Here is a 57,671-nt window from a genome sequence, read left to right as displayed (position 1 = left end):
TTTGTCTTCATACTCTTCTAGCATCGCCTCCGTCCGTTTAATGTTATCATAGACGGCTTGACGGCTGACGTCGAACGTCTCGGAAATTTCTCCGAGCGAAAAATCGTCAAGAAAGTAAAGCTCCATATACTTCTGCTGTTTTAACGTTAACAAGGGCTGATAAAAATCAAATAAAGCGTTCATGCGTACAGTTTTTTCGAGCATGATGTTCACCCTCTTAATGTTAAGTCAAATCCCTTTACAAACAAGGATGATACTAAAATTATAACTGTCTGTCAAGAAAATATCTTTACGTCCAATTATTATTCACGTGTATTTTCTATTTCTTCTTCTTCCTTTTCTTCCCCTGTCTCTTCTTCGACTAGTTCTTTAAAAAGTCCATACACGAACTGTTCTGCATCAAATGGCTGCAGATCATCCATGCCTTCTCCTAAGCCTACGAGCTTAACCGGTATATTTAATTCGTTTCTTATGGCTAGTACGATACCGCCTTTTGCAGTACCATCCAGCTTTGTCAGCACAATCCCAGAAACTTCCGTTGCTTCACCAAATGTCTTGGCCTGGCTCATTGCATTCTGACCTGTGGTGGCGTCAAGTACCAAGAGGACTTCATGAGGGGCATCGGGTATTTCACGGGAAATCACCCGCTTAACTTTTTCAAGCTCTTTCATCAGATTCACTTTGTTTTGCAGTCTTCCTGCCGTATCACATAAAAGTACATCTGCTTTTTTAGCACGAGCCGATTGGATAGCATCATACATAACAGCAGCAGGGTCAGAACCAGCTTGCTGCTTTATGACATCCACTCCCACTCGATCTCCCCATGCTTCTAGCTGCTCGATCGCCCCGGCCCGAAACGTATCTCCCGCAGCCATAACTACTGTTTTCCCTTCTTCTTTAAACGAATGAGCCATTTTTCCAATCGTTGTCGTTTTACCTACTCCGTTAACGCCGACAAAAAGAATGACAGTCATTTGATCGTCCTGCATGTTAAGGTCTGCATCTTCTCCACTTTTATCCAGTTTTTCAGCCAGTTTTTCACTAATGACTGGGGCAATCTCTCTTGATTCTTTAATGTTGCGAAGTTTCACTTCATCTTTTAATTCGTCAATAAGCTCCATGACGGTCGAAACACCGACATCTGCCCCAATTAAAATTTCTTCTAGTTCTTCAAAAAAGTCTTCATCCACCGTGCGGTACTGGGCAAATAACTCGTTCATTCGGCCGACAAAAGAGTCTCTTGTCTTCGTCAGTCCATCTTTAAACTTTTCTGTCACTGTTTCTGTCTGTTCAGTGAATTTATCTTTTAATTTTTTAAAAAACCCCATAATTAATATGTAAACTCCTTTCTATAATTAAGTGGCGGATTCTATTAGTTCAGACGTTTCTTCAAGTCTGACAGAAACCATTTTAGAAACACCTGACTCTTCCATCGTAATCCCGTATAGCACGTCGGCCTCTTCCATTGTGGCTTTTCGATGACTGATCACAATAAATTGAGTGCTTTGGCTGAATGTTCGTAAATACTTAGCAAAGCGTGTGACATTTGCTTCATCAAGGGCTGCTTCCACTTCATCAAGCACACAAAACGGCACAGGTTTTACTTTCACAATGGAAAACAATAACGCTATTGCTGTTAATGCTTTTTCTCCCCCTGATAACAAAGAAAGGTGCTGGCGTTTTTTCCCAGGAGGCCTTGCAATAATATCTACTCCTGTTTCAAGCAGCTCTTTCGGGTCTGTTAAGTGAAGATCTGCCTCTCCACCGCCAAACAGCTCTGTATAGGTTTCTTGAAAATGGTGCCGTATCTCGGTAAAAGTCTCTGAAAAACGCCGCTTCATTTCTTCATCCATTTCATTAATCACATCACGCAGCGACTGCTGTGCTTGAAGCAAATCACTTCTTTGCTCTGATAAAAACGACACTCGTTCATGTATTCTTTCATATTCTTCAATGGCGCCGAGGTTCACCGTGCCTAATTCTTCTATTCCCAATTTAATTAATTTAATTTTCTTTCTAGCCTCTTGCGTCTCCACAGTGAGAGGATACATGTCTTTTGCTCGTTCGAAAGTCAGCTCATATGTGTCCTGAAGACTGTTCAACCGTGTATCTAGCTCCACGTCAAGCCGGTTTAGTTCCACTTGTTTGTCGTGAAACGTCTTCTGATGTTCATTATAGTCATAGGAAAGCTGTTGAATACTAGCCTTTAAACGTTCGGCTTTTTCATAGCCTTCGACCCGGTCTCTACGAAGGGCTGTCATTTCTTGGGTTAGCTGTTCTTTCTTTTCTTTTATGGCATCAATATCTACTTGCAGGGCATCATCGCCCCCATCTAAAGAAGACAACTGTTCTTGTAAGATTTCAATGTCTTTTTGCAGCGACTCAAGGTCTTTTTCTTCTTCTTTATGTTGAGACTCTAATCGTTTCATTTCAGACGAATCATGAGACATCGTTTCCTTTGCAGCTGCTAGTTCGACTTTCCAAGCCGTTTCTTCTTCCTTTAATTGCTCTAATTTTTGACCACGTTCTTTTTCCATTGACTCAAGCTCAGTCATCTTATCTTCCATTTGTTTCAGCTTAGCTTGAATCGATTCTTTATTTTCACTAAGTACCTTTTGACGGTGTTCAAGTTTTCTTTTTTCTTCTTCAAGAGAAGCTGATTCTTTGTCAAACAGGGACAAACGAGAATTAGCGCGGGAAAGCTCTGCTTCTGCTTTTGCAAGTTCTTCTTTTGCAAGCTCCAGCCTGTCTCTGGCTTTCTCACCTTCTTGACGGCTCGTTTCTAATTGTCTAGTAAGTTGTTCCCGCTTTTCTTTTAAGGTTTTAACGGTGCGCTCCAAGTTATCTGTTTTTTCGTGCATGATTTTATACTTTTTCTTTAATTCTTCAAGCTCTTGCTGCCGCGCTAACAGCTGCCCTTTTTTCTGATTAGCTGCTCCTCCGCTCATTGAACCACCCGGATTAACGACATCGCCGTCCAATGTTACAAAACGAATTTTATAGCCGGAAATTCTAGCCATGTTGTTTGCTGCCTCTAATGTTTTAGCAAACACAACCTGGCCGAGCAGGTTTTCAACAATATGCTTATAAGCGTCTTGTACTTTCACCGCTTCTGAGCCAACTGTAATAAACCCGTCGGCAGCCTCAAGTTTTTGTTTTATAGAAGCAGACAATGGCCTTTTACGGATAACATTTGAAGGCAAAAAGGTTGCTCTTCCTTTTTGTCTGCTTTTTAAATATTGAATGGCTTGTCTAGCATCGCTTTCTGTTTCGGTTACGATATGCTGTAAAGAACCGCCAAGCGCTGTTTCTATAGCAGTAACATACTTTTTTTCCACATCAATTAACTCTGCTACTGCACCGACAATTCCTGTTAGATTTACTCTCGCTTTTAATACTTCTTTTACGCCTTGAAAAAAACCAGAATAATCAGCTTCCATTTCTTCTAATACATTCATACGTGATTTCGTCTGATCTAAATAACGATAGGCTTCATATAACTTTTTCTCTTGCTTATCTGTTTCTTCTGTATGTTCGCTCCATTGTTTATGAAGTTGTTTGTATGCTGTTTTCATTTTTTCATAATGTTCCTGCAGCTTTTCGACTTCTTCCCGTCGTTCTGCGGCTGTTTTTTCCGATTGTTGTCTTTCTCTCACATACATCTCATTTTCTTGTTGTAAAGAACCAGATTTTTTATTTAATTGCGCCTGTTGATCTGTTAGATGTCTTTCTTCATTTCGAATCGCAGCTTGTTCATTTAACCGCTCAATATATTCGCTTTTTAACGATTCAATTTCCGATTCTTTGCTATGTGCATAACGTTTCCATTTCTTTTGATTTTCTTTAAGTTTTTCTTCGAGTTCTTTAACTTGTGAGGTACTTTTCTGCAATTTTTTCTGCTGGGTTTCAAGGTCTGTTTTGGTTTGCTCATTTTTCCGTGTTATTTCTTGTAGACGCTTCTCCCATTCTTCTTTTTTCTCGCCAGCGTTTTTTCCTCGTTCTTCTAAAAGACGGCGCTGACCTTCTTCTTTTTCCAAACGTTCGCTAGTGGCTACTAGCTTATCTTGCAGGGTGTTGATGGACTCATCGAGCAATTCAGCCTCTTCTTGGACTTTTGACAACTGATCTTCATCTTGCTTCAGTTTGTTGTTTACTTTTTGTTTTTGTTCTTCCACATGATCTAGTTCATCTTGAATCGTTGTCCATTTTTCATGCTTTTCTTCTATTTCCTTTACTGTCAGTGCAATTTCATGTTCTTCTAATTCTTCTTTTTTAGCAAGGTAGTCCTTTGCCGCTGATGCCTGCATTTTCAAAGGTTCCACTTGACCTTCGAGTTCATGTAAAATGTCTTCAATCCGGTTTAGATTATCCTGCGTTTCGGTTAATTTTTTCTCAGCCTGATGTTTGCGCTGTTTATACTTTACAACCCCGGCAGCTTCTTCAAAAATAGCCCGGCGCTCTTCTGGCTTACTTGAAAGTACTTCTTCGACCCGGCCTTGGCCGATAATCGAAAATGCTTCTTTTCCCATTCCCGAATCCATAAACAATTCTACTATGTCTTTTCGTCTGCATGGCTGTTGATTAATTAAGTATTCACTTTCCCCAGAGCGGTATAATTTGCGTGTTACGCTGACCTCACTATAACCAAGATCCATCTCGCCATCTTCATTGTCTAATACAAGTGTAACTTCTGCTCGGTTTAAGGACCTCCGTGTATCACTGCCAGCAAAAATAACATCTTCCATCTTAGATCCTCTCAAAGATCTTGCTGACTGTTCTCCTAGAACCCAGCGTATACCGTCTGAAATATTACTTTTTCCGCTTCCATTGGGGCCAACCACGGCATTTATGCCAGACAAAAATTCTATGTTCATCTCTTCTGCAAATGATTTAAATCCTTTAATTTCAAGTCGTTTGAGGAACAAATCTGTATCCTCCTCTGTTTTCTTTCTATGTTGAAATTTGCATGCTGCAATCCTTATGTTAGTGCGGCTACACTATTTTACCATACCTGCAATTATCGAAGAAGGTCGTATTGCCAGGACTTAATGCCTGTTTGCGCTTTTTTCATAAAACCCCTAAAATGAATACATGGAAAAGCAGTGAAAAAAGGTGGGGAAAATATTGAGTTTAGAAGAAAAAACACAAGAAAATTTGAGCTTTATGGTTGAAGAAATTACGCAAAAACTACAAGTAGTGAACACAGCTGCCATGAAAGGGGACAGCTTTGACTTGAAAAATTACGAAGACATTAAAGATATTTATGAAATGGTAGAAAGCAAAGATCACTTCAGTGTAAGTGAAATGGACGCTATTGTTTCAGAGCTTGGAAAACTTAAAAAGTCATAAAGCATTATATTCTATAGGACTAGAAATAACCACGCGGACTTATTTTGTTTCGCGTGGTTTTTCATTCCAATAACTGGTCCAGATACAAACTGAAACATCGTACTATTTTCCAAAAGAACTTGTTACTCTACCTTTCCCTTCTCGGTTTCCGATGGATCTAATTTTGACAGTGCCTGCTGAGCAGCATGCTGTTCCGCTTCTTTTTTAGAACGACCCCGTCCTTCTCCGAGTACTTTTTCATTCAAATATACTGCTGACACAAATTCACGGCTATGCGCCGGTCCGATTTCATCTTTAATTTCATAAACAATAGTTCCCAGGTTATCTCTTTGGATATGCTCTTGTAATTGACTTTTAAAATCCATCATATGCGAAAAAGCACCGTGATCAATTTTCGGATACACCGTTTGATTTAATAACGTATATACACGCTCGATTCCTTGGTCGAGATATAATGCTCCGACAAATGCTTCAAATACATCTGCCAATAAAGCCGGCCGCTTTCTCCCACCGGTCATTTCTTCTCCTTTGCCAAGAAAAACAAGCTCTCCAAAATGCAGTTCTTCTGCAAGATTGGCAAGAGATGCCTCGCAGACAATGGCTGCGCGGAGTTTTGTCATATCTCCTTCACTCATCGTAGCAAACCGTTTAAAAAGGTGCTGCGATACAGCTAACTCAAGGACAGCATCCCCCAGGAATTCCAGGCGTTCATTGTCATGAACGGAACGAATACGATGCTCATTCACATAGGATGAATGAGTAAAAGCTTGAATCAAAAGTTTTTCGTCTTCAAAAGATAAACCAAGCGTTTCAAGCATTTTTGTAAGCTTTTGACGGTGTTCTTCGGTAAGCACCAATTTTTTTCTAGTCCTGCGTCCGCGCGAAGACGGATGTTTTTTTGAAGATTTTTGTGATGGGTGTGCCATAGCAGGTCCTCCGTTTTTCGTACCAGTATCATGAAAAAAATAAGAGGTGAGGAAACCACTTTCTCTTTTTTATTTTTAGCAAATCCTAATCGCGAAAATTGCCGTTTTTTTATACTGTGTACCGATAAAATTTTATGCGCCTTAACAGTATTAGGAAAACTTTGCTTTCCGCCCATTTCAAATGACAGAAGCCTTAGTCTTTGTTTTTACTTTATTCCTTTAGAAAAGGTGAATTTTTTTAAAGTGAATGAATTTCATCATTCATTTCTATATCATTTAAACGAACATATATAAGTTTCCTCGTTATTGTTCGATTTTCACTTCAGACGGATGCATTCATCCTCGGGGCACAAGCGCGACATCCACTCCAGCTCCCTTTGTTCGTTATCGCCGTGGCTTCTTTGCTCCGGGCTTGGCTTCAGCCTCCTTGACAGCAAGCGGCCTGCTGGTCTTGAGCTCAAGCTTATCCCGCCGAAGTCGCCGCCTTCCGCTACAATCGATATAATGTTCGTTTTTGATAATCAAGCACTTATGAAATGGATTCAAGTACAAAGAAAAAGAGACCGCTTAAAAGAGCAGGTGACATCAGCCTTTTTAACGGCCTCTTTTCAATATCATCTATTATTGCTGTGCTTCTATGTAATTGACAACATCAGCAACAGTAGAAATTTTTTCTGCTTCTTCATCAGAAATTTCAAGGTCGAATTCGTCTTCTAATTCCATTACGAGTTCAACCACATCCAACGAATCGGCGCCTAAGTCGTCTTTAAAAGTAGCTTCTTTCGTTACTTCTGATTCTTCTACTCCTAGACGATCAGCGACAATACTTTTAATGCGATCGAGTGTATCAGCCATTATCTTTCACCTCCTTTAAAGGATTTTCATTAGTACTAAGTGACATTATAGAAGATGTGCCCTTTATTTACTAGTTACAGTTAACCAAGAGGCACTCTTTTATAAAACTTGGATGTCCGTAAAATTTCTGTGGCTTGTTATTACTCATACATAACCTTACACACGTTTTTTACAGGTTAGGGCATGGCCATACCGCCGTCCACATGAACGGTTTGGCCGGTAATGTATTTTGCGTCTTCGGAAGCGAGAAAACGCACCGTTTTTGCGATGTCTTCTGGTTCTCCAAGTACGCCAAGCGGAATTTGCTGTAGTAAAGCCTCCTTAGAGTCTTCTTGCAGCTCTTCTGTCATATCTGTCGCTATAAATCCAGGAGCTACCGCGTTCACCTGAATGCTGCGAGGAGCAAATTCTCTTGCCAATGTTTTAGTCAATCCGATTACACCAGCTTTTGCAGCTGTATAGTTTGCTTGTCCTGCATTTCCTAAAATGCCAACGACAGAAGCAATATTAATAATTTTACCGCCTCGCTGTTTCATCATCGGACGTGCAGCTGCTTTCGCGCACTGAAAGACGCCTTTTAAGTTCGTATCAAGTACAGCATCCCAATCTTCTTCTTTTAAGCGCATCACTAGGTTGTCACGAGTAATACCTGCATTATTTACTAGAATATCAATACTTCCAAATACATTGGTCACTTCTTTTATCATTGCTTTCACATCATCTTCTTTTGAGACATCCGCTTGGATCGCAAATGCCTCCACTCCGTAATCTTTGCAGGCTGCAGCAACTTCTTCTGCTTTTTGAGCACTGCCTGCATAATTAACTGCTACATTTGCTCCGTTTTTAGCAAGTTCAAGAGCAATTGCTCTGCCAATCCCGCGGGAAGCACCAGTGACAAGCGCTGATTTACCATTTAACAATTACGACTCCTCCTTTTTTAATTTCTCTATTGTTTTTTCCATCGATTCCATATCTTGAACAGCGTGAACGTTTACTCCTCTGCGCTGTACCCGTCGAACAAGACCGCTCAGAACATTACCAGGTCCTACTTCAACAAATGTCGTAACATTCAGTTCAAGGAGACGTCGGATGGTGTCTTCCCAATACACAGGGGAAGTAACTTGTTCAACCAGCTGCCGTTTGAGTACTCCAGCTTCTGTGGCTTCTTTTGCATTTACATTGGCAACCACTGGTACTTCAGCGTCTTGAAATGCCACCGGGGAAAGAACACTTTCTAGCTTATCCTGAGCGGGCTGCATCAATTTGGAATGAAAAGGACCGCTCACCGGCAATGGTATGACCCGTTTCGCCCCTTTTCCCTTGGCAAGTTCTCCTGCTTTTTCTACCGCTTCTTTTGTCCCGGAAATGACAATTTGCCCAGGGGCATTTAAATTCGCAAGCTGAACAATGTCACCACTTCCTGACACATTTTCTGTCACGACCTGCAGCTCTCTTCTATCTAATCCCATGACAGCTGACATTGCTCCAACACCGGATGGTACTGCTTCTTCCATAAATAAACCGCGCTGCCTTACAATTTTAACCGCATCAGAAAAAGGAAGCACTCCTGCTGCAACTAGAGCAGAATATTCGCCTAAACTGTGCCCTGCTGTATAATCAGGAGTTATCCCCCTCTCCTTTAGCATTTCAAACAAAGCCGTACTGGCAGTAAGCAAGGCTGGCTGAGCATTTTCTGTCCGTTTCAATTCTTCTTCTGGTCCATTTAACATTAATCCGGACAATGGATGACCTAACGTTTCATCTGCTGACTCTATTCTACTTTTTGCTCCGGAATGGTTCTCATAAATATCTTTTCCCATACCGGCATGCTGCGATCCTTGTCCGGGAAAAAGAAACGCTGTTTTTGCCATATCTTATTCCTCCTGTTTATTTGCTTCTTTGCTTATTACATCTGTTACGTTCTCATTTACCATCTGTCTAGCCTGGCGGATAGCATGATATACAGCGGTATGATCAGAAGAACCGTGCGCTTTAATAACCGGAGCTTTTAAACCGAATAATCCAGCTCCCCCGTAATGAGAATAGCTCATTTTTTCTTTGATATTAGAAAAACTAGATCGCAATAATCCTGCTGCCAGTTTATTCGAGAAACTAGAAGTCAATTCCTGCTTTAAAAGTGTAAATAAGGTGCCCGCTGTTCCTTCTATTGACTTCAAGACCAAATTACCAGAAAATCCATCACACACAGCCACATCACATACTCCGTTTAAAAGATCACGAGCTTCTACATTTCCTATAAAATGGAGCGGAGCTTCTGATAACAGGTCAAATGCTTCTTTAGTAAGTTCATTTCCTTTCCCATCTTCTGTTCCTACGTTAATAAGCCCGATTCTTGGACGGTTCACTTTTTTTACCATTTCCATGTACGTAGATCCCATGTATGCATTTTGGAGTAAATGGGAAGCTTTTGCATCAACGTTTGCGCCAACGTCAAGAAGCAGAAAACCTTCCCCATCTACTGTGGGAAGCATCGGAGCAAGGGCTGGCCTTTCAATGCCTGTTATACGGCCGACATGCAATAAACCAGCTGTCATGAGAGCTCCTGTATTACCTGATGAAATACAAGCATCAGCACGTCCTTCTCTCACTTCGCGTACTGTAAGCACCATCGAAGCGTTACGTTTTCTTCGAACCGCTCTTGTCGGTGTATCGTCATCTTCTATTTTTTCGTCGGTATGTAACACAGAAATATTTTTTGATTTGGTTAAATGCTTGCGGATTCGCGGTTCATCGCCTACTAATAAAATTTCAACATCTTTAAAGGAACGAACCGCAGCCATTGCTCCCGCAACATGAGCTTTAGGAGCATGATCTCCGCCCATTGCGTCGATGACAATTTTCATGAACGTCTTCTCCTTTTCTTAGACAAACTCGGCATGCTTTTTTTATATTAAAAGAAATTGCCTAAAAACACCGCACCTGTGACAGTTCCATTCATCACTCCTGTACGTTGAAACTGTTTGTTTTGTTAATGCTGTAAATGAATATGTTTTATCTATGAGATCGATACATCACAAATTCCCCGTGAAAGACAGTCTCCCGGTTTACTCGGCTGGTAACCTCGACAATCGTTTTACTTTTTCCTGTTTCAGCCACAACAGCCTTAGCAACGACTCTTTCCCCGGATTTCACCTGTCTGCTGAAATGCACGGAAGCTTTTGTAGTAAGGGCTAATTCATCATTAATAATGGCAACTGCCAAAGAATTGGCCTGGGCAAATAAATAATGACCGCGAGCAATCCCAGTACGCGAAAAAACATGTTCTTCACCGATATCTAAAATAGAAATAGCTTCTTCATCCAATCGTAAATCAACAATTTCCCCAATGACTTCTTCTAATGGCAGAGCTTTTACTTCATCTAGGTGTTCCCTCGCTACGTGTTTAATCCGCTCACGCAATTCTGGTATAGACAGCTCCAGCCGATCGAGGCGGATTGTCTGTACACTTACATCAAAGGCTTCAGCCAAAGCTTCATCTGTAATAAATGGATCAGCTTGGATTTTTTCTTTTAAAAAGTGTTGTCTTTCTTTTTTATTTCTTTTCACGCCTCCGCCACCATCCGCTTCTATGACTAGGTACTAAAAGTAGTATATAATTCTGCTTTTTTAATTTCAAGCATACACTTTCCTAATCTATTTTTTGTCCGCTTAACACACCGCTTTTATCTAAATAGTGCCTTAAGTAAGAATACTCAGCAGCTGTCCAAAATTCTTTGCTTTTTATTAACTGGGCTGCATCCTGCCGTGCTGTTTCAAGTGCTCTATAATCATGGACAGGATCGGCAATTTTAAAGTCAGGAAGTCCACTTTGTTTACTTCCAAAAAAATCCCCCGGTCCTCTTAATTCTAGATCTTTTTCAGACAAAACAAAGCCATCCTCTGTTTCCTGCATGATCTGCATCCGCTCTTTTCCTGTTTCTCCTTTAGGATCAGCAAGCAAAATACAGTAAGATTGTTGATCTCCTCGACCAACTCTCCCTCTTAACTGGTGCAGCTGCGAAAGTCCAAAACGATCGGCATCATAAATGACCATGACTGTCGCATTAGGAACGTTGACACCTACTTCTACTACAGTAGTTGAAACTAAAATCTGAATATCATTTGTAGAAAAAGCCTCCATTATTTGTTCTTTTTCCTCAGCAGCCAGTCTTCCGTGAATTAAACCTACTTCACAGGAGAAAAATTGCTGCAGCTGAGCATGGACATCAATGGCATTTTGAACATCGAGTTTATCAGACTCTTCAATAAGCGGACAAATGACATACGCCTGTCGTCCCTTGTTCACTTCTTTTTGTATAAACCGCAGCACTCTATCTAGCATAGGAGGTTTAACCCAATATGTTTCTATTGTTTTTCGTCCAGCCGGCAGTTCATCGATGATAGAAACATCCATATCTCCAAACACAGTAATTGCAAGCGTACGAGGGATAGGGGTTGCCGTCATAAACAGCACGTCTGGTTCATAGCCTTTATCGCGAAGGACTCGTCTTTGTTCAACACCAAATCGGTGCTGTTCATCGGTAATGACCAGTCCGAGATTTAAAAAAGCTACATCCTCTTGAATAAGCGCATGCGTCCCTATGACAACATGTGTTTCCCCATTTTCTACGGAAGCATTCACTTCCCTTCTTCTTTTACCTTTTGTCGAACCAGTTAACAGAGAAATCTTCACGTTTGTGTTCGAAAATAATTCTGTCAGCCCTTGGTAATGTTGTTCCGCTAAAATTTCTGTAGGAACCATTAATGCAGATTGAGATCCTGATAAGTAGACAGCATACATAGCTATAGCGGCTACGACCGTTTTTCCCGATCCTACATCCCCTTGTAAAAGCCGATTCATTTTTAATGGATCTTTTAAATCTTTGGTTATTTCTTCTATGACACGCATTTGAGCGTTTGTTAAAGAAAACGGCAGCTTGTTTATAAATGTTGTTATTTTTTCTTTATCAAAGGAATGAACTCTGCCATGTACTGAGAGACGTTCTTGGCGTTTAAAGGCCTGCATTTTTAATTGAAAAAATAAAAGTTCTTCATATACCAAGCGGCGTCTAGCATGCTTTAATTTTTCTTTATTTTCTGGACGGTGAATTGCTGTGTATGATTGTTTTCGCGAAGGAAGTTTATAAGAGACTAAAAACGATGACGGCAAATTTTCCTCGATGTATGTGCTGTATTCTGTAAGAGCAGAATGAATATAACGGCGCAGCTGCTTTACTGTTACATTACCTCCAGTCGAGTATACCGGTTCTAGCTGCTTTGTCGGATCCGGGCTTCCCTTTTTAAAATCCTGTACAGTAATGGACAGCTTATATTTATCCCATTTGCCTGTAAGCGTTACCGTTTCACCTCTTTTTAGTTTATTTTTTAAAAAGGCTCGATTAAAGAACACAGCCGTAAGGAGTATGTTTTCAACCATTAAACGAACTGTCATTCTTGATTTCTTTTTCCCGTAAAATCGAATAGCAGGCTCCGTTTGAATCGTTCCTGAAACAGTTACTCGATCATCATGCCGCAGCTCTTCTATTGGGAGAACTTCATGATTTTCATAGCGATAAGGAAAATGCTGCAAAAGATCTGCAATCGTAAATAAACCAATCTGGTTAAGTTCTTTTTCTTTTTCCTCACCAATTCCTTTTAATATGGAAACCGGCTGACTTAAGGTGCGGTTCATCTTCTATCGAAGGAAACACCAGCTGTATTCGTTTCCCATCCTGTCGCTGCTTTTTTGCCTAATTTCCAACCACAAACATTCGTGTCTATCATTTTAAAAAACCTCCTGCTGACAGATAATATTGAGAAGTATAAACACGTAAATAAGGACTGACCTGGTTTAAGCATATATCCAGGACAGTCCCCTTATCATTCAGCCGGAGTTACTGAAATTGCAACCGTTCCACGTCCAGTGTGCGCTCCAATGACAGCTCCGATTTTTGTAGTCGTCATTGATTGTGTATTCAATCCGTCTGCCACATTTCGAAGCAGCTGCTCTCCACTTTCCTCTGCTTCTGCATGAGAAACCCCGACATGGACCGGCTGATCTCCGTACTGATTTTTCACCGCTTCCCGAATGACTGCCAATGCCTTTTTTCTTCCTCTTGCTTTGTGGTAGGGGTATACCTGCCCGTCTTCTGTTAAACTTAACACCGGCTTCATTTTCAACAAGGAACCGATTAAAGCTGAAGCTTTTCCAATGCGGCCGTTTTTTTGTAAATATTCGAGTGTATCGACCAAAAAGTAAACGTTTGTATGCTTTAGTAATAATTCAAGTTTTGCCTTACATTCTGACAAGCCTGCACCATTTTGGGCCATTTTCGCAATTTCGACGACTATAATTCCAATGGCATAAGAAGCACGCTTAGAGTCTATAACTTCAACCTTTACAGCGTCTTCCACTTCGTCTGCAGCAAGTGTAGCTGATTGAATCGTACCACTCAATTGAGACGATAGATGAATAGAGAGAATCGTTGTGTCATTTGTATTGTCATTTTCAGCAATACGACGGTAAACTGTTTCAAATTCATACGGGGTAGGTTGAGATGTTGACGGCAAATCGTCCATTTCCTCTAGTTTTTGATAAAAAGACTCAGGTGTTAAATTCACCCCGTCCTGAAATGTCTCATTTCCGATCACGACTTTTAAAGGAATCACTGAAATGTTATATTTTTTTACTAAATCTAACGGAATGTCAGCCGTACTATCTGTTACAATTTTCACGCGTGCCACCATGAATTCCCCTTCCTTGGTGCACAAACAACTGTGCAATTCTGCTCCTTCCGTACAAAAACCACCTTTTTATTATTCTACAGAGATAATATAGGAATATAAGGGCTGACCGCCTTCATGAATTTCGACTTCTACATCTGTATATGCTTTTTCAATAAAAGCGGTAATTTTTTCTTCCAATTTTTCATCGCCGTCTTCTCCTCGAATTAATGTCACAATTTCTGATTCTTCCTCAATCATATTCTCAAGAAGGTTTTTGGTAACTTTTTCGACATCAGACCCTGAGGCTATTATCTCTTTTTCGGCAATAGCCATGTAATCTCCTTTTTTAATCTCCAAACCATCAATAACTGTGTCTCTGACAGCATATGTAACTTGTCCGGTTTTCACTTCTTTTCTGGCAGATTCCATGGCTTGTTTGTTTTCTGAAGCGTCTGCTTCTTCATTAAAAGCAATCAGGGCGCTTAGACCTTGAGGTACCGATTTAGTCGGAATCACTTCAACATGGGAACCAACAACTTCTGCTGCCTGCTCAGCAGCCAATACGATGTTCCCGTTATTTGGCAAGACAAAAATGTGTTCTGCGTTAACCTTTCTTATTGCTGTAACAATATCTTCCGTACTTGGATTCATCGTTTGACCGCCTGCAATTATCTCATTAGCACCCAGACCTCTGAATAAAGCTTCAATACCATCTCCCATCGAGACCGTGACAAATCCATAAGGAGCTGAAACCGGCTCACCTTTTTTCGCTTCTTCCGTACTGATTTGACCAGCGTCTTTTTTTACTTCTTGTTCTTTGTCTGTTGTATTACTTGTGAGGGCCTGATGCTGTTCTCTCATATTTTCAATTTTTACGTGTACAAGACTGCCGTAATGTTGGGCTTTTGATAAAATATCTCCTGGGTATTCTGCATGAATATGTATTTTTACTAAATCTTCATCGCTAACGACAAGTAAAGAATCGCCTAACCGAGCCAGCTCATTTCTGAAAGCGTTTTCGTCAAAACGGTTTTCAAGCAGCTTGTCCTCTTCAAACTTCACCATCACTTCTGTGCAATAACCAAACTCTATTTCTTCTGTTGCCAAATGGGATTGAGCATTTTGGTGATGCTCGACTTTAACAAGTTCATCTAAAGAAGGAGCAGCAGACTCTGCATTGTCTTTTGATGTTTTTCCTTCCAGCGCGTGGAGCATGCCTTCATAAATATATACTAAACCTTGTCCGCCGGAATCTACTACGCCAACTTCCTTTAATACAGGTAAAAGCTCAGGCGTTTCTTTTAAGGAATTGCTCGCTTTTTCTACGACAGATTTCATCCAGTCTATTGGCGTTACATTTAATGTTGTTTCCTTTGAAGCAGATGCATCTTTAGCAACGGTCAATATTGTTCCTTCTACAGGTTTCATGACTGCTTTGTAAGCAGTCGCCACCCCTTCTTCTAAAGCTCGTTCGAGATCCTTTGTTGTTAGTTCTGCGTTTTTTTCCACTGCTTTGGAAAATCCGCGGAAAAGCTGTGAGAGTATGACTCCCGAATTCCCTCTTGCCCCCATTAAAAGCCCTTTAGAAAAAGATTTTGCTACTTCCCCAGCATGATTGCTTGCATTCGTTTTCACTTCTTTTATTCCTGATTGAATCGTTAAATTCATGTTTGTACCTGTATCCCCATCCGGCACAGGAAAAACATTTAGTGCATCTACTTTTTTAACGTTTTTCTTAAGAACAGCTGCTCCTTCTTCAAACATGGAAGCGAGCTGTCTGCCTTCAATTACTTCATTCACTGGAATTTCCTCCTAACTTCCTCTGCCTATGACTGTGTGACCCGTACACCTTGTACATATACGTTCACAGAATCAACGGTTAAACCGAGCATTTGCTGGAGCTGGTATTTTACTTTACTTTGAACATTATAAGCGACTTCAGAAATTTTAGTACCATAGCTTACGATAATATACATATCTATATGAATTCCTTCATCAAGTTCACGAATGACTACACCGCGAGAAAAGTTATCCCGGCCGAGCATTTCAGATAAACCGTCTTTGATTTGTTTTTGGGATGCCATACCGACAATTCCATAACAATCAACGGCTGCGCCTCCGGCAATAGTAGCTACAACTTCTCTTGAAACATCTATCGAACCTAGTTGTGAATTCATTTCAATCGTCATGATTAAGCCTCCCTTTACCGTTTCCTTCAATTGGCTAAGATTATTTTACTATACTCTTCCTTTTTTTGAAAGGTCGTAAGAAAAGCGTAAGCGCCAAGTAATAAGGAAGTTTAGCTAAAGTGCAGGACACAGCACCTGCAGCAACCATTTACATCCAAACTTCTGGCATTGAAGCTAGAAAAGCTCGACGCAAAATGTTTATATGTTTATAAGTGAATGAATTTCATCATTTATTTCTATATCATTATAAACGAGCATGATATAAAACTTCCTCGTTATCGTTCACATTTTCGCTGCAGGCGGACGCTTTCCGCTACAATCGATATGTTGAAAAAATATAGATGTTAAAATAAATCCTTTTGGAAAAAACCTATGATTGCAATGGTGTTGGTGCTATGCTAAAATATGAAAGTATGCTTTGATACTGAAAGATGGAATGTATAAGGAGGTGCATGTCATGGCACGTAAATGCTACGTGACAGGCAAGGGACCGAAATCCGGTCACAACCGTTCTCACGCAAACAATGCTACAAAACGCCGCTGGGGATCTAATGTTCAAAAAGTTCGCATCATGGTTGATGGAAAACCAAAACGTGTTTATGTTTCTGCCCGCGCTCTCAAATCAGGCAAAGTTCAGCGCGTGTAATACAATACGTGTAAATGAAAATAAGATGCAAAAATAACCCCGGACTATCCCTATTATCTGTGGAATGGTGCCGGGGTTATTCATTGTTCAATGGATAAACTATTCGTTTTTAGTTTACATAACATTATTATAAACAACTACTCTTTTTTTATAGTACCGATAACGGCGCGTACAAATCCTCCCAGGAACTTAGGCAGTTTAATAGTATAGAATTTCATTATAACTCCTCCTCTTTCCTTTACTATAATGCGGCACGCGCCGCTTCCCTAAAGCCCTTTTCCGCATGGTTAAAGCCCATATTTCTCAGGCATCGTTTTTCCCAAATGAGATTCTTTTATATGTATATTCAGGAACTTTAAAATAGTACATAGAAAATCTTGAAAAATAATAAAAGCACGATTGCTTCGTCTTTATATGCTTCGAGTATAAATGCTTAAATAAGGGTTGGAGGGCCTCTATAAATTTTAAATCTGAATCAAAATCTTCCCTGTAAAAATTTCATAGCATAAAGGAGAAGAGTGAATTAGGAGCCTTTTCTTACAACAAAGAACCGCTCCTGCCTCGGAACGGTTCCCTTTGCCTCCGTATCACATATCTATTCAGCAGACCCACGAATTTCTTCTATTGCTTTTTGCCGATCTGCATGTTTGTACACAGCCGAGCCTGCTACCAAAACATTGGCCCCAGCAGTTCTGCAAGAAGCAGCCGTTTCTTTGTTGACGCCGCCATCGACTTCAAGTTCTGCATCATGTCCAAGCTCTGACAACATGTTTTTTACTTCTTCGATTTTTGCCACAACTTCCGGGATAAAAGCCTGTCCTCCAAAACCAGGATTTACGGTCATTAATAAAATGAGATCAACTTCTTTTAAAATATGTTTTATAGTTTCCGCAGGCGTTGCCGGATTAAGCACTACCCCAGCTTTCGCTCCGTGTTCTTTTATAAGGTGAATAGTCCGGTGTAAATGCCGGCAGGCTTCCACATGGACGGAAATGATGTCAGCACCTGCTTTGGCAAAATCAGCAACGTAACGATCTGGTTCTTCAATCATTAAATGAACGTCAAGCGGAAGTTCTGTATGAGGACGAACCGCTTGTACAATAAGCGGTCCAATTGTAATATTCGGCACAAAATGGCCGTCCATCACGTCTATATGAATATAATCAGCTCCACCTTTATCTACATCAATAATTTCTTCTTTTAGTTGAGAAAAATCAGCTGACAAAATGGATGGTGCTACTTTAACCATGTATTAATACCTCCGATGATCGAAAATCTCTTTATAAAATTGAATATAATGTTCATAACGATAGGAAGGAATGTCCCCATTTTCTAAAGCTTGTTTCACTGCACATCCAGGCTCTTTTCGATGGGTGCAGCCACGAAACTTACAATCAGGCAGTCTTTCTTTCATTTCAGGGAAACAGACATCGAGATCGTCCTCGCTGATAGACTTAAAATCGAGCGAGCTAAAACCTGGAGTGTCAGCAATCCAGCCGTTGTGCATAGAAAGAAGTTCAACATGTCTCGTTGTGTGTTTACCTCTTCCTAGATGAGAAGAAATTTCAGCTGTTTTTAACTGTAAAGAACGATCCAAGTTGTTTAAAAGGGTCGATTTACCAACACCAGATTGACCTGCAACAATGGAGATGCTGCCTTCTAAGAGGGGAGGAAGCTGTTCTATCCCGTCCCCGCTTTTTCCCGACATAAAATAAAACGCATATCCTATATCTTTATAGTCTTGTTGAAATGCCATCAGTTCCTGTTCGCGCTTTTCTTTTACTAAATCCATTTTATTAACTACAATAATAGACTCAATATCTGAGGATTCCATATGAATAAGAAAACGATCGAGCAAAAGAGACGAGAATGCTGGTTCCTCTGCTGAAAACACGAGCAAAGCCTGGTCTACATTAGCTACTGGGGGACGGATCAATTCATTTTGCCGTTCAACAATTTCGTAAATATAACCTTCTTCTTTTTGTTCTGCTTCAAATCTTACATTGTCACCAACGAGAGGTTTAATTTTTTGTTTTCTGAATAACCCTCTCCCCCGGCATTGGAAGACACCTTGTTCATTTTCTACATAATAAAATCCGCTCAGTGATTTTACGATGATTCCTTCCTCCATAAATCCTCCTATTCATCCCCATAATTAAAAGTATTCGATTGGACTTCTTCATCATCGACATAAAGCTTGTAATACCCATCCGTTTCAGGAGTAACTTCGAGCGGTACCCGGTACGTTTTTGTTTCTGAAATCGTTTCTTCTGTAAAAGTGGTCTCTCCTTCAGTGGTTGCATCTTCATAAACGATACGAATATCGAAAGACTGGCCTTCTTCTTCCTCGCTTTCTTCCACTTCTACCGGAATGACAGCCTCGATTTGTTCGGTTTCATTTTCTTCCGCAGGTTCTTCTTCGGGCCCTTCCGAAATCACAAACGCAATTTCATCTCCCTCTGTAACCGTGGTGTAAGGTCCTGGAGAATGTTCAATGACGCGGCCGCTATTGATCTCATCTGAATGTCGAGTTTCAAAACTTCCGTTTAAGTTGTTATTTTCTAAATATTTTTCCACCGCATCCTTCGATTCACCTTCTAAATTGTCTAAGGAAAACTCTCGTTCTGTACTATATGTCAAATAAACTGTTGTTTCCTCCGCTACGACGCTTTCCCCTGCTTTTGGCGTTTGTTCAATGATACGATCAGGGGGATACTCTGATGTTTCAGAGGCAGTGTATTCCACCTCATTGTAATCACTTAGCATATCTTCTGCCTGGTCCCGGTCTACTCCCTCTAGATCAGGCATTTCCACTTCCTCTTGTCCATCACTGACATATAAGGTAACCGTACTGTCGATTTTTACAGTGGAACCGCCTCTTGGATCTTGGCCGACTACAAAGTTTTCCTCCACTTCATCGTCATAAACATTTTCCACTTCAGCCTCTAAACGTGCTTGTTCTATTTCTTGTACCGCCTCATCTTCTTCCATGTTTTGAACTTCAGGAACTTCAGCTTCATCTACTTTAAGCCAATCAGGAAGAATAGTAAATGCAGCAGCTGCAGCTCCAATGAGAAACAATAAAATGAAAAACAGTATCCATCCCCAGCGCTTTCTTTTTTTCTTAGGGGGAGGAGCTTGATTATCAATATTATTATTATGAACCGTCGTCGCTTCGGAAGGAGCTACTTTTGTTTCTTCTGCAAATCCATCCTCATCTTTTATAATTGGGACGGCTTTTGTAGCATCCTCATCTTCAGGAAGAATATAAGGGGCTTCATTACGGCGTTCCATCGAAAGAACGGTTTTTAAATCGTCCTGCATCGTGAAAACACTATCAAACCGTTCAAGTGGATCTTTCACTGTTGCTTTTAAAATAACATTTTCTAGGCTTTGCGGCAGTCCCGGTCTTTTTTCAGATGGAAGCGGCAATGGTTCTTGTAAATGCTTTAATGCAATACTAACCGCGGAGTCACCCGTGTAAGGGAGTGATCCGGTCACCATTTCATAAAGTACAACCCCGAGTGAATAAATATCCGACTGCGCTGTAATACGGCCGCCTTTTGCTTGTTCTGGCGATAAATAATGAACGGATCCCATAACCGAATTCGTATGCGTGATTGTTGCTGCTGAAGCTGCTCTCGCTATACCAAAATCCGTTACTTTTGCTTCTCCGTTATGATTTATTAAAATATTATGCGGCTTTATATCCCTGTGTACAATTCCATTGGCATGGGCATGCCCGATTGCGCCTAAAATTTCATTCATAAGGCCGACCGATTGTTCTAACGGGAGAGGCCCTTGCTGCTGGATTTTTTCTTTCAGTGTTTCTCCTTCAATATATTCCATTACAATATAATAAAGGTTTTCTTCTTCTCCTACATCGTAAATATTAACGATATTTGGGTGTGCCAGACTGGTTGCAGCCTGCGCCTCTCGGTGAAACCGCCGGATAAATTCTTCATCCGTGTTGTATTGCGGCTGAAGAACTTTTACCGCAACGGAGCGTTCTAATATTATATCTTGCGCTTTGTAGACGTGAGCCATACCGCCCCCGCCTATTTTGTCCTGAATTTGATACCGTTCACTTATTCTTTTGCCAATCAGGTCAGACATTACATCATCCCCTCTTCAAGCGGGACATTTATCACAACAGCAAGAGTGATGTTATCTTCTCCCCCTCGTTCATTGGCAGTATGTATAAGAATCTTGGCACTGTCATCTAGAGATTGCTTACTGCACAGCTCCTGTTTTATTTCTTCATCTGTTAGCTTATTTGTTAATCCATCAGAACAAAGGATAACAGCATTTCCTTGATTCCATTCCAAGGCCATTTTTTCACTTTTGATAATAGGTTCTGTCCCCAGTGCCCTTGTTAAAATGTTTTTGCGCGGATGATTTTCTGCTTCTTCTTCTGTCAATTGACCGCTTTTTTTCAATTCGTTTACTAGCGAATGATCTTGTGTTTTAAGCTGCAATGCCTGTTCCGTTAAAAGATACGCTCTGCTGTCGCCAACATGGGCAATTACTATAAAGGACGGCGTACAGACCGCCGCAACTAAGGTTGTTCCCATTCCTTGCAAATGACTATTTTCCTTTGCTTTGTCAAATACTTTCTGATTCACTTCGTCTATTTTAACACTCAGCCATTCTCCGGCCTCCTCTGGGGTAAGAGACTTTTCTAATGACTCCCATGCTTGGCTCAGCAAATCTGTTGTCATTTTACTTGCAATATCCCCGGCTTGGTGGCCTCCCATTCCGTCGGCCACCACTGCCAGGTACTCCCCTGCTTTGTTTATAAAAATTCCGCCTGCATCTTCATTATGATCCCGAACCTTACCGGCATCGGTTAAAAATACGGTATCCACAGATAGGGTTCACCTCGTTTCTTGTTTGCGTTCCTTCGCGCGAAGCTGCCCGCATGCTGCATCGATGTCGTGTCCTTGTTCACGCCGGATTGTAACGTTTACGCCGTGCTCTTTCAACGTTCGTTCAAAAGCAAAAATATCATTTTTGCTCGTTCTCACATAATCACGCTCAGGAACGTAGTTAACAGGAATCAAATTCACGTGGCATTTCAATCCTTTAATCAATTCTGCAAGTTCTTCAGCATGTTCGACTTGATCGTTCACGCCGCCAAATAGACCATATTCGAAGGTTATACGTCTGTTCGTTTTTTTCTGGTAATAACGGATGGAGTCCATTAATTTATCAAGCGGCCAGGCGCGGTTGACTGGCATAAGCCGGCTGCGTATTTCTGTATTCGGTGCATGAAGTGAAATTGCAAAGTTAATTTGCATGTTTTCATCAGCAAAATCATAAATTCTCGGAACGACACCACTAGTTGACACGGTAATATGACGGGCGCCAATGTTTAACCCTTTATCATGATTAATCACTTTTAGAAAAGAAATCAGTTCATCATAATTGTCAAATGGTTCCCCGATCCCCATGATTACTACCGAATCTACACGCTCCCCTTTTTCATCTAGTGCCCGCTGTGCTTCCAAAACTTGAGCTGTAATTTCACCAGCTTCTAAATTTCTCTTTAACCCGCCAAGTGTGGAGGCACAAAACGTACAGCCAAGCCGGCAGCCTACTTGCGTTGTTACACATACGCTATTTCCATAGTTGTGTTTCATGACCACCGTTTCAATTGTGTATCCATCTTGCAGTTCAAATAATAATTTCACCGTTCCATCAGATGATTCCTGTCTAGTGGCTTCTTTTAATGCCGTTATCGAAAACGCATCTATTAATTTTTGGCGCAGTGTTTTCGATAAATTTGTCATTTCTTCGAAGCTTTCTACTCTTTTTTGGTACAGCCACTCGAAAATCTGATCTGCACGAAATGCTCGTTCTTGCTGTTCTTTCAGCCAATCTTGAAGCTGTTCAAATCGCAACGTGAATATGGATGTTTTCCCAGGCGCTTCGGCTTTTACTTTTTTCTTTAACTGCTGCATGACTATTCTTCCTTTCAAATGTTTATAAATCCTGCTTTTTTAACAAAGCCATAAAAAAACCGTCTGTACCAAATTGCTGAGGTAAAATGGTGCCTTCTCCATTTTCGGCTTTCAGCGTATTTACTAAAAATTCATTTCGTTCTCTTTTAAACGACGAGTTGTTTTGGCTTAAAAACGCCTCCACTACGTCTTCATTTTCTGCTTTTCTTACCGTACAAGTGCTGTAAACAAGCATCCCGCCAGGTTTCACCAATTTTGAGGCTTCTGCTAAAATGTCCGCTTGAATTTTCGGGAAACGTTCTAAGTCTTTTTTTTGCTTCTGCCACTTTAATTCAGGTTTTCGTCTTATAACACCAAGACCACTGCAAGGAGCATCAACAAGTACTCTGTCGAACTGTTGGTCGACATGAGCTGTCAGCTCTCTAGCGTCCATGGCTTTTGCTTCAATAATAGATATGCCAAGACGTTTTGCTTGTTCCTCAATTAATTTTATTTTTTTCTTATGAAGATCAAATGCATTAATGGTACCCTTATCTTTCATACGTTCGGCCAAGTGCGTCGTTTTTCCTCCAGGAGCTGCACAAGCGTCCAATACCTTCATTCCAGGTTCAGGCTGAAGCAACCTTGCCACGAGCATAGAGCTTTCATCCTGTATCGTAACATATCCATTTTTATACGTTTCTGTTGTGATGACACTTCCTGAAGTAATAATAAGGGCATCAGGAGAGAGAGCGCCTTCTTCGATTTGGCAGCCTTCTTCGAGCAATTTGTTTTTTATTTCTTCTTTTGTCGATTTTGACAGATTTACCCGCACAGTTAAAGGAGGAGGTTCTAAATTTGTTAGAGCCATTGCTTTTGCTTCTTTTTCCCCATAAGCTGCTATCCAGTCTTCTAGAAGCCATTCTGGATGGCTCGTTTCGATCGCCAGCCGTTCTAAGCCTGACAATGTATCTGTGCGCGGCAAACCTTTTCGCTGAATCGAACGAAGAACACCATTCACCAGGCCGCTTATTCCTTTATGTCCTCGCTTTTTCGCGATATTGACAGCTTCATGAATAATCGCTCTATCTGGCACCCGGTCTAAATACACAAGCTGATACACGGAAAGACGAAGCAGCTGCAGAACCCAGGGTTCTATCGACTCTACTCCGTCTTTTAAAAAGGGAGTTAAATAAAAATCAAGCGTATTCTTTCGTTTTATCGTGCCATAGACAAGCTCTGTAAGCAAAGACTCATCTTTTTTTGAAACTTGTCCATGACTTAATACATGATTTAAAAGCAAATGGCTGTAAGCCCCTTCTTTTTCAATTCGCTGAAGAAGATCTAATGCTTTTTCTCTTACGTTTTTATTAGAATTATTGGTCATTATTAAATTGCTCTCCTGTTTTAAAACCGTGATTTCCTCTTAAAAAGTCAGCAGCTTTCATTCGTTTTTTTCCGGATGGCTGGATTTCTTTTATATCAATGGATTGTTGATCTCCTGTTTTTACGATAATACCATCTTCTTTTACCGTCTCAATGGTCCCAGGCTGCTGTTCATCCGAAGAAGATCGCACTTTTTTTGCTTCCCATATCTTAAACGGTTTGCCGTTGTAGGTTGTATAAGCCACCGGCCAAGGATTCATACCGCGTATATGGTCATAAACTGCTTGTCCTGGCATGTTCCAATCAATTTTTTCCTGACCGCGCTGAATATTGGGAGCAAACGTTGCTTCCTGCTCGTTTTGTGCTATAGGTGCAAGTTTTCCTTGTAAGAGATCTGGCAGTGTTTCTAATAATAAATCCCTGCCGGCAATGCTTAATTTATCGTGGAGTTTTCCTGTTGTGTCGGTATCAGTTATTTCAACTTCTTTTTGTGTTAAAATATCCCCTGCGTCTAACTGCTTTACCATATACATGATCGTGATGCCTGTCTTACTTTCACCGTCAATAACGGCTTGATGAATCGGTGCTCCTCCTCTGTACTTAGGAAGCAGAGAAGCATGGACATTAACCGCACCGTGAACAGGAGCTTCGAGAATGGATTCTGGCAGGATTTGTCCAAACGCAGCTGTTATTATTAAGTCTGGTTCAAGATTTAGAATTTCCTCCACATTTTCTTTCTTTTTTAGTGTTTCCGGCTGCAGCACTCTTAAACCGTGTTTAAGGGCTTCTTCTTTAACTGGAGGAGGAGTGAGCGTTTTTTTTCTTCCCTTCGGACGGTCCGGCTGGGTAACAACTGCTTCAATCGTATACCCTTCTTCCACTAACCCTCTTAAAATGGGAACAGAAAAATCGGGAGTTCCCATAAAAATAATTTTCATCCTATCCGTCCTTTCTTTTCTTTCTTCATAAAAGGAGCCCCGCGATTAGAATCAGCAGCGGGGCTTTATGCTACATGAACATTTGCGGGTTCATATCGATGGAAATAAATAATTTATCAGTTGCCATTTCTTTTTGATACCGGTTTGCTATTTTATTTAAGATACTCGTTAAATCTGGCTCATTTCTGTATTTTATCATGCATTGATACCGATATCTATCTTTAATGCGGGCAATAGGTGAAACAGTCGGCCCGAGTACTTTTGTTTGAGGAGAAAATGAGCTTCTCAGAAAAGAAGCAATTTTTTCTGCAGTCTGCATCACTTTCACAACATCTTCATGAGCAATCGTCACAAGAGCTAAGTAATAATAAGGAGGATAACCGCTTCGTTTTCTATGTCCCATTTCTTCTAAGCTGAAGGCTTCATAATCATGGGTTTTTGCATGCTCGATACTATAATGGTCTGGCGTATACGTTTGAATGACGACTTCTCCAGTCAGCTTATCCCTGCCAGCCCTGCCGCTTACTTGTGTTAAAAGCTGAAACGTTCTCTCCGATGCTCTGAAATCAGGTAAGTGAAGCATCGTATCAGCTGCTAACACTCCGGCTAACGTAATTTTTGGAAAATCAAGACCTTTTGCTATCATTTGTGTTCCAAGTAAAATATCGGCTTCCCCATTTCCAAATGCTTGCAGCAGCCTTTCATGAGACCCTTTTTTTGAGGTTGTATCCACATCCATTCTTATGACTCTTGCTTCAGGCAGCAGCTTTGTCAGCTCTTCTTCTACCTTTTGTGTTCCTGTACCAAAAAAGCGGATATGTTCACTTTCACAAGCAGGGCAAGTTGTCAACATAGGCTCTTCATACCCGCAATAATGACATTTCAGCTTTCGCTGGGTATGATGATAAGTAAGCGTAATCTCACAGTGAGGGCACTCTGCGGTGTAGCCGCAATTGCGGCACATGACAAAGGTAGAATATCCGCGCCTGTTTAGAAACAATACCGCTTGTTCGTTTCTGTCCAGCCTACTTTTTAGCTTTTGCAGCAGAAGTTCTGAAAAAGCAGAACGGTTACCCTTTCTTAGTTCCTTTCGCATATCGACGATGTTTACTTCTGGCATAGCTATATTATTTACACGTTCTTTTAATTCAAGCAATTCATAAACGCCCCGTTTTGCTCTTGCATAAGATTCTAACGAAGGAGTGGCGCTTCCTAAAATGACCGGGCACTTATGATAACTCCCTCTCCAAATCGCAATGTGACGGGCGTGATACCTGGGGTGGTCTTCTTGTTTGTAGCTGCCTTCGTGCTCTTCATCTATAATAATTAAACCTAATTTTTCAAAAGGTGCAAATACAGCCGAACGTGCTCCCACTGCTACTTGTACTTCTTTTCGATGGATTTTTCTCCACTCATCGTATTTTTCTCCTGCAGACAAAGCGCTGTGAAGAACCGCTACTTTAGAACCGAATCTTCCTTTAAAACGCTTCACCATTTGCGGGGTAAGTGAAATTTCAGGTACAAGAACGATGGCTTCTTCCCCTTTTTCCAGAACTTTTTCAATCGCTCGCAAATAAATTTCCGTTTTACCGCTGCCTGTAACCCCGCGCAGCAAAAAAGTCGTATCTTGGTTATGGTCAACAGCAGTTCGGACGGGAGCGAGCACATGTTTTTGCTGATCGGTCAACTCAGGGCTGGGATCAGGCTCAAACGAACGGTCGCTATATGGATCTCGGTATTCTTCGAGCTCTTCTAAAAATAACATTTCTTTTGCTATTAGCTGCTGCATCGTATATTTAGAGATTTGTAAAGTATCTGTTACTTCTTTTATAGGTATTGGTTCATCCGGATAGTTCATTTGTACCCATTCCATAACAGCTATTTGCTTTTTAGCCCTGTTTCCTAAAATATCAGCGAAACGGACGTCTCGGTATTGTGGATTCATACGTATGGATTGGATGGTTTTCTTTTTGGTTTTGTCTTTCACCAGATAATCTACTTCAATTTCGTCTTTTTCCACCGCTTGTTTGATTGACGAAAAAATTCCTTTTTCGTTAGGAAGAGTGTTCCAATCTACTGATGATTTACCTGCAAATACAGCTTGAAGCGAAACAGGAAGGTATTGTTCCTTTATCCTAAGTTTTAAAACCTTTTTTGGTTTGGCTCGTATGGCTGAAGGAATCATGGATTGCAAGGCGGTGATAAGAAAGCAGACGGTCTCTTCAGCAAGCCATTGCCCGAGCTGTAACATTTCATTTGTTAAAACGGGATAAGGATCAAGCATTTCAGAAATCGGCTTCACTCTGTCCAGTTCCGTATTTTCCGTGATTTCCCATATAAAACCTTGAATCTTTCTCGGCCCGAATGGAACGATCACCCGCATCCCTGGTAATATTAAATCGATCAGTTCTTCAGGTATACGGTAGTCAAAAGCCTTATTCGTTTGACCTGCAGCGACATCTACAATTACTTTTGCATACATCATTAAGCGTCCTTTATTAACATATTTTCTATTCGTGCAAGAATTTCTTTTGCTGTTTCCGTTTTTGTCATTAACGGTACATCTTCTGGATGTTGCTCTCGTTGCACAATAATGACTCTATTGGTTTCGGAACGAAATCCAGCGTCTTCTGAAGTAATGTTATTAGCAATAACCATATCAAGATTTTTGCGTTCTAATTTGTCTTTCGCATATTCAACTATATTGTTTGATTCAGCAGCAAATCCAATTAACAATTGATGAGTTTTTTTCTTCCCTAATTCGGCTAAAATGTCTTTTGTACGTTCCATAGGAATGTCCATATCACCATTTTGCTTTTTTGCTTTTTGAGCGAGAATGGTTTTTGGTTTGTAATCAGCGACAGCGGCTGATTTCACAACAATGTCCATAGAGGAATAAATTTTGGTAACTTCATTATACATTTCTTCGGCTGTTGTGACGTTTATCCTTTTTACTCCTGAGAGATCATCCAGGTGAACCGGCCCTGCAATAAGGGTAACATCTGCTCCCTTTGCTGCAGCTTCAGCAGCAACCGCAAATCCCATTTTTCCAGTCGATGGATTCGTAAAAACGCGGACCGGATCGACATATTCATAGGTTGGCCCTGCTGTAACCAGCAGCTTTTTCCCCGCTAATGGAGTATGATCTTTTTCTTCTGCTTCCAGGAAATCTACTATTTCATCCGGTTCTGCTAAACGTCCTTTGCCTGTCCATCCACAAGCTAGATATCCATCACCTGGTTCAATGAAAGTACAATTGCGTTCTTTCAGCGTATTCATGTTCTCCATTACAGCCGGATGCTGATACATATTTACATTCATCGCAGGAGCAAAATAAACCGGACACGTCGCAGCTAGAAACGTTGTTGAAAGCATATCGTCGGCAATCCCATGTGCTGCTTTCCCAATGACATTTGCGGTGGCCGGTGCAATAATGAAAAGGTCTGCCCAGTCGGCTATATCAATATGAGCGACTTTTTCGGGATCTTTTTCAGCAAACGTATCATCATATACTCTTTCCCTAGTTAGAGCTTGAAACGTTAACGGTGTGACAAATTCTTTTGCGTGCTCTGTCATAATGACTTTTACCGAAGCACCGGCCTGGGTTAATTTACTTGCTAGAGCTGCTGCTTTAAAGGCAGCAATACCACCGCTTACACCTAATAAAATATGTTTATGTTGCAGCATAAATATTCCTCTCCATTTATGTGTTATTTTCAAAACGTTCTCGGAAGTAAAACAACAACCTATAAGTATTATAGGTTGTTGTTATCTTAAGATCCCTCTGTATGTTTATAACCTAACTTTCCATGCTCGATCTCTTCAAGAGCGATGCCAACCAATTTTGATGATTCATAATCATCAATCAGCGGGTCAGCTTCTTCCATTTCTTTTAAGTCACGGGCACGCCGTGCAGAAATAGTGACCAGTGTATACTTTGAATCAATGTGCTTCATTAACGTATCAATAGAAGGATATAACATGAACTATTCAACCTCCGCTAATTGTTTATATTTTTCTATTAAACGGTCTTTTTTGCAATGTTCTGCTGTTACAATCGCTTGAATTCGATTCACTGCTTTATCTACTTCATCGTTTTCTACAACATAATCATAGTTTTCCATCATCTCTAATTCTTCACGAGCGACTGTCATTCTTTTATTAATCAAGTCTTCGTTTTCCGTACCTCTTCCAACAATACGGCTGCGCAATTCAGCAAGGCTTGGCGGCATTAAAAAGATAAATATACCTTCTGGGTATCTTTCTTTTACTTTTTTGGCACCTTGCACTTCAATTTCAAGAATAATGTCTCTTCCTTTTTCTAGTGTCTCTTCTACGTAATCAAGCGGTGTGCCGTAATAATTATCTACGTACTTTGCCCATTCAAGCAGTTTGTTTTCTTCAATCATCTGCTCAAATTCCTGCTTTGTTTTAAAGAAATAGTTTACTCCATCTGCTTCTCCTTCACGAGGTTGTCTTGTTGTAGCAGAAACAGAATATTCTATCTCCGTATCCACGCCGCGCAGGGCATTACACACTGTCCCTTTTCCCACGCCAGCTGGTCCGGATAAAACAATCAGCAGCCCTTTTTCATCTTTCATTCTTTCCAACGCCTTTCTTGCCAAAATCCAATCAAATGTTGTTAGTCGTCTGACATATCATCTTTTGTATTTAAACGCTGTGCAACCGTTTCCGGCTGTACAGCAGATAAAATCACATGATCACTGTCTGCAATAATAACTGCTCTTGTTCTTCTGCCATACGTAGCATCAACGAGCATATTTCTATCCCTGGCTTCCTGAATAATACGTTTAATAGGAGCTGACTCAGGACTAACAATAGAAATAATACGATTAGCTGATACAATGTTACCAAAACCGATGTTTATAAGTTTAATGTTCACTAGTATCCCTCACTTCATCCGGAGCGACAGCTACGCTCTATTTTTACCACTTAACTATAAATATATACGAAAATGCGTTCGCTGGCTACTCTATATTCTGTACTTGTTCTTTAACTTTTTCTAGTTCACTTTTTAAATCTACCACGAGATGGCTTAGTGATGCATTATTTGCCTTTGACCCGATTGTATTGATTTCCCTGTTCATTTCCTGCCCTAGAAAGTCTAATTTCCTTCCTTTCGCTCCATCCGCTTCCAGAGAGAGAATAAACTGATCATAATGAGAAAAAAGCCGGGTTAACTCTTCGTCAATGTTGATTTTTTCTGCAAAAAATGCAACTTCTTGCAAAAGCCGGGTTTCATCTGGTTCATACTCACCGTCGATATATTCTCTTATCCTTTCATACAGACGTTCTCGGTAAAGAGAAACGACTTCTGGTGCTTGTTCTTGTAGCTGTGAGGTTAGATGGTGCATGTTTTCAATCCGTTTTCTCACATCGTTTTGAAGCCTTTTTCCTTCTTCAACTCTCATCTTGTGAAGTTCATTCGCTGCTTTTGAAACAGCTTTCTCAATGGCTTCTTGCCACTCTGCTGACATTTGTGGACTCTCTTCGATTGCAGCAATATCAGGATGAAGCAAAAAATCTTGCAGCCTTAACTGAGATTCGAAAACATCTAGCCGATCCAGCTCTTCAGCTTGATCTATATATTGGTTTAAAAGAGACCAGTCCACATTTACCTCTTTTGTAGATGGTGAAATGCCTTCTAATGTTATAAAAACGTCTATTTTTCCACGTTCCACCTTGTCTAACACACACTTGCGCAGGCGGTCCTCCAAAGAAAGCAGCTGCCTGGGCATTCGAAATTGTATATCACAAAATCGGTGGTTAACTGATTTTATTTCAACTAGAATACTTCCGCCGTCCTGCTCTAGAATTGCACGGCCATATCCTGTCATACTCACTGACATGTCTATCACACCCGCTTATCCTATTCTAACTAATTTTACCACCTGCCACAAGCGAATGAAAAGGGGAAGCGGCTCAATCCCATAATTTTTTTCTTACGAGGCTTTCGCTTTTCTTACATTAGTCTGACCAAAAAGCGTCTTACCTGCAAGTGCAAAGGTCGGTATAGAAGCAAGTGCAAGAACGAGCGCCCATTCCATTACACTAAGGGGAGTGGTATGAAAAATCGGCTGGAGCATTGGCGTGTATATAACAAGTAAGAGTAAAAAAATTGATGATAAAACAGCGGCTGTTAAATATTTATTTTCAAATGGATTTCTATCAAAGATTGTCTGATTGGTACGGCAATCAAAAACATGGATAAGCTGAGCCATCACAAGCGTAGAGAAAGCAATCGTCTGTGCTCTAATTAAATCATCCGGCTGTTCATGTAAAGCTGTCATAAACCCAAGTAATGTCACACACCCAATTAAAAACCCTCTAGAGATTATTTTCCATCCCATTCCACGAGCAAAAATACTTTCTTTCGCAGATCTAGGCGGCCGTTTCATTACATTGTTTTCCGGCTGATCGAGTCCTAGAGCCATGGCCGGCAGTCCATCTGTAATTAAATTAATCCATAAAATTTGTATAGCTACAAGAGGAAGCGGCATTCCAAGCATAACAGCAAAAAGCATAACTAATATTTCTCCAACATTAGAAGCAAGCATATAACGAATGAACTTGCGGATATTTTCATAGATATTGCGGCCTTCTTTGATTGCCGAGCGAATAGTAGAAAAATTGTCGTCGCGTAATATGAGAGCCGAGGCTTCTTTTGCTACATCGGTTCCTGTTTTCCCCATCGCAATTCCAATATCGGCAGATTTAAGAGCAGGGGCATCATTTACTCCGTCACCTGTCATCGCAACAATGTGTCCCTGTTTCTTTAAAACATTTACAATATTTAATTTATCTTCCGGACTAACGCGTGCAAACACGTATGCTCGCTGCATCAGATTTTGTTTTTCTTTTTCGGATGCTTGGTTCCACTCTTTTCCGGTAATAACAAGACCATACTCTGGCAGTAATCCGATGTCTTTTGCAATCGCAGCTGCTGTATCTTTATGGTCTCCTGTAATCATAATTGTTTTAATACCAGCTTGACGGCATTCCATAATCGCATCTTTTGCTTCCTGGCGGGGAGGGTCGATCATCCCCTGCACTCCAAGTAAAATAAGATTTCTTTCGGCAGCATCGGCATTATTGACGGTCTCTCCTGCTTTTAGCGGCCGATATGCAACCGCAATCGTACGCAATGCTTTATTTGCCATATATCCAATCGTCTGCTTCACTTCATTTTTCTTATAAGTGGATAACCTTTCTATTCGTCCGTTTGTATCAATATGAGAAGCTCGTTCAAGCAAAATATCGGGTGCTCCTTTCGTAATAATAAAAGATTCACCCTTCTTGTTTTTCACCAGTACAGACATACGCTTTCGTTCCGAATCAAACGGGAAATCACGTTCCACTTTATGAATAGATAAAAGCGTGTTAAGTTCAATCCCGCACGAAGCAGCCGCTTCTAGTAAAGCGTTTTCTGTCGGATCTCCCTTCATATCACTGTTAGATTCGGTTTGTGAATGAGTCGAATCAATTGCAATTTGAGTACAAAGTGCACCGTACGTTAATAGTTTTTCATTTTTTGTTTTCTGAAAGGACTTTTTTGGTTTTCGAAGCGACAGCCCGCTTCCATCCCATAACGCCGTCACTTTCATTTTATTTTGAGTCAGCGTGCCTGTCTTGTCCGAACAAATAACCGAAGCACAGCCCAGGGTTTCTACCGCTGGCAGCTGTCTTACAATCGCATTTCTTTTTATCATGCGCTGAACACCAAGTGCTAACACAACGGTCACAATAGCGGGCAGTCCTTCAGGAATCGCTGCAACTGCAAGCGACACCCCGGAGAGAAACATTTTGTACATAGGCTGTCCTTGCATAATACCAAGCACAACTACTAATCCTGTAAGAATAAGCGCCCCTGTAATTAACATCGTTCCTAAGTGAGCAAGTCGTCGTTGCAGAGGGGTTTCATTTTTTTCTGAAGAGCTGAGTAAATGAGCGATCTTTCCCATCTCTGTCTTCATTCCTGTAGCTACTATAACTCCAGTCGCATACCCTTTTGTAATCAATGTACCCGCAAACACCATATTTTGTTTTTCGCCAATAGAAATATCATCTTCCTTTAAAACATCCGCTGTTTTTTGGACAGGGAAGGATTCACCTGTTAAGGCTGATTCTTCTGCAGTTAAACCGTTCGCTTCGAGCAGACGAATATCAGCACTTACTTTATCCCCGCCGGTAAGCTTTACTATATCTCCAGGTACTGCTTCCATCGAAGGTATCGTTTTCCATTGGCCGTTTCTTCGCACAGTTATTGTAGGAGATGCCAATTCTTTTAAAGCATCAAGAGACTTTTCCGCTTTATTTTCTTGAATAAAACCGAGAATCCCATTCATAATGACAATAAAAATAATCGTAATTGCGTCAATGTATTCTCCCAACGCAGCAGAAATAGCAGTTGCCCCTAACAGGATGAGAATCATAGTATCCTGGAACTGGTTTAAAAATAAAAGCCAGCCTGGTACCTTTTTCTTTTCTTCGAGTGTATTTGGTCCTACTTGTTTTAAACGAGCTTTAGCCTGTCCATGATCTAATCCTGTTCCGGCAGTGACTTGTAATATGTGTTCCAGTTTTTCTTTTGGTTGCTGATGCCAGTTCATTCCATCCCTCACCCCTGGTTAAACGTATCAACACATCATATTCAGACAAGCCGCAATTCATGCTATACTAATTAGAAAAGCATGAGTGGCTCGTGCAGAGGTGCGTCCTAGTGTCAACACTGAACCGGTTTTCAGTGAATGTGTTAACTTTTGCTTGTAAACAACCATTTCTCGCCGAGTCTTATTGACGAATGCCCTAGTATTGCTTATACTTTGATTCTTTAACAAAGTTCCTAAAGTAAAAAAGAAGCGCTTTCGTTGGTTTAAACGGTTAAATCAGCTTCACATATTCTGCACAGGGCGTTCCGAGATGCTTTCTTAGTATTAGAGAGAGGATGTACTATACATATGTCTTTTGATGGAGTCATGACAAGAGCGGTTATTCATGAATGCGAACAGTATTTATTAAACGGCAGAATAACAAAAATCAAACAACCATATAAAACAGACCTGCTTTTAACTATTCGGGCAAATCGAAAAAATCAACAGCTGTTAATATCGGCAAATCCCAGCTTTTCAAGAATGCATTTGACCAATGCTTCCTTTGACAACCCTGCCGAGCCGCCCATGTTTTGCATGCTGCTTCGCAAACATATTGAGGGCGGGTTTATCAGGGAAATCAAACAAAATGAAATGGAGAGAATCGTCACTTTTGTGATAGAAGGAAAAAATGAAATCGGAGATGTGTCGATCAAGCATTTAATTATTGAAATTATGGGCAAACATAGCAACATTATGCTTGTAGAGCAAGACTCCAATCAAATTTTGGACAGCATGAAACATCTGCCTCCTTCTGTAAACAGACACCGGACGATATTACCTGGCAGAGAATACATTGAACCGCCAAAACAGTATAAAGCAGATCCATTAGCAGCAGATGAAAATGAGGTCCTTCGAAAACTCGACAGCAACCAAGGAAAAATCGACCGTCAGCTTGTCCAAGCTTTCACTGGACTTTCCCCGCAAACGGCTAAAGAAATTGTTCACCGCGCCGGACTTGGCAGTACGGAAAAAATCGCTGCTTCGTTTACGGATATAATGAAAAACGTTAAAGAGCATCACTACTTTCCTCAAATAATAAGCTCAGACGGAAAAGAATACTATTCTGTTATAGAGTTAACATACCTAAAAGGCAGCACAAAATTATTCGATTCTGTCAGTGAACTGCTCGACCGTTTTCATTCTGGAAAAGCAGAAAGAGATCGTGTAAAACAGCAGGCTCATGACTTAGAACGACTTTTACGAAATGAATGGCAAAAAAATAAGAAAAAGATTAAAAAGCTTGAAAAAACGGTGCAGCAAGCCGAAAAAGCCCATGATGCCCAAAAGTACGGAGAATTGCTCACTGCGAACCTGCATTTAATCAAAGGAGGAGAAAAAGAAATAGAGGTCATAGATTATTACGATGAAAACGGCGGAACTCTTATTATACCTCTTGATCCGGAGAAAACTCCTTCAGAAAACGCACAATCTTTTTTCCGTAAATACAATAAAGCGAAAACTTCTCTTGAAATGGGAAAAGAACAAATCAAGCAGACAAAAGAGGAAATGGTTTATCTTGAACAATTAATTCAGCAATTAGAGTCTGCTGCTCCTTCTGATATTGATGAAATTAGAGAAGAACTTTCTGAACAAGGTTATGTGAAAAAACGGACAAAAAAAGCCAAGAAAAAAAATAAACCAGCAAAACCGGTTCTTGAAAAATATGTGTCTAATGACGGCACCGAAATATTGGTAGGAAAAAATAACAAACAAAATGAATATCTTACGAGCCGAGTCGCTCATAAAGAAGATACATGGCTGCATACAAAAGAAATCCCCGGCTCGCATGTTGTCATCCGCAGTGATTCATTCAGTGAACAAACGCTCTTAGAAGCAGCGAATATCGCCGCGTATTATTCCAAAGCGAAAGATTCAGCTTCTGTTCCGGTTGACTATACAAAAATTAAGCACGTGAGGAAACCTAACGGCGCAAAACCCGGATTTGTCACCTATGAACAACAGTCTACTGTCTTTGTGACACCAGATGAGGATTTGATATTAAAACTGCGGGACGCTAGCAGCTAAACTCGTTTAAATAAAAGTCAGCTACAAATGGTGGGATATTAGCGTATCAAAAAAATTAATCCATTGACTTATTGTGGAAGCATTTCGTTTCGTGAAGAATGTGATTAATCAACGCTTCTTGCTCACGAAAAAACTAAGGCTTCCAATTCCGCGCACAGAACAGGACGTTTGCGAACTTGTAGAAGTTCCTTAGATCCGTCGTCAATACCCCCGCGTCTTATGGGCATTGACGACATTAGCACGTCCTATGCGTTGATGGGTATTTTCCATTGACGAACCGAAGGAATCTCGAGCGAGTAGGCGCTTGCGCTAGACATGTAAAACGCCAACTATTTATAATTTCTTACCTTTCAAAAAGAGTGTGAAATAAATTTCACACCCTCATGTATATAATCTATTTACTGGACGAAACGCTCGCTTTCAACCAATTTTCACTTTCAGGATTTTTCCGCCACATTTCCAGTCTTGTATATTGCTGTTCCGTTATATATTGGTCCTCCAGAGCTGCCTCAAGCAATGTTTCGTAATCTGTCAGTGTATGAGTTTTCAAGTTAGCATCGCTTAGCATACTTTTCCCTTTTTCTAAGCCATAAGTGAAAATAGCAGCAGTTCCTAACACTTCTGCTTTTTCTGCCTGCAAAGCTTCTTGTACTTTAATGACACTTCCCCCTGTGGAGATAAGATCCTCTACAATGACTGCTTTGGCACCTTCTTGAAGAACACCTTCGATTTGGTTTCCTTTTCCGTGCGATTTCGAAGAACTGCGCACATAAATCATCGGAAGTCCCATTTTATCAGCAACCAAAGCAGCATGAGGAATTCCGGCAGTCGCTGTGCCGGCAATAACATCTGCTTGTGGGTATTCTTTTTCAATTAAAGCTTTTAACCCTTCTGCAATCCTTTGACGAAGGGGAGGGTAGGAAAGGGTTAATCTGTTATCACAATATATCGGTGACTTTATTCCTGATGACCAGGTGAAAGGTTCATCTGGTTTTAAGCTGACTGCTTCTATTTTTAATAATTCTTGTGCTAACCATTGTTTCATGTTTCATTCCTCCACTGCTTTTTCATTTCGTTGTATTGCTGATACGGGCTGTCGGCACGCGTTATGCTTCTTCCTACAACGATGGCGTCACTTCCGAGCTCGCTTGCTTCACCCGGGGTTACTACCCGTTTTTGATCATCTGCACTATTGTTTGAAAGTCTAATACCAGGGGTGACACAAGCAAAATCGGAGCTGACATGTTGTTTAATAAACGGCGCTTCATGTGCAGAACAAACAACGCCTTGAAGTCCGGCTTGCTTTGCATTAGCCGCATAATGAATGACGGTGTCCTGCAGTGATTTTTCAATAGCAAGTTCGTTTTTCATCATTTTCTCAGACGTACTTGTCAGCTGGGTCACAGCAATACAGTCAGGAGTTTTGTTATTCGCTCCAGAAACTAATCCCTCTCTAGCTGCTTCCATCATTTTTATGCCGCCGGACGCATGTACGGTCATTAAATCTACCTGTAAGGAGGCGAGCTGCTTCGCTGCTGCTTTTACTGTGTTCGGTATATCGTGAAGCTTTAGGTCTAAAAACAGCTGATGACCTACCTCTTTCCACTCTTCAACTAATGCTGGACCTTCTCGGTAAAATAATTCCATTCCTACTTTAAGAAATAATTTTTCGTTCCCAAAAGAAGTGAGAAATGCATTTGCTGATTGCTTGTCCTTGAAATCCATTGCTATAATTAACGGCTTATTCAAAAAGAATTCACTCCTTTTTGCCGGAGCTCCTGAATATTTTCCAATCCTTTAGCTTTAGCGTAATCTTCTAGCTCATCAATTAACTCGGGGCAAATAAATGGGTTGGTGAAATTGGCTGTTCCCACTGCTACAGCATCTGCACCTGCAATTATAAATTCAATAATATCATTAAGTGTTGAAATGCCGCCCATCCCGATAATTGGAAGTTCTGTTTGCTTTCGAACTTCATGAATCATTCGAATCGCAATCGGCTTAATTGCCGGTCCTGACAGGCCGCCGGATTCATTTGCAAGCAGCGGTTTACCTGAGTGAATATCTATTTTCATCCCTGACAACGTGTTGATCATGGATAAACCATCCGCTCCAGCTCGTTCAACTGCTTGAGCTAACACAGTGATATCGGTAACGTTGGGAGAAAGTTTAACATAAACCGGGCAGGTGGACACCGCTTTGACACGTCTTGTTAGTTCAGCGGCAAGATCTGGATCCGTGCCAAATGCAATCCCGCCTTCTTTTACGTTCGGACAAGAAATATTCAGTTCTAATGCCCCTACTTGGTTTGTCTCAGAAAGGTCAGCTGCTACTTCCTCATAATCTTCCATCGTCGTACCAGCAATGTTTGCAAGCAATGGCGTGTCGTACGTTTCAAGCCAGCTTAACTTTTCTGAAATAACTTTATCAAGGCCTGGGTTTTGCAAGCCAATCGCATTAAGCATGCCTGCTGGTGTCTCTGCTACCCTTGGCGTTTCGTTTCCAAATCTGGGATGATTCGTCGTTGCTTTTAAAGCAATTGCTCCCAGTTGGTTTAAATCATACAAATTAGCAAATTCTTCTCCAAATCCAAAACAGCCAGAAGCAGGCATTATAGGGTTTTTCATGGTTAAACCGGGCAGATTTGTTTGAAGACGGGTCATAGTACCACCTCTCTCCACGGAAATACAGGGCCATCACTGCAGACTTTCCGGTATTCGCTTCCCCCTGGGTCATTTTGCGTGTGACAAACACAGGCAAAGCAAGCACCGATCCCGCAGCCCATTCTCTCCTCGAGTGAAAGGCTGCCTTGTGCATTTGGGTAGTTTTCTTCTAGTGCTTTTAACATAGGTGTTGGTCCGCAGGCATATAACCGGTCAAACTGTAATGATTCGTTATCAATCACATCAGTGACTAACCCTTTACTGCCGGCACTGCCATCGATGGTGCTCACATACACCTCTCCGGCTTCTTTAAACCTATTTTCATAAAAAACGGATGCCGCGTCAGCAAATCCTAGAACCGTAGTGACCTTTACGCCCCTTTCAAAAAGCGCCAGAGCAAGGGAGTAAAGCGGAGGAACACCAACGCCTCCGCCGACAATTAATGCCGTTTCTTCTTGTTTCGTTTCGTCTATTGAAAAACCGTTTCCAAGCGGGCCAAGAACATCCACGGAATCATTTTCTTTACGCTCTGATAAAAGCGTCGTACCTTCTCCTTCTGTCCGGTAAATAATCGTCAGTTCATTATTTTGTTTATTGTTATTACAGATGCTGATCGGACGACGAAGTAAAGGCACAGGCTGTGCTGAAGGTTTAATATGCAAAAACTGACCTGGTGCTGTGATCTCCTGCACTATTTCTCCCTGCAGTGTCATTTCAAATATATTTTCGGCAATTTCTCTATTGGAGCGCACGATCATGTCTTCTTTTCTCACACTGTCACCCCGTTTTGAGGAACGGCTTCTCTTTTTTCCATTGCCGGCATTGCCTCAGCAGAAAATGTGATCATTTCGAGCACTTTCAAGAGAGCATCTGCAGTATCAATAGAGGTCATGCAAACGACTTCGTTTTCTACAGCTTCCCGTCTTATTCTAAAGCCATCTCGTGCGGGCTGTTTTCCTTTTGTGAGTGTATTAATAACAAATTGCGCTTTTCCTTCCCGGATAATATCTAACAAATTCGGAGAAGATTCTTCTACTTTATTTACGACTGTTACAGGAATGTTTTCTTTTCTTAAATAGTCTGCTGTTCCTTTGGTTGCGAGCAGATTGTAGCCGATTTGGTGAAAACGGCGGGCAAGCGACAATGCTTCTTCTTTGTTTTTATCTGCAATGGTAAACAAGACAGATCCATGTTCTGGTATATTCATCCCAGAAGCGATTAGTCCTTTGTATAATGCTTTTTCAAGTGATACATCTCGTCCCATTACTTCACCTGTTGATTTCATTTCCGGTCCGAGCGTAATATCTACTCTGCGCAGTTTCGCGAAAGAAAATACCGGTACTTTTACAGATACTTCTTTTTTCTCTGGCAGCAGGCCGTCACTGTATCCTTGCGTCCACAGGCTTTTTCCAGTCATGACTCTCGTTGCGATTGAAGCAATCGGCACTCCCGTAATTTTACTTAAAAATGGCACGGTCCGGCTTGCTCTTGGGTTTACTTCCAGAACATATACTTCGTTTTCATGGATAACAAATTGAATATTGAGCAGTCCTTTAATATTAAGCCCTTTACCTATCGCTACCGTACGTTCCACCAATTTTTGTTTCATCTCTTCAGAGAGTGTTTGTGGAGGATACACGGCAATAGAGTCCCCGGAGTGCACGCCGGCACGTTCAATATGTTCCATGATTCCTGGAACGAATACGTTTTCTCCATCTGCTATGGCATCGACTTCTATTTCTTTACCGATCATATAACGGTCAATCAGGACGGGATGCTTTTCATTTACCTTAACGGCACGGTCCATGTAGGACAACAGTTCATTTTCGTTATCAACAATTTCCATTGCTCTACCACCTAATACGTAGGAAGGCCGCACTAGTACTGGATAGCCGATATCAGCAGCAATCCCTACCGCTTCTTCAGAAGAGGTTGCTGTTCGTCCTAGAGGCTGTGGGATTCCCAATTGCTGTAAAGAGTATTCAAATTTATCACGGTCTTCTGCTCTATCCATATCTTCAAGGGCCGTGCCGAGAATTTTTACTCCTCTTTCATGAAGGCCGTCTGCTAGATTAATAGCAGTTTGACCGCCAAACTGAACGATAACTCCTTCAGGTTTTTCTTGATCGACTACGTGCATAACATCTTCAAGCGTGAGCGGTTCAAAATATAGTTTGTCAGACACACTGAAATCAGTGGATACGGTCTCTGGGTTGTTGTTAATGATTATCGCTTCATATCCTTCTTCTTGCAGCGCCCAAACCGTATGAACTGTAGCGTAATCAAACTCTATTCCCTGTCCGATGCGGATAGGACCAGAGCCCAGCACTAACACAGAAGGCTTATTCGTTCGCCCGCTTTCATTTTCCTGTTCATAAGTTGAGTAATAGTACGGGGTTTCTGATTCAAATTCTGCAGCACACGTGTCCACCATTTTATAAACCGGCATAATTTGGTTACGTTTCCTTGCTTCATATACCTCTGTTTCTGTCCATTCCCACTTCGCTGCGATAAATTCGTCAGAAATCCCCATTTCCTTTGCAAGCTTTAGCATGTCTGGATTACCTGGATGATAGGACAGTTCTTCTCCAGTAGTAATGATTCCCGCAAATTTCTCAAGAAAGAAACGATCTATCTTGGTAAGACCATGAAGCTTTTCAATCGACCATCCTCTCCGAAAAGCTTCTCCAATTACAAACAGTCTTTCATCTTCCGCTTTCACGAGTTTTTCTTCCAGTAATTCATTAGAGTATTCCATATATGCCGGGTCGCTCAAATGGAGTTTGTTCATTTCCAATGAACGAATCCCTTTCATGATCGATTCTTCAAACGTTCTGCCAATTGCCATTACTTCACCAGTAGCCTTCATTTGCGTGCCTAGTTTTCGATTGGCGGCTTCAAACTTATCAAACGGCCAGCGCGGTATTTTCGTAACGACATAGTCCAATGCTGGTTCGAAGCTGGCGTATGTCGTGCCTGTAATAGGATTTTTCAATTCATCGAGCCGGTAACCTGCTGCTATTTTAGCAGCCAGTTTTGCAATTGGATAACCGGTTGCTTTAGAAGCAAGAGCCGACGAACGGCTGACGCGCGGATTAACTTCGATAATATAATACTCGAAACTGTGCGGGGAAAGCGCACACTGTACATTACAGCCGCCTTCAATTTCGAGCGCCCGAATAATTTTTAAAGATGAATCCCGTAGCATTTGATATTCGCGGTCTGATAATGTTTGGCTTGGAGCAGCAACAACGGAGTCACCGGTATGAATACCGACCGGATCAATGTTTTCCATGTTACACACGACAATGCTCTGCCCGGAACCATCTCTCATTACTTCATATTCAACTTCCTTAAATCCGGCAATGCTTTTTTCAAGTAAACATTGGTGTACAGGGCTGTATTTTAAACCTGAACTTACGATTTCATGTAATTCATCTTCATTATGAACCAGACCCCCGCCTGTTCCGCCTAGCGTGTAAGCTGGTCGTACAATGACAGGATAACCGATTTCTTCTACAAATTTTTCTGCTTCTTCCATGTTGTGAATAATTTCGCTTTCAGGAACTGGTTCATTTAATTCTTTCATCAAGGAGCGGAACACTTCTCTATCTTCTGCTTTTTGAATAGCTTCAAGCTCTGTACCTAAAAGAGAAATATTATATCGTTCTAAAACTCCTTCGTTATAAAGCTCCATCGCCATATTCAAACCTGTTTGTCCGCCTAGAGTTGGAAGCAAAGCATCCGGTTTTTCTTTTCTAATGACCCTGCTGACAAATTCAAGTGTGATTGGTTCGATATATACTTTATCTGCCATGTTCGTGTCCGTCATAATCGTTGCAGGATTTGAATTTACGAGAATAACTTCATACCCTTCTTCTTTTAACGCCTGACAAGCCTGAGTGCCTGCATAGTCAAATTCTGCTGCCTGCCCGATGACAATCGGACCGGAACCGATAACGAGAATTTTTTTAATATCTGTTCGTTTTGGCATATTTCTCTCTCCTTTATTACTTAGATGGATACCGCTTGATGCTTATCGATCATCTCAATAAAATCGTCAAATAAATCATTGGAATCTGCTGGTCCTGGGCATGCTTCCGGGTGATACTGCACACTGAATGCCGGATAATGGTGATGAGTGACACCTTCTACCGTCCCATCATTTACATTAACATGGGTAAGCTGAAGATCTGTTCCCATTAACGAATCTCTGTCTATCGTGTAGCCATGGTTTTGCGACGTAATATCCACACGGCCGTTTCTGACATCTTTTACTGGATGGTTTCCACCGCGGTGTCCGAATTTCAGCTTTGATGAGCTGGCACCGCAAGCGAGACACAGAAGCTGATGACCAAGACATATTCCAAAAATCGGCACCTGACCAAGCAATGCTTTTAACGTTTTAGCAGCATCTGGCACATCGGTCGGATCTCCTGGGCCGTTACTCAGCATAATTCCATCTGGATTAAGCTTCATTACTTCCTCTGCTGTAGCATTATAAGGAAGCACAAACACATCACATCCGCGTTCAATAAGATTCCTGGCAATACCATGTTTGGCTCCATAATCCATTAATACTACTCTTCGGCCAGAACCTGGTGCATGATAAGCGTTTTTCGTAGATACTTTTTTCACTTTATCTTTTGACGGCTGAAATGCTTGCAGCTCTTCGATGATATCTGCTTCATCGGCTTTTTCATTACAAATGCGTCCATAGAGCGTCCCGTGGTTGCGGATTAAACGGGTAAGCATTCTCGTATCAATTCCTGCTATTGCAGGTATATCTTTTTCCTTCAGCCATGCATCAAGACTTGCTGCACTCCGGAAATTACTTGGATGTGTTGCGGATTCTCTTACAATTAGTCCTCCAGCTGAAGGGTTAAGTGTTTCAAAATCGTCACGATTAATCCCATAATTTCCGATAAGCGGATAAGTCAGCGTTATAATTTGATCGCAATAAGAAGGATCAGACAATATTTCTTGATAGCCTGTCATACTAGTGTTAAAAACCACTTCTCCTGAAGTATCTCGTGAACTGCCTAGTGCTTCTCCTGTAAATACGGTACCGTTTTCTAGTATTAATTTTCGTTTCATGATTGACGTGCTCCTTCCTTTTCAAATACTATCTCGCCGCCGACCATCGTGATAATCGGAGCTCCTTTCGTTGTCCATCCTGTAAATGGAGTGTTCTTCCCCTTTGATACAAACGTATTTGGGTCAATCACTTCTTCTTTCTCTAAATCTATCAGCGTTATATCAGCTTGAGCTCCAACGGTCAACGCACCGGCATGAAGGCTGAACACTTGAGCTGGTTTTCGAGTTAAGCTGTCAAGTAATTGTTCAAGAGTGCAGACTTCTTTTTCAACAAGATGTTTATATAAAAGCGGAAACGCCGTTTCTGATCCGGTAATTCCAAAAGGCGATTTTTCCATGCCTTGTGCTTTCTCTTCTTCTGCATGAGGAGCATGATCCGTTGCAATAAAATCGATCGTCCCATCGAGCCAGCCTTCGATTAATGCTTCTTGATCTTGTTTTGCGCGAAGCGGCGGATTCATTTTAAAATTAGGATCTAGATCCGGGATATCGTCTTCTGATAAGAGCAGGTGATGCGGTGTAACCTCTGCTGTTACATGAATACCTGCTTTTTTGGCATCACGTATGACCCGGACTGATTCTTTCGTGCTGACATGGCAGACGTGATAATGAGCACCTGCTGCTTCAGCTAGCAGTACATCTCTTGCAATATGCACTGATTCACAAACAGAAGGAATCCCATTTAGTTGATGTTTCTCTGAGAAGCTGCCTTCGTGCACGCTTCCTTTATTGATTAAAGTGTTTTCTTCACAGTGAGCAACGATAGCTTTGCCAACACGGGCTGCTTCTTTCATAGCAGAAAGCATCATCGAAGCGTCTTGAATGCCTACACCATCATCAGTAAACGCAAACGCCCCTGCCTCTTTTAATCCTTGAAAATCTGTTCGTTCCCTGCCAAGCTGTCTCGTTGTAATAGAGGCGTATGGTAAGACATTAACCTGAGCCTTGTCATGAATACGATCCCACAGCCTTTCCAATTCTTTTGGTGTATCCGGTACAGGACGCGTATTTGGCATCGGACAAATTGTCGTAAATCCTCCTTTAGCAGCAGCCGCTGTACCTGTTTCAATCGTTTCTTTATGCTCACCGCCTGGCTCTCGCAAATGAACGTGAACGTCAACGAATCCTGGGGATAATAGCTTTCCTTCTGCATGTAAAAGCACATTTGCATTTTCAGGAGCACGTCCTATAGAAGCTATTTTTCCATCTTTTATTTCCACATCGTTATGTTCTAGTTTTCCTTCTTCTGTAAACAATTCTGCGCCTTTAATCCAACCGTTCATTATAAAATTCCTCCTCTGTGTTGATCAAGCACATGGCTTAACAAGGCCATTCGTACGAAAACACCGTTTTTCATCTGTTTAAAAATTCTCGAACGTTCACACTCCACGAGTTCGTCTGCTATTTCTACACCTCGATTAATTGGGGCTGGATGCATGATGATACTATTTTGTTTCATCTTTTTCTCACGCTTTTCGGTTAGACCGTAAAGTTCATGATAATCGGCTGGGCCGGCTACCATTTTCACCGCGTGACGTTCATGCTGTATACGAAGCATCATCATCACGTCTGCTTTTTCAACAGCTTCATCCATTGACACATATCGATGCATCAGCTCTTTTGACATCCATTCTTTTGGGCCGCTTACTAATACATGAGCCCCGAGCCGCTCAAGCACTTCAAGGTTGGACCTTGCTACCCGGCTATGAAAAATATCACCTGCAATGACGATTTTTAAGCCTTGAAAAGTCCCAAATTCTTGTTTTATCGTAAGTAGATCTAAAAATGATTGAGTAGGATGATGACCGCAGCCGTCCCCTCCGTTAATGATAGGGATATTTATTTTATCTCTTAGTTCATCGAAATAACGCTCTTTACTGTGGCGAATGACTACTACATTAGCTCCTATGCTTTCAAGTGTCTTCACCGTATCATAAAGAGTCTCTCCTTTTTTAACACTCGACGTATCAGCTTCAAAAGGAAGAACGTCCAGACCTAGATTTCTCTCGGCTGCTTCAAAACTTATTTTTGTGCGGGTGCTTGGTTCGAAAAAAAGATTTACTGCAAAAAGACGCTGAGCAGGAAAAGTTTTGGAGCTCCGTGATAATTTTTCCGCTCGATCCAGCAGATTATGAATCTCGGTTACTCCCCAGTCCTCCATCGTTAACACGTGTGTCGGCTGCAGTTGTTTTCTTTTTCTTTCAAGCTCGGTTTGCATCATCATTACATCATCATCCTCCTCAAAAGAAATCGTTTATCGGTAAAACCGCTAGGCACTAAAATAAAAAGCCAAAAATTTAACCCCTGAAGGCTCTCTTCAGGGGTTAAAGATACAGGGATCCATTTTGTTGCAAAAGGATCTTAGAAAGCATCTGCTTTTCGTCAGCGTATACTTTCTCACACTGTATATTCACCCTTGAGAGTCTCTCTGTACTCTTTTAAAGGATGGATCAGGCTGCGTTGTTATTCTTTTCTTCTTTTAGTTGGTCTTCCAGGGAAGCAAACATAGCACCGTTTCCTTGGCCGTATTTTTTCCCTGGAAGGATGGCATTCAACAATATACCGATGATGGTTGCTAATGCCATACCTGCAATTTCTAAATTGTCACTGATTTGGATAAAGGCCCCGCCAATCCCTGTTACTAAGATGACAGACGCAATGATAAGGTTACGTTTTATTCCAAAATCAATTTGGTTATCAATTAACATTCTCATGCCTGAAGAAGCGATAATCCCGAAAAGCAGGATGGAAATGCCGCCCATAACTGCTCCTGGAATACTTGCAATTAAAGCTTCTACTTTCCCTACGAATCCAAAGAGTATGGCTAGTACAGCCGCTCCGCCGATCACAAATACGCTGAACACTCTTGTAATGGCTAAAACACCAATGTTTTCACCGTACGTTGTATTCGGCGGCCCTCCGACAAAGGAAGCGATAATAGTAGCTACGCCATCTCCAAGGATCGAACGATGCAGACCGGGTTTTTTAACAAAGTTCTTTCCTGCAACTTTACTTAATACCATCTGATCTCCGATGTGTTCTGCTAATGTCACAAGCGCAATAGGCGCCATAATGGCTACAATGCTCCAAGACCACTGCGGTGTAAAGGTGGCAAAAGGTGTGACGAAGTCTGGGACACGCAGCCAGGGTGCTGCTGCAATTTCTGTAAAATCGACAAGTCCCATAAACGCTGCCATCGTATAACCGCCTGTTATGCCGAACAATATAGGAATGAGGTTAAAAAATCCTTTGAAAAAGATAGAAGCGACAATCGTTATCGCAAGTGTCACAAGCGCAACACTAAAATGAAGCATAGGCTGGACATACGTTCCGCTTTCCTCATCAAAGTTCATTGCCATTTCGATGGCCGTGCTTGCAAGCCCTAAACCGATTACCATAATGACTGGTCCTACTACAATCGGCGGCAGCAAGTTCATCAGCCATTGTACACCTGTCCATTTAATAAGAAGTGCAGTGATACCGTAAATAACCCCTGCTGTAAACGAACCGATCATTACACCTTCAGGCCCGCCTATAGACATGGCTGCGATAACTGGCATAATGAAGGCAAATGAAGAGCCGAGATAAGCAGGAATCTGTCCTTTAGTTATAATCAAATACGCCAGTGTTCCAAGACCGCTTGAAATAAGAGCGATCGCTGGACTCAAACCAGTTAATACTGGTACAAGAATCGTAGCTCCAAACATTGCAAATAAATGCTGCAAGCTTAATATTAACCATTGATTCCACTTCGGTACTTCATCTACACGTAATTTTACGTTGTTTTCCATTTCATTTCCCTCCCGATTTGTGATCGCACTTTGTTGTCTCATCTCGGCTAAGGTATAAAAAAACTCCTTGCCCGAGAGGACAAAGAGGTACAAATCGAAAGCGGGGACGACAAAAATCTGCCGCTTGATTTATACCTCTTTTCAGCCTCACCGGACTGATTTAAAGAGGTGCTCTATTTTACACTTATTTTTTTTGCCGAATCGTCACTTCGTCTGTTTGATCTGCTTCCGTCAATTTAACGGCAATGACTTCTTCTTTTGAGGTTGGTATATTTTTCCCAACATAATCAGGTCTAATTGGAAGTTCACGGTGCCCTCTATCAATTAAGACAGCGAGCTGGATTTGAGAAGGTCTGCCTAGATCCATCACCGCATCCATTGCTGCCCTTACCGTTCTTCCGGTGTAAAGTACATCATCTACTAAAATGATTTTTTTATCATGAACAGTAATGGGGATGTCGGTACCTTTTAATTCTGGATCAGCACTGTCTGTTTGATGGCTCAAATCGTCCCGGTACAGAGTGATATCTGCTACACCTACCGGAATATCTTTTCCTTCAATCCGTGCTATATTTGCTGCCAGCCGCTCGGCTACGTGAATCCCTCTCGTTTTAATTCCAACAAGAATGCAGTCTTCTATGCCTTTGTTTTTTTCTATAATTTCATGAGAAACGCGGGTTAACGCTCTTCGTATTGCCTGGTCATCGAGTAATACTCTTTCTTCTGTTTCCATCGTAACCTACCGCCCTATCATTCATATTGTAAGCTTATTTCATGTTTCCCTTCTGTTCACTGCCGCTTGAAAGATTTCAGGAAAAGATTCTTGGTCTTGCAAGCAGCATTGCAGGAAAAGAGCGTCGTTCGTTAGATTCTTATACTTTATCCTTTAGCAAAGTTGCACTTTCCTAAACAATAAAAAATCCTCCCGCCCGGCTGGGTGAGAGGATGGGTTACCTATATACAGACATACGGATACCGCTTCGTTATTATGCGGTCTGTACACAAGCTCCTTCTCAGCCTCACGGGACTGTCTTTAAAGGGTGCTTTCAGTTGCTGTTGTGCTGTTATCTTGATATTGATTATGGCAAATCTAGAAACAAAGGTCAAGACCTTTTTCGAAGATCTTCTATAATTTTTGACATGTCTTCTGGCAAAGAAGTTTCAAATTCCATATATTTGTCCTTTACAGGGTGTACAAAACCCAGTTTTGCTGCATGAAGAGCCTGGCCTTCAATCGGCAGCGTTTTAGTTCTTCCATACTTTGGATCACCGGCAACTGGATGGCCAATGTAAGCCATATGTACACGAATTTGATGGGTACGGCCCGTTTCAAGTCGGCATTCCACAAACGTATAATCTTTCCACTGTTCTAATACAGTAAAATGCGTGACAGCATCTTTTGCATTCTTTTCGGTAACAGCCATTTTTTGGCGGTCTTTTGGATCTCTTCCAATTGGTGCTTCTATCGTGCCGCGTTCATGCGGGATAGTCCCATGAACAATTGCCCTATATAGACGTTCCACTTTTTTATCCTGTAACTGAACACTTAAGTTCTCATGCGCTTTATCATGCTTTGCCGCCACTAACAGTCCTGTGGTGTCCTTGTCAATTCGGTGTACAATTCCAGGCCGCAATTCTCCATTGATACCAGACAAATCATCACAATGGTACATCAATGCATTTACAAGCGTACCAGAATAATGACCGGGTGCAGGATGAACAACCATTCCTCTTGGCTTGTTTACGACCACAATATCGCTGTCTTCATAACGAATGTCAAGAGGAATATCTTCTGCGGTTATTTCGGGTTCTTCAAGCTCTTTTGGATACACTGCAATCGTGTCCCCTGCCTGCAGGACGTAGTTACGTTTTATTTTTTTTTCATTCACCTGTACATAGCCTTCTTTTATCCATGCTTGAATGGTTGTTCGTGACCAGTCATCTTGTTTTCCAGAAAGATATTTATCTATCCGTTCTCCTGCTTCTGTTGTCTCGATAAACCATTCTAATTCTTTCATGCTTTTTTCCTCTTTTCTTTCCACTCATCTGCTGTAATTTTAATAACTAGTAAAAGAACTCCAACCACCAACGCAGAATCGGCAATATTAAAAATCGGATAGTTATACGTAAAAATATAAACGTTAAAGAAATCAACAACTTCCCCAAAAAGAAGGCGGTCAATAAAATTACCAACTGCACCACCTAAAATAAGGGCGAGGGGAATACCAAAAAGCTTACTGTCGTTTCCGTATTTTTGCAGATGATAAACAACAGCAATAATAACGATAACCGTAACAATGTAAAAAAGCCACATCTGCCCCTGGAGAATGCCAAAAGCTGCTCCGGCATTACGATGGGACGTAAAATAAAAAAAGCCCGGAATTACTTCTATATTTTCACCGATATCCATATTTTCGACGACTAAAAACTTTGTCATTTGATCCAAACCAATAATAAAAACAGTCAATAAATAATAAACGATTAGCATGATACCATCCACCCTGCTTTTCTGCTTGCCTGCAAAAATAAATTTCATACACCTGCTTGTTATACAGATGGATGTAAAAGCTGTCCGGAAACCATGTCATTGTGCGGCACCCGGACAGTTTATTCATTAGACGTGACTGTAATGCTCTTTTACGATATCTGTGCATTTATCACACAAACCAGGATGTTCAGCATCCTTTCCAACCGTTTCTGTTACGGTCCAGCAGCGTTCACATGTTTCTCCTTCAGCAGGTTTCACTTCTACAGCAACATGTTCCAGGCTTTCAGCAGAAGACGGCGCATCAGCTTTTGTTCCAGCAATGGACGCATTGGATACAATAAACAATTTCGTTAAATCGCCGGCTTCTTCTAATACTTTTTTAAGCTCCTGCTCTGGATAAAGGGTAATGGATGCAGTGAGAGATTTTCCAATCACTTTTTCATTTCGCGCATTTTCTAATGCTTTTAATATGTCATCACGTGCAGTCATGACAAAGTCCCATTTTTCTTTTAGTTCACTCGCTTGGCTGACATCTTTTTCTTCCGGCATATCTGTCAGCTGTGCGCTTTCGGCTTCTACCCCTGGAATAAAGGCCCATACTTCATCAGCTGTGTGCGGAATGATCGGAGCAGCTAAGCGAACGAGTGCTACAAGCGTATCGTACATTACTGTTTGGATCGCACGACGTTTTTTGCTATTTGGGGCATCAATATATAACGTATCTTTAGCAATATCCATATAAAACGAACTTAATTCGATCGTACAGAAATTATGAATCGTGTGAAAAACAGTGGCAAACTGATATTCATCGTAGCCCTTTTTCGATTTATTGATCACATCTTGAAGCTTCACTAGCATATAGCGGTCAAGCTCAGGCAAATCCCTTTCTTCGATACGGTCTTTTACCGGATCAAAGTCATGCAGGTTTCCAAGTAAAAAACGGAAGGTATTTCTTAGTTTACGATAAGCTTCTGCTACTTGTTTTAATATTTTATCTGAAATGCGAACATCAGCCTGGTAATCTACAGAAGCAACCCATAAACGCAAAATATCTGCCCCGAGCTGTTTCATTACTTTATTAGGAATGACGACATTTCCGACAGATTTACTCATTTTACGGCCTTCTCCATCAAGGGCAAAACCATGACTAATAATAGCCTTATATGGGGCCTGGCCAGTTGTTGCTACACTCGTCGACAAGGAAGAGTTAAACCAGCCTCTGTATTGGTCCGAACCTTCAAGATACACATCAGCCGGGCGCTGCAGCTGCTCTTTTTCCTCAAGTACGGCTTGGTGGGAAGAACCGCTGTCAAACCATACGTCCATAATGTCCATTTCTCTTGTAAATTCGCCATTCGGGCTATGTTCAGATGTATACCCTTCTGGCAGCAGATCTTTTGTCTCCCATTCAAACCAAATATTAGAGCCGTGTTGGCGAAAAAGCTCAGAAACATGATTAATCGTTTCATCAGTTACAATTTCTTCTCCATCTTCTCCGTAAAAAATCGGGATCGGCACACCCCAGGCCCGTTGACGAGAAATACACCAGTCACCGCGGTCACGCACCATGTTATAGAGACGCGTTTCCCCCCATTCTGGAAGCCAATTAACGTTTTTAACTGCTTCTAGCAAATCGTCACGGAAATCTTCAATCGATGCAAACCATTGAGCAGTTGCCCTGAAAATCACCGGCTTTTTCGTACGCCAGTCATGTGGATACGAGTGTGTTATAAACGTTAGTTTTAATAAAGCTCCGAGTTCTTCTAATTTTTGTGTGATTGGTTTGTTTGCTTCATCGTAAAACAGTCCTTCAAAGCCAGGTGCTTCTTTTGTGAAATAACCTTTGTCATCTACCGGGCACAACGTTTCAAGCCCGTACTGCTGTCCAACAACATAGTCATCCTCCCCGTGTCCAGGTGCTGTGTGTACACAGCCAGTTCCGGCATCAAGGGTAACGTGATCGCCTAAAATAACAAGAGAATCACGCCCATAGATAGGATGAGACGTCATAATATGTTCCAGTTCTCTGCCTTGTACTGTTTTCAGAACCGTTGAATTCTCCCATTCAAATTCTGTTTGCAGCTGTTCTATCAATTTTTCTGCAACGACATATTTTTCATCGCCTGCTTGCACAACAGCATAAGAGAGATCTGGATGAACTGTAATTGCAAGGTTGGCTGGAATTGTCCATGGTGTCGTTGTCCAGATAATAAATTTTTCGTCTCCATCTAGTACATTTTTACCTTCTTTTACATCAAAACTGACATAAATCGATGGAGACCGTTTATCATGATATTCAATTTCTGCTTCCGCTAAAGCTGATTCAGAAGACGGAGACCAGTATACCGGCTTTTTCCCTTTATAAATATAGCCTTTCTTCGCCATTTCACCAAATACTTTAATTTGCTGCGCTTCATATTCTTTTGTCAACGTGATATACGGATTATCCCAATCCCCCCGCACACCTAGACGCTTAAATTGCTCACGCTGGCGGTCAAGCTGTTCTAAAGCATAATCTTCACACGCTTTTCTAAATTCAGCTATTGTCATTTTTTTGCGGTCTACTTTTTTCTTTTTTGTTAAGGCTGTTTCAATAGGCAGACCATGTGTGTCCCACCCAGGAACGTAAGGTGCATGATAACCATTCATCGATTTATATCTCACGATGAAGTCTTTTAAAATTTTATTTAACGCGTGCCCCATGTGAATGTCGCCATTCGCGTATGGAGGACCGTCATGCAGAACAAATAGAGGGCGGTCTTTCGTACGTTCTTGTACTTTTTCATATATATTTTGTTCATCCCATTCTTTCTGTTTTTCTGGTTCCCGGTTGGGAAGATTCCCTCTCATCGGAAAATCGGTTTTCGGCATTAATAATGTTTCTTTATAACTCATTAACTGACTTCCTCCTTTATTTAAGAAAAGCGCAAGCGCCTTGCTCACGAGCGACAAGTCCTGGAGGGTCGGCATATGGAAAGCTCATCTTTGCTTTCCATTGACGAACCGAAGGAATCTCGAGCGAGTAGGCGCTTACGCTAGACATGTAAAACGCCAACGATTTATAATTTCTTACCTTTAAAAAACGACTGCCTTTTTCATTTAAGGCTTTTAAACAGTAAAAGACCTCCTCATCCCCATCAAGGGACGAGAAGGTCTCGCGGTACCACCCTAGTTATGCTGTTACAAAAACAGCATCCACTCTTTTATGTTAACGGTTTGTACCGCCAAAAGCCTAGAAAGTGCCGCCACTCTTCGGCTTTGGAACTCCAGGGTGATGTCCAGTTTTGATCATTCACCGTGCTTTCACCGTCCACGGCTCGCTATAGAAAAAATCAAAAAGGCGCGTCCCTTTCTTTGTTTTTATATTTAATTGTGCTATAAGAAAAGCGCAAGCGCCTTGCCCACGAGCGACAAGTCCTGGAGGGTCGGCATATGGAAAGCTCATCTTTGCTTTCCATTGACGAACCGAAGGAATCTCGAGCGAATAGGTGCTGGAGCTAGACATGTAAAACGCCAACTATTTATAATTTCTTACCTTTTGGAAAAAATTATAAGTCGAATATAGTATAAGCTAAACAACGGTATTCCGCAAATGTGGATTCTGCAACTCACCGAGTTTTTCAAATTTAAAAAAATTATAGAACATACAGCCTGTCTTAGTCAAGCTGTCTTTGCCTATCTGTTTCCACTTCTTCTTCGCTTTGTTTTTCTTCTGCATCTATTACGGTATCCCAATCATCATTATGTAACATTTCAAGCTGCGCTTCAATTAACATTTTAAAACGCATCCGATAAACAGAAGCCTGTTTTTTCAATTCTTCAATTTCAAGTTCAATTTTACGAGACTTATTTAAGGCATCATTAATAATACGATCTGCATTTTTCTCAGCTTCTTTAATAATCAATTGTGATTCCTTTTTTGCATTGCGACGCACTTCTTCAGCGGATTCCTGAGCTACAAGAATTGATTTGTTCAGCGTTTCTTCAATATTAGAAAAATGTTCTAGCCGCTCTTCTAATTCATTTACTTTTGAAAACAATTCGTTTTTTTCACGAATCACGTTTTCATAATCTTTTATGACCTGATCTAAAAACTCATTGACATCATCTTCGTCATATCCCCGAAAGCCTCTGGTAAATTCTTTATTATGAATATCTAATGGCGTCAAAGGCAATTTGCCCACCTCCATTCTACTATTATTCAGGTAACATGATATTTCGACAGCGGTTGTGAAAATCCTGCCTGTCATTTACGGATCTTGCTTTTTTCCATAACTAATTTTCCAGCGGCCTTTTTTTGTTTTTCCTTCTGTATGAAGCAATTTTCTCCTTCCAAGACCGCGTACGGAAACATAGTCACCTGGCTGTAACGGAAAGGATACTTGATCGACTGACTTCCAGTTGACTTTTACGCGCCCCTTTTCTATAAAAGGTGCCGCTTTGCTGCGGGATAGACGATACATTTCAGCGATCATAACATCGAGACGAAAAGATGAAACCGTTGTCTGTACCTCTTCCCAGTAGTCTTCTATCGGCAGCATCTGCTGAAGTGGAATGTTTTCAAGCGAGATAGATGCCTTTCCTATTTTTTGAAGGTTCATTTCTATAAAAATAGCTATGTCTTTTGCAGCAATAAATTGAAAACGTCCGCTGCCTTCTAAAATATCACCATATTTGCTTCGCTTTAGCCCCAGTCCGGTTAGGGAACCAAGCACATCTCGGTGGCCGATAGTCACAAATTTAGACGGATACTTCAGCTCAAATAAAGTGAGTTCAAAATCCTCTGGTTCTGCTTTTTCATAAAAAGGATAAAGCAGCGCCCGCTTTCTTTCACACCCGTTTGCTCCTCCCCAAAAAGAGAGATGCACCGTTTCGTCTTTTCCGACAATGGAGGAGAGAATATCTTGTTCACGCGGATCTAAAAAATCTGTCAGCTTTCTTTCATATTTTGTTTCTACTACTTCTTTCCATTCCATAACTTGTTCTACAAAAGCATGTTCTTCTTTTCTAAAGTGTACAAAAACAGACATCGTTTACTCCCTAGAAAAATAGTGCTTGTACGCCGTAACGTGCGAAATGAAGAGCAATAATAGCAACGATAGGAGAAATATCAATCATTCCAAGCGGCGGTATAATTTTTCTAAACGGTTCCAAATACGGTTCTACTAGCGACCCGAGCAGCTGCCCAAACGACGATTCACGCGCATTTGGAAACCACGACATTAAAATATAGATAATAATAAGATAAGAATAAAGCGTCATACCTGTCAGCAGTATCGATCCTATGGTATTCATTTTCTGCATTCTCCTTTACTACAATCAATCCTGTGTATCGTATAAAATTTCTGATATAGCACCAGAGACATCGACGTTATCCGGTGTACATAGAAAAATATTCGTACCTACTTTTTGGATGTCTCCTCCGATAGCATAAACAGTGCCGCTCAAAAAATCAACAATCCTGCGCGCCTGCTCTTTTTGAATGCGCTGCACATTAATGATCACAGACTTTCTATTTTTTAAATGATCTGCAATATCCTGAGCTTCATCATATTGGCGGGGTTCCATCAGCATTACTTTAGCTGACTGCTGTACACTTTGCAGGCTGACCACATTTTTTCCTTTTCCTTCTTTCCTTTCTTCATACGCTTGCATTCCTTCTGTCATATCTGCCTCTTCTTCAACCACCTCGTCTTCGAGTTCGAAAAAGCGCTTAAATTTAGATTTGAAGCTCATTCTATTCCCTCCTTTTCGCCTCTAACCACTGCTTATTCATGACCTACTAACGTGGAGCCAAGACGAATAAATGTCGCGCCCTCTTCAATGGCGATATGAAAATCATTTGACATTCCCATCGATAATTCTTCACAAGGAGCGTGTTCTAAATGGAGTTCATGAATTTCATCACGTAATTCTCTTAACCTGCGAAAAACGGGGCGGGTATGTTCCGGATCTTCCTCATAAGGAGCCATAGTCATCAATCCAATCACTTTAAGAGAAGGATAATCTTCAAGTTTCTTAATAAAATCAAGCGTCTCTTCAGGCGCAAGACCGGATTTTGACGTTTCTCCAGAAGTATTAACCTGGACAAAACACTGAAGTTTTTTATCATCTGGACAACGCTTTTGTAATTCTTTTGCCAAAGACAGCCTGTCCAAAGAATGGATATAATCATACTTATCGACAAGGTGTTTCGCTTTCTTTGATTGAAGGGAACCAATAAAATGAAACTCGGCTTGTCCATGAAATGCTTCCCACTTCTCTAGTGCCCCTTCAAGCCTGTTTTCCCCAATATGATGAATGCCTGCTTCTATAGCTTCTTTTGTTTTATCAAGTGTGACATATTTAGTAACTGCAATAATCGTTACTTTATCGGTGTGCCGGTCTGATCGGCTGCATGCTTCTTTTATTGTCTGCTGAATCTGAACTAAGTTGTTTGTTACCGTCACTATTTCTTTTTCTCCTTTCTACTTATTTTCTTTTAATCCAATGAAAGACATCATCCGGCCGGTTCCTCCGCCATTTCTCCGATGAGAGAAAAATAATTCATTTTCGTTGTATGTACAATGGCTGCTTACAAAAATGTTTTCTGAAGGAAGTCCGGCAGCTTCTAATAATACTTTATTCATTTCTTTCATATCCAGCTGAAACTTTCCTTTTCGTGTAGAATACCAAGGGACAGGATAAGATGGAATAAGTTTTTCCATTTGAGAAATGACTTTATCATCTACTTCATACGCTTCTTGAGAAATAGACGGACCGATAACAGCATAGATGTCTTCTATATTTATTTTTTCGATTTCCACCCATGTGTTTACAAACTTTCCGCCAATATTAAGTGCGGTTCCTTTCCATCCAGCATGCGCAAGTCCTACATATTCGGCAGCTGGTGCATAAAAGATTAAAGGGACACAATCAGCATAAAAACTTACAAGCAGTAATTCTTTTTCGTTTGTATACATCCCATCTGCCTCACCAGCTGCAGAATGCCGGGATAACGCCCCTTTTCCTTTATCCTCAGCCCTGATCTTTATTATCTCACTGCCATGCACTTGTTCTGAAGCTGTCCAGCTTGAAAGTGGAAAACCTAATTCTTTTCCAATCTTCTTTCTGTTTGCTATAACAGTTTGCGGATCGTCTCCAACATGAAAAGCGGTATTTAATGAATCAAACGGCTTTACCCCTTCGCCGCCTTTTCTTGTCGTCATTCCAGCAGCAAGAGAAAGCTCTCTTTTAAATGGTTTACTGTTTACGGTAAAAATTCTTTCGCTTTTTTTAGAAAAAGGATCTTTTTCCATCATACCTCTTCCTTCGTCAAAATCGTCACAATCAGTCTATTTATTTTAACATATTTTGTGCTGTTCCCATAGAAAATTCCTGCAAGACCTTGTTCAAAGTATTAGAGGCAGTAGTGTTATTCTGCCTCTCCTTCATATAAATTTACTAAAATAACATCAGAACCAATTTTGACAATCTGCGTCCAAGGAACGACAAATTCATTATCACGGTTAAAAAGTGTCATCATTTTCGCAGATCCACCTACAATGATCGCATCCACTTGACCAGTTTCAACATTTATATCGACATCTCCTGCATGACCGAGCCTTTTCCCTGTATGCATATTCACTATATCTTTTGCTTGTAATTCTGAAATTCTCATCTTCCTGGCCCCTTTACGCAAAAGTTGAATACTACATATATATGTATCACCCCTCTAGAACATATCCTCTAAATAGAAAAACTTATCACTAAGAAAAGCGCAAGCGCCTTGCTCACGAGCGACAAGTCCTGGAGGGGCGGCATATGGAAAGCTGACCTTTGCTTTCCATTGACGGACCGAAGGAATCTCGAGCGAGTAGGCGCTTGCGCTAGACATGTAAAACGCCAACTATTTATCATTTTCTTACCTTTTAAGAAAAGCGCAAGCGCCTTAAAAGAAGGAAGTTCGGCTACGAGCGTCACGTCCTGTGACAACGCC

The 57,671-nt window shown here is 41.1% G+C and carries 53 protein-coding genes and 1 other annotated feature (1 of these 54 running past the window's edge); of the genes, 3 read left to right on the top strand and 50 right to left on the bottom strand.

Going from position 1 to position 57,671, the window contains the following annotated elements; all coding sequences use genetic code 11:
* From FZF09_RS16335 to smc, 3 genes are all read right to left on the bottom strand, one after another.
* Positions 1 to 204: the 5' portion of a putative DNA-binding protein gene (locus tag FZF09_RS16335; RefSeq protein WP_158737669.1), read on the bottom strand. Its footprint begins 141 nt before the window's first position; 204 of the gene's 345 nt are visible here — the first part of the coding sequence; it begins with the start codon at positions 202 to 204; its stop codon lies off the left edge, out of view.
* A gap of 98 nt (positions 205 to 302) precedes the next feature.
* Positions 303 to 1,328, bottom strand: a complete 1,026-nt coding sequence (ftsY, locus tag FZF09_RS16330; RefSeq protein ID WP_158737668.1) for a signal recognition particle-docking protein FtsY — start codon at positions 1,326 to 1,328, stop codon at positions 303 to 305.
* 27 nt (positions 1,329 to 1,355) lie between these two features.
* A complete protein-coding gene (smc, locus tag FZF09_RS16325; protein WP_158737667.1) occupies positions 1,356 to 4,925 on the bottom strand; it encodes a chromosome segregation protein SMC in 3,570 nt (1,189 codons plus the stop codon).
* 199 nt (positions 4,926 to 5,124) lie between these two features.
* On the opposite strand from smc, the gene FZF09_RS16320 reads away from it, so the two are divergent.
* On the top strand, positions 5,125 to 5,349 hold the full coding sequence (locus tag FZF09_RS16320) for a DUF1128 domain-containing protein (protein ID WP_199256812.1): 225 nt from the start codon (positions 5,125 to 5,127) through the stop codon (positions 5,347 to 5,349).
* A 122-nt stretch (positions 5,350 to 5,471) separates the two neighbouring features.
* On the opposite strand, the gene rnc is transcribed toward FZF09_RS16320, so the two are convergent.
* The 10 genes from rnc to FZF09_RS16270 form a co-directional block, all read right to left on the bottom strand.
* The gene (gene rnc / locus FZF09_RS16315; protein ID WP_158737666.1) at positions 5,472 to 6,275 is read right to left on the bottom strand and encodes a ribonuclease III; all 804 of its coding nucleotides are present in this window, start codon (positions 6,273 to 6,275) and stop codon (positions 5,472 to 5,474) included.
* A 621-nt stretch (positions 6,276 to 6,896) separates the two neighbouring features.
* Positions 6,897 to 7,130 carry an acyl carrier protein gene (gene acpP, locus FZF09_RS16310; RefSeq protein WP_158737665.1) on the bottom strand — a complete coding sequence of 78 codons (234 nt, stop codon included), beginning with the start codon at positions 7,128 to 7,130 and terminating at the stop codon, positions 6,897 to 6,899.
* 176 nt (positions 7,131 to 7,306) lie between these two features.
* Positions 7,307 to 8,050, bottom strand: a complete 744-nt coding sequence (gene fabG, locus FZF09_RS16305) for a 3-oxoacyl-[acyl-carrier-protein] reductase (RefSeq protein ID WP_158737664.1) — start codon at positions 8,048 to 8,050, stop codon at positions 7,307 to 7,309.
* On the bottom strand, positions 8,051 to 9,001 hold the full coding sequence (gene fabD, locus FZF09_RS16300; protein WP_158737663.1) for an ACP S-malonyltransferase: 951 nt from the start codon (positions 8,999 to 9,001) through the stop codon (positions 8,051 to 8,053). It abuts the gene before it with no gap.
* Positions 9,002 to 9,004: 3 nt separating this feature from the next.
* Positions 9,005 to 9,994 carry a phosphate acyltransferase PlsX gene (gene plsX, locus FZF09_RS16295; protein ID WP_158737662.1) on the bottom strand — a complete coding sequence of 330 codons (990 nt, stop codon included), beginning with the start codon at positions 9,992 to 9,994 and terminating at the stop codon, positions 9,005 to 9,007.
* 148 nt (positions 9,995 to 10,142) lie between these two features.
* On the bottom strand, positions 10,143 to 10,697 hold the full coding sequence (gene fapR / locus FZF09_RS16290; RefSeq protein WP_158737661.1) for a transcription factor FapR: 555 nt from the start codon (positions 10,695 to 10,697) through the stop codon (positions 10,143 to 10,145).
* A gap of 82 nt (positions 10,698 to 10,779) precedes the next feature.
* Positions 10,780 to 12,822: an ATP-dependent DNA helicase RecG gene (gene recG, locus FZF09_RS16285; RefSeq protein ID WP_158737660.1), complete on the bottom strand. Its 2,043-nt coding sequence runs from the start codon at positions 12,820 to 12,822 to the stop codon at positions 10,780 to 10,782.
* A 188-nt stretch (positions 12,823 to 13,010) separates the two neighbouring features.
* The gene (locus FZF09_RS16280; RefSeq protein WP_370514476.1) at positions 13,011 to 13,877 is read right to left on the bottom strand and encodes a DegV family protein; all 867 of its coding nucleotides are present in this window, start codon (positions 13,875 to 13,877) and stop codon (positions 13,011 to 13,013) included.
* A 69-nt stretch (positions 13,878 to 13,946) separates the two neighbouring features.
* Complete coding sequence (locus FZF09_RS16275; protein ID WP_158737746.1) at positions 13,947 to 15,620, bottom strand: DAK2 domain-containing protein; 1,674 nt, start codon at positions 15,618 to 15,620, stop codon at positions 13,947 to 13,949.
* 62 nt (positions 15,621 to 15,682) lie between these two features.
* Positions 15,683 to 16,045 (bottom strand): Asp23/Gls24 family envelope stress response protein, encoded by a 363-nt coding sequence (locus tag FZF09_RS16270; RefSeq protein WP_158737659.1) that lies wholly within the window; start codon positions 16,043 to 16,045, stop codon positions 15,683 to 15,685.
* Between the two features lie 457 nt (positions 16,046 to 16,502).
* Here FZF09_RS16270 and rpmB point away from each other — a divergent pair, with 457 nt between their 5' ends.
* Positions 16,503 to 16,691: a 50S ribosomal protein L28 gene (rpmB, locus tag FZF09_RS16265; RefSeq protein ID WP_091270303.1), complete on the top strand. Its 189-nt coding sequence runs from the start codon at positions 16,503 to 16,505 to the stop codon at positions 16,689 to 16,691.
* 137 nt (positions 16,692 to 16,828) lie between these two features.
* Here rpmB and spoVM read toward each other — a convergent pair whose 3' ends face one another.
* The 15 genes from spoVM to FZF09_RS16190 all read right to left on the bottom strand — a co-directional run bounded on the left by spoVM (position 16,829) and on the right by FZF09_RS16190 (position 33,587).
* Positions 16,829 to 16,909 (bottom strand): stage V sporulation protein SpoVM, encoded by an 81-nt coding sequence (spoVM, locus tag FZF09_RS16260; RefSeq protein ID WP_091270301.1) that lies wholly within the window; start codon positions 16,907 to 16,909, stop codon positions 16,829 to 16,831.
* Positions 16,910 to 17,286: 377 nt separating this feature from the next.
* On the bottom strand, positions 17,287 to 17,940 hold the full coding sequence (gene rpe / locus FZF09_RS16255) for a ribulose-phosphate 3-epimerase (protein WP_158737658.1): 654 nt from the start codon (positions 17,938 to 17,940) through the stop codon (positions 17,287 to 17,289).
* A gap of 3 nt (positions 17,941 to 17,943) precedes the next feature.
* Entirely contained in the window at positions 17,944 to 18,822 is an 879-nt protein-coding gene (rsgA, locus tag FZF09_RS16250; RefSeq protein ID WP_158737657.1) for a ribosome small subunit-dependent GTPase A, read from the bottom strand.
* An 8-nt stretch (positions 18,823 to 18,830) separates the two neighbouring features.
* Positions 18,831 to 20,807 carry a Stk1 family PASTA domain-containing Ser/Thr kinase gene (gene pknB, locus FZF09_RS16245; protein WP_233269528.1) on the bottom strand — a complete coding sequence of 659 codons (1,977 nt, stop codon included), beginning with the start codon at positions 20,805 to 20,807 and terminating at the stop codon, positions 18,831 to 18,833.
* The gene (locus FZF09_RS16240; RefSeq protein WP_158737656.1) at positions 20,807 to 21,559 is read right to left on the bottom strand and encodes a Stp1/IreP family PP2C-type Ser/Thr phosphatase; all 753 of its coding nucleotides are present in this window, start codon (positions 21,557 to 21,559) and stop codon (positions 20,807 to 20,809) included. The genes pknB and FZF09_RS16240 overlap by 1 nt, the downstream gene beginning before the upstream one ends.
* 9 nt (positions 21,560 to 21,568) lie before the next feature.
* Positions 21,569 to 22,654: a dual-specificity RNA methyltransferase RlmN gene (rlmN, locus tag FZF09_RS16235; RefSeq protein WP_158737655.1), complete on the bottom strand. Its 1,086-nt coding sequence runs from the start codon at positions 22,652 to 22,654 to the stop codon at positions 21,569 to 21,571.
* Positions 22,655 to 22,676: 22 nt separating this feature from the next.
* Complete coding sequence (gene rsmB / locus FZF09_RS16230) at positions 22,677 to 24,020, bottom strand: 16S rRNA (cytosine(967)-C(5))-methyltransferase RsmB (RefSeq protein WP_158737654.1); 1,344 nt, start codon at positions 24,018 to 24,020, stop codon at positions 22,677 to 22,679.
* Entirely contained in the window at positions 24,010 to 24,957 is a 948-nt protein-coding gene (fmt, locus tag FZF09_RS16225; protein WP_158737653.1) for a methionyl-tRNA formyltransferase, read from the bottom strand. Before fmt ends, rsmB begins: the two co-directional genes overlap by 11 nt.
* Positions 24,958 to 25,027: 70 nt before the next feature.
* A complete protein-coding gene (gene priA / locus FZF09_RS16220; protein ID WP_158737652.1) occupies positions 25,028 to 27,442 on the bottom strand; it encodes a primosomal protein N' in 2,415 nt (804 codons plus the stop codon).
* A complete protein-coding gene (gene coaBC, locus FZF09_RS16215; protein ID WP_158737651.1) occupies positions 27,442 to 28,644 on the bottom strand; it encodes a bifunctional phosphopantothenoylcysteine decarboxylase/phosphopantothenate--cysteine ligase CoaBC in 1,203 nt (400 codons plus the stop codon). The genes priA and coaBC overlap by 1 nt, the downstream gene beginning before the upstream one ends.
* Before the next feature lie 86 nt (positions 28,645 to 28,730).
* Positions 28,731 to 28,940, bottom strand: coding sequence for a DNA-directed RNA polymerase subunit omega (rpoZ, locus tag FZF09_RS16210; protein WP_091582946.1), 210 nt, complete (start codon positions 28,938 to 28,940; stop codon positions 28,731 to 28,733).
* Positions 28,941 to 28,943: 3 nt separating this feature from the next.
* The gene (gmk, locus tag FZF09_RS16205; RefSeq protein WP_158737650.1) at positions 28,944 to 29,558 is read right to left on the bottom strand and encodes a guanylate kinase; all 615 of its coding nucleotides are present in this window, start codon (positions 29,556 to 29,558) and stop codon (positions 28,944 to 28,946) included.
* A gap of 41 nt (positions 29,559 to 29,599) precedes the next feature.
* On the bottom strand, positions 29,600 to 29,860 hold the full coding sequence (remA, locus tag FZF09_RS16200) for an extracellular matrix/biofilm regulator RemA (RefSeq protein ID WP_091582941.1): 261 nt from the start codon (positions 29,858 to 29,860) through the stop codon (positions 29,600 to 29,602).
* An 85-nt stretch (positions 29,861 to 29,945) separates the two neighbouring features.
* Positions 29,946 to 30,827, bottom strand: a complete 882-nt coding sequence (locus FZF09_RS16195; protein ID WP_158737649.1) for a YicC/YloC family endoribonuclease — start codon at positions 30,825 to 30,827, stop codon at positions 29,946 to 29,948.
* 93 nt (positions 30,828 to 30,920) lie between these two features.
* Positions 30,921 to 33,587 (bottom strand): calcium-translocating P-type ATPase, SERCA-type, encoded by a 2,667-nt coding sequence (locus FZF09_RS16190; protein ID WP_158737648.1) that lies wholly within the window; start codon positions 33,585 to 33,587, stop codon positions 30,921 to 30,923.
* A 348-nt stretch (positions 33,588 to 33,935) separates the two neighbouring features.
* On the opposite strand from FZF09_RS16190, the gene FZF09_RS16185 reads away from it, so the two are divergent.
* Positions 33,936 to 35,654: an Rqc2 family fibronectin-binding protein gene (locus tag FZF09_RS16185; protein WP_158737647.1), complete on the top strand. Its 1,719-nt coding sequence runs from the start codon at positions 33,936 to 33,938 to the stop codon at positions 35,652 to 35,654.
* 394 nt (positions 35,655 to 36,048) lie between these two features.
* On the opposite strand, the gene pyrE is transcribed toward FZF09_RS16185, so the two are convergent.
* The 22 genes from pyrE to FZF09_RS16080 form a co-directional block, all read right to left on the bottom strand.
* A complete protein-coding gene (gene pyrE / locus FZF09_RS16180; RefSeq protein WP_158737646.1) occupies positions 36,049 to 36,699 on the bottom strand; it encodes an orotate phosphoribosyltransferase in 651 nt (216 codons plus the stop codon).
* On the bottom strand, positions 36,696 to 37,403 hold the full coding sequence (gene pyrF, locus FZF09_RS16175) for an orotidine-5'-phosphate decarboxylase (RefSeq protein ID WP_158737645.1): 708 nt from the start codon (positions 37,401 to 37,403) through the stop codon (positions 36,696 to 36,698). Before pyrF ends, pyrE begins: the two co-directional genes overlap by 4 nt.
* Positions 37,400 to 38,317 (bottom strand): dihydroorotate dehydrogenase, encoded by a 918-nt coding sequence (locus FZF09_RS16170; protein ID WP_158737644.1) that lies wholly within the window; start codon positions 38,315 to 38,317, stop codon positions 37,400 to 37,402. Before FZF09_RS16170 ends, pyrF begins: the two co-directional genes overlap by 4 nt.
* Positions 38,314 to 39,075 (bottom strand): dihydroorotate dehydrogenase electron transfer subunit, encoded by a 762-nt coding sequence (locus tag FZF09_RS16165; RefSeq protein ID WP_233269530.1) that lies wholly within the window; start codon positions 39,073 to 39,075, stop codon positions 38,314 to 38,316. The genes FZF09_RS16170 and FZF09_RS16165 overlap by 4 nt, the downstream gene beginning before the upstream one ends.
* A gap of 11 nt (positions 39,076 to 39,086) precedes the next feature.
* On the bottom strand, positions 39,087 to 42,311 hold the full coding sequence (gene carB / locus FZF09_RS16160; protein ID WP_158737642.1) for a carbamoyl-phosphate synthase large subunit: 3,225 nt from the start codon (positions 42,309 to 42,311) through the stop codon (positions 39,087 to 39,089).
* A gap of 20 nt (positions 42,312 to 42,331) precedes the next feature.
* Positions 42,332 to 43,414 carry a carbamoyl phosphate synthase small subunit gene (locus FZF09_RS16155; protein ID WP_158737641.1) on the bottom strand — a complete coding sequence of 361 codons (1,083 nt, stop codon included), beginning with the start codon at positions 43,412 to 43,414 and terminating at the stop codon, positions 42,332 to 42,334.
* A complete protein-coding gene (locus FZF09_RS16150) occupies positions 43,411 to 44,697 on the bottom strand; it encodes a dihydroorotase (protein WP_158737640.1) in 1,287 nt (428 codons plus the stop codon). The genes FZF09_RS16155 and FZF09_RS16150 overlap by 4 nt, the downstream gene beginning before the upstream one ends.
* Complete coding sequence (locus tag FZF09_RS16145; RefSeq protein WP_233269527.1) at positions 44,697 to 45,638, bottom strand: aspartate carbamoyltransferase catalytic subunit; 942 nt, start codon at positions 45,636 to 45,638, stop codon at positions 44,697 to 44,699. The genes FZF09_RS16150 and FZF09_RS16145 overlap by 1 nt, the downstream gene beginning before the upstream one ends.
* Before the next feature lie 226 nt (positions 45,639 to 45,864).
* Positions 45,865 to 47,205, bottom strand: a complete 1,341-nt coding sequence (locus FZF09_RS16140; RefSeq protein WP_158737639.1) for a solute carrier family 23 protein — start codon at positions 47,203 to 47,205, stop codon at positions 45,865 to 45,867.
* A gap of 184 nt (positions 47,206 to 47,389) precedes the next feature.
* Complete coding sequence (pyrR, locus tag FZF09_RS16135) at positions 47,390 to 47,938, bottom strand: bifunctional pyr operon transcriptional regulator/uracil phosphoribosyltransferase PyrR (RefSeq protein ID WP_158737638.1); 549 nt, start codon at positions 47,936 to 47,938, stop codon at positions 47,390 to 47,392.
* Between the two features lie 370 nt (positions 47,939 to 48,308).
* Positions 48,309 to 49,223, bottom strand: coding sequence for an RluA family pseudouridine synthase (locus FZF09_RS16130; RefSeq protein ID WP_158737637.1), 915 nt, complete (start codon positions 49,221 to 49,223; stop codon positions 48,309 to 48,311).
* Positions 49,220 to 49,741 (bottom strand): signal peptidase II, encoded by a 522-nt coding sequence (lspA, locus tag FZF09_RS16125; protein ID WP_304503071.1) that lies wholly within the window; start codon positions 49,739 to 49,741, stop codon positions 49,220 to 49,222. The genes FZF09_RS16130 and lspA overlap by 4 nt, the downstream gene beginning before the upstream one ends.
* Positions 49,742 to 49,819: 78 nt before the next feature.
* Positions 49,820 to 52,588: an isoleucine--tRNA ligase gene (ileS, locus tag FZF09_RS16120; protein ID WP_158737636.1), complete on the bottom strand. Its 2,769-nt coding sequence runs from the start codon at positions 52,586 to 52,588 to the stop codon at positions 49,820 to 49,822.
* Positions 52,589 to 52,604: 16 nt separating this feature from the next.
* Positions 52,605 to 52,736, bottom strand: coding sequence for a hypothetical protein (locus FZF09_RS23130; protein ID WP_255450602.1), 132 nt, complete (start codon positions 52,734 to 52,736; stop codon positions 52,605 to 52,607).
* A 94-nt stretch (positions 52,737 to 52,830) separates the two neighbouring features.
* Positions 52,831 to 53,057, bottom strand: a binding site (T-box leader).
* 292 nt (positions 53,058 to 53,349) lie between these two features.
* A complete protein-coding gene (locus FZF09_RS16115; RefSeq protein WP_158737635.1) occupies positions 53,350 to 53,868 on the bottom strand; it encodes a DivIVA domain-containing protein in 519 nt (172 codons plus the stop codon).
* 75 nt (positions 53,869 to 53,943) lie between these two features.
* Positions 53,944 to 54,723: a YlmH family RNA-binding protein gene (locus tag FZF09_RS16110; RefSeq protein ID WP_158737634.1), complete on the bottom strand. Its 780-nt coding sequence runs from the start codon at positions 54,721 to 54,723 to the stop codon at positions 53,944 to 53,946.
* A 10-nt stretch (positions 54,724 to 54,733) separates the two neighbouring features.
* Complete coding sequence (locus FZF09_RS16105) at positions 54,734 to 54,988, bottom strand: YggT family protein (protein ID WP_158737633.1); 255 nt, start codon at positions 54,986 to 54,988, stop codon at positions 54,734 to 54,736.
* Positions 54,989 to 55,012: 24 nt separating this feature from the next.
* Positions 55,013 to 55,429, bottom strand: coding sequence for a cell division protein SepF (locus FZF09_RS16100; RefSeq protein WP_158737632.1), 417 nt, complete (start codon positions 55,427 to 55,429; stop codon positions 55,013 to 55,015).
* Between the two features lie 32 nt (positions 55,430 to 55,461).
* A complete protein-coding gene (locus FZF09_RS16095; RefSeq protein ID WP_199256811.1) occupies positions 55,462 to 56,142 on the bottom strand; it encodes a YggS family pyridoxal phosphate-dependent enzyme in 681 nt (226 codons plus the stop codon).
* 18 nt (positions 56,143 to 56,160) lie between these two features.
* The gene (gene pgeF / locus FZF09_RS16090; protein ID WP_158737631.1) at positions 56,161 to 56,994 is read right to left on the bottom strand and encodes a peptidoglycan editing factor PgeF; all 834 of its coding nucleotides are present in this window, start codon (positions 56,992 to 56,994) and stop codon (positions 56,161 to 56,163) included.
* Between the two features lie 113 nt (positions 56,995 to 57,107).
* The gene (locus tag FZF09_RS16085) at positions 57,108 to 57,353 is read right to left on the bottom strand and encodes a YlmC/YmxH family sporulation protein (RefSeq protein WP_091582872.1); all 246 of its coding nucleotides are present in this window, start codon (positions 57,351 to 57,353) and stop codon (positions 57,108 to 57,110) included.
* Between the two features lie 54 nt (positions 57,354 to 57,407).
* Positions 57,408 to 57,569 (bottom strand): hypothetical protein, encoded by a 162-nt coding sequence (locus tag FZF09_RS16080; RefSeq protein WP_158737630.1) that lies wholly within the window; start codon positions 57,567 to 57,569, stop codon positions 57,408 to 57,410.
* Positions 57,570 to 57,671: the final 102 nt, after the last annotated feature.

The organism is Alteribacillus sp. YIM 98480, from assembly GCF_009765375.1.
Taxonomy (GTDB): Bacteria; Bacillota; Bacilli; order Bacillales; family Marinococcaceae; genus Alteribacillus.
Note: the sequence above shows the minus strand (reverse complement) of the source record. Positions and strands in the feature narration are given on the sequence as shown.

Coding starts and splice junctions, on each gene's coding strand:
- ftsY (WP_158737668.1), bottom strand. CDS start 1,328: ATGGGGTTTTTTAAAAAATTAAAAGATAAATTCACTGAACAGACAGAA.
- rnc (WP_158737666.1), bottom strand. CDS start 6,275: ATGGCACACCCATCACAAAAATCTTCAAAAAAACATCCGTCTTCGCGC.
- acpP (WP_158737665.1), bottom strand. CDS start 7,130: ATGGCTGATACACTCGATCGCATTAAAAGTATTGTCGCTGATCGTCTA.
- fabD (WP_158737663.1), bottom strand. CDS start 9,001: ATGGCAAAAACAGCGTTTCTTTTTCCCGGACAAGGATCGCAGCATGCC.
- plsX (WP_158737662.1), bottom strand. CDS start 9,994: ATGAAAATTGTCATCGACGCAATGGGCGGAGATCATGCTCCTAAAGCT.
- recG (WP_158737660.1), bottom strand. CDS start 12,822: ATGAACCGCACCTTAAGTCAGCCGGTTTCCATATTAAAAGGAATTGGT.
- FZF09_RS16280 (WP_370514476.1), bottom strand. CDS start 13,877: ATGGTGGCACGCGTGAAAATTGTAACAGATAGTACGGCTGACATTCCG.
- FZF09_RS16275 (WP_158737746.1), bottom strand. CDS start 15,620: ATGTTTGAAGAAGGAGCAGCTGTTCTTAAGAAAAACGTTAAAAAAGTA.
- FZF09_RS16270 (WP_158737659.1), bottom strand. CDS start 16,045: ATGACGATTGAAATGAATTCACAACTAGGTTCGATAGATGTTTCAAGA.
- rpmB (WP_091270303.1), top strand. CDS start 16,503: ATGGCACGTAAATGCTACGTGACAGGCAAGGGACCGAAATCCGGTCAC.
- spoVM (WP_091270301.1), bottom strand. CDS start 16,909: ATGAAATTCTATACTATTAAACTGCCTAAGTTCCTGGGAGGATTTGTA.
- rpe (WP_158737658.1), bottom strand. CDS start 17,940: ATGGTTAAAGTAGCACCATCCATTTTGTCAGCTGATTTTTCTCAACTA.
- rsgA (WP_158737657.1), bottom strand. CDS start 18,822: ATGGAGGAAGGAATCATCGTAAAATCACTGAGCGGATTTTATTATGTA.
- pknB (WP_233269528.1), bottom strand. CDS start 20,807: ATGTCTGACCTGATTGGCAAAAGAATAAGTGAACGGTATCAAATTCAG.
- rlmN (WP_158737655.1), bottom strand. CDS start 22,654: ATGCAGCAGTTAAAGAAAAAAGTAAAAGCCGAAGCGCCTGGGAAAACA.
- rsmB (WP_158737654.1), bottom strand. CDS start 24,020: ATGACCAATAATTCTAATAAAAACGTAAGAGAAAAAGCATTAGATCTT.
- fmt (WP_158737653.1), bottom strand. CDS start 24,957: ATGAAAATTATTTTTATGGGAACTCCCGATTTTTCTGTTCCCATTTTA.
- priA (WP_158737652.1), bottom strand. CDS start 27,442: ATGATGTATGCAAAAGTAATTGTAGATGTCGCTGCAGGTCAAACGAAT.
- coaBC (WP_158737651.1), bottom strand. CDS start 28,644: ATGCTGCAACATAAACATATTTTATTAGGTGTAAGCGGTGGTATTGCT.
- rpoZ (WP_091582946.1), bottom strand. CDS start 28,940: ATGTTATATCCTTCTATTGATACGTTAATGAAGCACATTGATTCAAAG.
- gmk (WP_158737650.1), bottom strand. CDS start 29,558: ATGAAAGATGAAAAAGGGCTGCTGATTGTTTTATCCGGACCAGCTGGC.
- FZF09_RS16195 (WP_158737649.1), bottom strand. CDS start 30,827: ATGTCAGTGAGTATGACAGGATATGGCCGTGCAATTCTAGAGCAGGAC.
- FZF09_RS16190 (WP_158737648.1), bottom strand. CDS start 33,587: ATGAACTGGCATCAGCAACCAAAAGAAAAACTGGAACACATATTACAA.
- FZF09_RS16185 (WP_158737647.1), top strand. CDS start 33,936: ATGTCTTTTGATGGAGTCATGACAAGAGCGGTTATTCATGAATGCGAA.
- pyrE (WP_158737646.1), bottom strand. CDS start 36,699: ATGAAACAATGGTTAGCACAAGAATTATTAAAAATAGAAGCAGTCAGC.
- FZF09_RS16170 (WP_158737644.1), bottom strand. CDS start 38,317: ATGACCCGTCTTCAAACAAATCTGCCCGGTTTAACCATGAAAAACCCT.
- FZF09_RS16165 (WP_233269530.1), bottom strand. CDS start 39,075: ATGATCGTGCGCTCCAATAGAGAAATTGCCGAAAATATATTTGAAATG.
- carB (WP_158737642.1), bottom strand. CDS start 42,311: ATGCCAAAACGAACAGATATTAAAAAAATTCTCGTTATCGGTTCCGGT.
- FZF09_RS16155 (WP_158737641.1), bottom strand. CDS start 43,414: ATGAAACGAAAATTAATACTAGAAAACGGTACCGTATTTACAGGAGAA.
- FZF09_RS16150 (WP_158737640.1), bottom strand. CDS start 44,697: ATGAACGGTTGGATTAAAGGCGCAGAATTGTTTACAGAAGAAGGAAAA.
- FZF09_RS16145 (WP_233269527.1), bottom strand. CDS start 45,638: ATGATGATGCAAACCGAGCTTGAAAGAAAAAGAAAACAACTGCAGCCG.
- FZF09_RS16140 (WP_158737639.1), bottom strand. CDS start 47,205: ATGGAAAACAACGTAAAATTACGTGTAGATGAAGTACCGAAGTGGAAT.
- pyrR (WP_158737638.1), bottom strand. CDS start 47,938: ATGGAAACAGAAGAAAGAGTATTACTCGATGACCAGGCAATACGAAGA.
- FZF09_RS16130 (WP_158737637.1), bottom strand. CDS start 49,223: ATGAAAGAATTAGAATGGTTTATCGAGACAACAGAAGCAGGAGAACGG.
- lspA (WP_304503071.1), bottom strand. CDS start 49,741: ATGAAATTTATTTTTGCAGGCAAGCAGAAAAGCAGGGTGGATGGTATC.
- ileS (WP_158737636.1), bottom strand. CDS start 52,588: ATGAGTTATAAAGAAACATTATTAATGCCGAAAACCGATTTTCCGATG.
- FZF09_RS23130 (WP_255450602.1), bottom strand. CDS start 52,736: ATGTCTAGCGTAAGCGCCTACTCGCTCGAGATTCCTTCGGTTCGTCAA.
- FZF09_RS16110 (WP_158737634.1), bottom strand. CDS start 54,723: ATGTCTGTTTTTGTACACTTTAGAAAAGAAGAACATGCTTTTGTAGAA.
- FZF09_RS16105 (WP_158737633.1), bottom strand. CDS start 54,988: ATGAATACCATAGGATCGATACTGCTGACAGGTATGACGCTTTATTCT.
- FZF09_RS16100 (WP_158737632.1), bottom strand. CDS start 55,429: ATGAGCTTCAAATCTAAATTTAAGCGCTTTTTCGAACTCGAAGACGAG.
- pgeF (WP_158737631.1), bottom strand. CDS start 56,994: ATGATGGAAAAAGATCCTTTTTCTAAAAAAAGCGAAAGAATTTTTACC.
- FZF09_RS16085 (WP_091582872.1), bottom strand. CDS start 57,353: ATGAGAATTTCAGAATTACAAGCAAAAGATATAGTGAATATGCATACA.
- FZF09_RS16080 (WP_158737630.1), bottom strand. CDS start 57,569: ATGTCTAGCGCAAGCGCCTACTCGCTCGAGATTCCTTCGGTCCGTCAA.